Genomic DNA, 40,956 nt, shown 5'->3' with positions numbered 1-40,956 from the left:
GTGTGCTCACCGGCCCCGCCCCTCCCGATCCGCGCGCCCGGCGCTACGCGCTGAGCGGGAACTCCTCGCCCAGCGCCCGGAACACCGCGGTGTTCAGCGCGAACGCCCGCCTGCACTCGTCGACGATCCGCTGCTTCTCCAGGTCGTCCACCTCCACCGCGTCCAGCAGCTCGCGGTAGTCCCGCTTGAAGGAGGCGGGATTCGATATGCCCTCGAAGACGTAGAACCGCACCCCGTCGCCCTTGCGCGCAAAGCCCCAGGTCCGCTCCGCCCGGTCGCGGATGATCTGGCCGCCGGAGAGGTCGCCGAGGTAGCGGGTGTAGTGGTGGGCGACATAGCCGGCCGGCCAGTCGCGGGCGCACTCGGCGACCCGCCCGGCGTACGCGGCCGTCGCGGGCAGCGGCTCCAGCCCCTCGCGCCAGCCGGCCCCGCGCAGGTGGGCCAGGTCCCGCTCCAGCTCGGCGGTGCGCATCAGCTCGGGGCGGATGAAGGGGCCGGCGACCGGGTCGTCCGCCAGCTCCCGCGCCCCCTCCTCCAGCGCCCGGTACACGAACCACAGCTGCTCGGTGTAGCGGGTGTACGCGTCCATTCCGAGCCGTCCGCCCAGCAGGTCGCCCATGAAGGCCGAGGACTCCGCCTCGGTGTGCTGCTGGTGCGACGCGGTGCGGATGAGCGTCGAGAAGGGAGTGGCGGCGGTTGCGTCCAAGGCGGGCCTCCGGGCGGCGGGGACGGTACGTCCTGGGGAAGTACGTCCGGTGGAATTCGGACAGAGCGCCAGCTCCCGCCCATCGCGGCGGAAGCTGTCGACTACCCCCGATCCTGCTACTTAGGCTTACCTAAGTCAACAGCTTGCCGACGGGCTGTCGGTAAAATTACCGACAGTCCGTCGGCAAGAACGCGCCGCACACACGCGAAAGCGGCCGCCCTCGGGGCGGCCGCTTCGGTGGGGGAATCCGGTTACGGGAGCGTCAGGATCTCGGCGCCCGTCTCCGTCACCACCAGGGTGTGCTCGAACTGCGCGGTGCGCCGGCGGTCCTTCGTCACCACCGTCCAGCCGTCGTCCCACATGTCGTAGTCGTGGCTGCCCAGCGTGAGCATCGGCTCGATGGTGAACGTCATCCCGGGCTTCATCACGGTGGTCGCCTGCGGGCTGTCGTAGTGCGGGACGATCAGGCCGGAGTGGAACGAGGAATTGATCCCGTGCCCGGTGAAGTCCCGCACCACCCCGTAGCCGAAGCGCTTGGCGTACGACTCGATGACCCGCCCGATGACGTTGATCTGGCGGCCCGGCCGGACCGCCTTGATCGCCCGGTTCAGCGACTCCCGGGTGCGCTCCACGAGCAGCCGGGACTCCTCGTCCACCTCGCCGCAGAGATACGTGGCGTTGTTGTCGCCGTGCACACCGTGGATGTACGCCGTCACGTCGAGGTTCACGATGTCGCCGTCGCGCAGCACCGTGGAGTCCGGGATGCCGTGGCAGATCACCTCGTTGAGCGAGGTGCACAGCGACTTGGGGAAGCCGCGGTAGCCGAGTGTCGAGGGGTATGCGCCGTGGTCGCACATGAACTCATGGGCGACCCGGTCGAGTTCGTCCGTGGTGACGCCCGGGACGATGTGTTTCGCGGCCTCCGCCATCGCCTGCGCGGCGATCCGTCCGGCGATCCGCATGCGCTCGACGGTGTCGGCGTCCTGGACCTCCGGGCCGGTGTACGGGGTGGGGGCCGGCTTGCCCACGTATTCGGGGCGCCGGATCTTTCCGGGCACGGTGCGGATGGGAGAGATCTCCCCGGGTGCGAGCAGCGACTGGCCAGACATGTCGGCGAGTCTATCCAGCCCGCTTGGGGCAGCATGGCCCCGAGGGAAGGAGCCGCTGATGGCCCTGTTCAAGAAGCGCACGGTGGGCAAACCGGGCGAGTGGTACTACTGCCTGGAGCACCACAAGGTCGAGGAGGGCCCCGAGTGCCCGGCCAAGGACCGGTTCGGACCGTACACCTCCCGCGAGGAGGCCCAGCACGCCATGGACACCGCCCGGGAACGCAACCTGGAGTGGGAGAACGACCCCAAGTGGCACGACCGGGACGCGGACACCCCGCCCGACCGGGAGGGGTGAGCGGCGGGGCCTCACGCCCCGGGGCGGGGCCTCACGCCTCGGAGAGACCGGCCTCCGGGGCCGGGACCGCCGCTTCCGGCGTGCCGGTCCCGGCCTCCTTGGCCCGCCGCCCGCGCAGCGCGTCCTCGTCCGTCGCGGAGTCGTAGGTGAGCAGCTTGGGGAGCACGGCGGCGAGCAGCGCGACGGAGGCCACACAGGCCGCGCCGCCGCTCCAGACCGCCGCCCTGGTCCCCGTCCAGCCCGCCATCGCACCGGCCCGCACCTGGCCCAGCTGCGGGCCGACGCTGTACGAGAGCACCTCGATGCCCGCCAGCCGCCCCCGCAGCTCCTCCGGGATGGTCTGGTTCCAGATCGTGGAGCGGCCCAGGCCGCTGAGCATGTCGCCCGCGCCCGCCACCGCCAGGCAGACCAGAACCAGCCACACGTTGCCGAACCACCCGGCCCCGGCGATCGCCAGCCCCCAGACGGCGGCCCCGAACACCACGAACAGCCCGTGCCGCCGCACCCGCGAGGTCCAGCCGCTGGTCAGGCCCAGCACCAGCGACCCGATCGAGCCCGCGGCGTACATCAGGCCCAGCGACCAGTCGGCGTCCAGCTCGTCCGCCAGGAACGGGAAGATCGCGTTGGGGAAGGCGAAGAACATCGCCGCCATGTCGACCGCGTACGTCCCCAGCAGCACCGGCCTGCTGCAGGCGTACCGGGCGCCCTCCACGATGCCGCGCAGCGACGGCTTCGTGTTCTCCCGGACGGGCGGCGCGGGCGTCAGGCGCAGGCACAGCAGGACGGAGGCGGCGAAGGTGGCCACCGTGACCGTGTACGCGGTGGCGTGACCGGCGTAGGAGACCACCACCCCCGCCACCGCCGGGCCGGTGATCGCGCCGAACTGCCAGCGCAGCGAGTTCAGCGCGGCGGCCGCGGTCTGCTGCTCGTGCGGCACGATCCGGGCCATCAGGGAGTCCAGCGCGGGCCGCTGGAGCCCGGAGAGCGCGGAGACCCCGGCCGCGACCACGTACAGCGGCCAGAGCATCGGGTCCGGCAGCGCCGCGTTGACCAGGAGGACCAGGGCGAGCACCCCCAGCCCCGCCTCGGTGGCCAGGATCACCTTGCGGCGGTCCACCGCGTCGGCGAGCGCCCCGCCGTACAGGCCGAAGACCACCAGTGGCACCAGCTCGACCGCGCCCATCGCCCCGACGGCCAGCGGTGAACCCGTCAGCTCCTTGATCTGGAGCGGCAGCGCGATCAACGCCATGAAGCTGCCGAAGTACGTCACCAGGCCCTGTACCCACAGCAGCCGGAAGTCGGCGGAGGAACGCAGGGGCGAGAGGTCGGGCAGCAGCGCGGCCAGCCGGGCGGCCGGGGAGGGAGCGGAAGTCACGGAGGGCCATGTTCCGAGCCCGTCGGTGCCGTCGCAACGGGTTTTTCCGCGACGGCCCCCGCCCTCACCAGCGGGCGGGCGGGGGTGCCGTCAGCTGGTCGGCGAGCCGGGACAGCCGGTCCCGCAGGCCGCCGCGACGGCCGCGCGGCGCGGGGGCGCTGTTCTCCCCGGCCGCCGCGCTCACCAGATGCTGCACGGTGTCCAGGTCGACGTCGTCGGCGTCGGTCACCGTCAGCGTCTCGTGGGCGAGCCCGAGCACCTCCGGGTCGCCGTCGTTCAGCGAGAGCACCGTGGCCCCGGCACGCCGCGCGTCGTGCACCCGCTCCAGCAGCCCGGCCCCGGGCCGCTCGGGGGCCACCAGCAGCAGTGTCTCGCCCCGTCCGGCCGTCTCGATCCGGCCCAGGCCGACGGCCAGATGCGCGGGGCCGCCCGGCTTCACCCGGTGGCGCACCAGGACGGGGGCCAGCTCCGGCAGCCCGGACCAGGTGGACTCGTCGGCCAGATGGGCCGCCAGGTGCCACGGCTCGTACGCCGCCGTCCCCACCAGCAGCAGACCGCCGCCGTGCGGGACGACCGAGGACCGCAGGGCCCCGGCGAACCGGCGGGTCGCGGTCGGCCACTCGGTCCCGGCGAGCACTTCACGGAGCAGGGCGACGCGTACGGCATCCATGGCCCGGCATCATGCCCCAGCACCCCCGCCCGGCACCGGCGAACGGCCTCGCGCACAGCCGAACGGGGGACAAGGGGTGACAGCGGGTCCGCTCAAGTGGCGGGCAGTAGTGTCGGAGCCATGACTACGAAGAGCAATGACCAGGCGGCCAAGCCGCCCGCCAAAGACCCCTGGGACCTCCCCGACGTCTCCGGGCTGACCGTCGGGGTGCTCGGCGGCACCGGCCCCCAGGGCAGCGGCCTCGCCTACCGGCTCGCCCGGGCCGGGCAGCGGGTGATCATCGGCTCCCGGGCCGCCGACCGCGCGCGGACCGCAGCCGAGGAGATCGGCCACGGCGTCGAGGGCGCGGACAACGCGGAGTGCGCCCGCCGCAGCGACATCGTGATCGTCGCCGTGCCGTGGGACGGCCACGCGAAGACGCTGGAGTCGCTGCGCGAGGAGCTCGAGGGCAAGCTCGTCGTCGACTGCGTCAACCCGCTCGGTTTCGACAAGAAGGGCGCCTACGCGCTGAAGCCCGAGGAGGGCAGCGCCGCCGAGCAGGCCGCCGCCCTGCTGCCGGGGTCCCGGGTCACCGCCGCCTTCCACCACCTGTCCGCGGTGCTGCTCCAGGACTGGTCGGTCGAGGAGATCGACACCGACGTGATGGTCCTGGGCGAGGCCCGCGCCGACACCGACACCGTCCAGGCGCTGGCCGGCCGGATCCCCGGCATGCGGGGCGTCTTCGCCGGGCGGCTGCGCAACGCGCACCAGGTCGAGTCGCTGGTCGCCAACCTGATCTCGGTCAACCGCCGCTACAAGGCGCACGCCGGACTGCGCACCACCGACGTCTGAGCCGGTCCCGCCGCGTCGGACCCCACCCTCCGGTGAGCGGAAAGGGGCATGGGGGACACTGGACGGGACCGAGCACCACCCCCGACAGGAGCCTTTCCCATGCCCCGACTCGCTCTCTACGCCATCGCCGTCTGCGTCCTGGCGGTCGTCGCGGCCGTGATCTCGTTCGTCCAGGGCAGCATGCTCGGAATCGTCTGGGTGCTGCTGGCCGGACTCTCGTCCAACATGGCGTGGTTCTACCTGCGCAGGGGGCGCGCGCGTACCTCCGGGTGAGACGCCCGTGCGGCGCTGGTCAGCGGCCGGCCAGGCAGGCCGGGTACTCCGCGTTCCAGTGCTCCCAGAAGCGGTAGGCGGCCCGGCCGCACTCCGTGTCCAGGCCGTGCACGCCGAGCGATTCCAGCAGACCCCGGACGGCGTCGAAGAACGCCTGGTTGATCCCCGGGATCCACAGCACGCCGAACACCACGAGCAGCCCGTACAGCGCGTACGGCGCCACCGCGCGCCGCACCCCGTACGGCAGCCAGGGCTCGATCACCCCGTAGCCGTCCAGGCCGGGCACCGGCAGCAGGTTCAGGATCGCCGCGGTGACCTGGAGCAGGGCCAGGAAGGCCAGCGCGTACCGGAACTCCCCGGGCACACCGCTCAGCGCGTCCAGCCAGAACGGCGCCGTGCACACCAGCGCGAACAGCACGTTGGTCAGCGGCCCCGCCACGGAGACCAGGCTGTGCTTCCACCGCCCGTGGATACGGCCCCGCTCGATGAAGACGGCCCCGCCGGGCAGCCCGATACCCCCCATGATCACGAACAGCACCGGCAGCACGATGCTGAGCAGGGCGTGCGTGTAGGCGAGCGGATTGAGGCTGAGGTAGCCCTTGGCGGCCACCGAGACGTCCCCGCTGTGCAGCGCGGTCCGGGCGTGCGCGTACTCGTGCAGACAGAGCGAGACGATCCACGCGCCCGTGACGAAGACGAAGACCGCGAGCCCGTACGGATACCCGGCACCGGCCCACACCGCCCAGCCGGCCACCGCCGTCACGGCGGCGATCCCGAGGAAGACCGGGCTGATCCGCCGGTCGCTGCGGGCTGCTGCGGTGGGCATCGGCGACTCCTGGGGGAGGGGCGGACCGGCGGGCCGGGGCGGGGACCGGACGGCGACCGTACCGCCGACACGCCATAAACGTCTCGCGGCCGGGCGGCACTTCCGGAAAAGGTGGGGGTATGACGAACACACAGGACGGGTGTACGGCGAACACACCGGGCGTGCCGAGCCCGCCCGGCCCGTCCCGCGTGCCACGTACGGGGGATCCCTCGGCCGGGTGTGCCCGTCCCGCTTCCGGTCACGGAGAATAGGCCGGTGCGCTATTGCATTCTCGGAACGACCCGGGCACTCCACGACGACGGCACGCCCGTCACCCTCGGCGGAGCCAGGCTGCGTGCCCTGCTCACGGTCCTCGCGCTGCGCCCCGGCCGCACCGTCCCCGCCGCCGTCCTCGTCGACGAGGTGTGGGACGGCGAGCCGCCCGCCGACGCGGTGGGGGCGCTCCAGGCGCTCGTCGGCCGGCTCCGGCGAGCCGTCGGCCATGACGCGGTCGCCTCCGTGAACAGCGGCTACCGGCTGGCCGCCGAGCCGGACGCGGTCGACCTGCACCGCTTCGAGCGGCTCGCCGGGGAGGGCGTCCGGGCCCTGGAGCGGGGCGACGCGGCGGGCGCCCGGGCCCTGCTCGACCAGGCCCTCGCCCTGTGGACCGGCCCAGCCCTCGCCGATCTGCCCGACCGCGCCGGCGCCGCCGCCCGCTGGGAGGCCCGCCGTCTGGACGCCCGCCGCGCCCGGCTGCGCGCCCTCCTCGCGCTCGGCCGCGCCGACGACGCCCTGCCCGAGCTGGCCGCCCTGTGCGCCGAGCACCCGATCGACGAACCCCTCCAGGCGCTGCGGCTGCGGGCCCTGCGCGACGCGGGCCGCACCGCCCAGGCCCTGGCCGCCTACGAGGACGTACGCACCGGGCTCGCCGACCGCCTCGGCACCGACCCCGGCCCCGAACTGCGCGCCCTGCACACCGAACTGCTCCGCCAGGACCCCGCGCCGCCGGCCGCGCCACCCGCCCCCGCGCCTGTTCCCGCCCTCGCTCCCGTCGTGCCGCAGGGCAATCTCCGGGCCCGGCTCACCAGCTTCGTCGGACGGCAGGAGGAGATCGAGGCGCTGCACGAGGACCTGGCGCACGCCCGGCTCGTCACCCTCCTGGGCCCCGGCGGCGCGGGCAAGACCCGGCTCTCCCAGGAGGCCGCCGAATCCGTCGCGTCCGCCTGGCCCGACGGTGTCTGGCTGGCCGAACTCGCCCCCGTCGACGACCCCGAGGCCGTCCCGGAGGCGGTACTGACCGCGCTCGGCGCCCGCGAGACCGTGCTGCGCGGTGCCGGTGCCGGGGAGTTCAGGGCCGCCGAGGGCAACGCGGGCGACGCGCTGGCCCGGCTCACCGAGCACTGCTCCCGGCGCCGCATGCTGCTGCTCCTGGACAACTGCGAGCACCTGATCGCGGCCGCCGCCGACCTCGCCGACCACCTCCTCGCCCGCTGCCCGCACCTCACCGTGCTCGCGACCAGCCGCGAACCGCTCGGCGTGCCCGGCGAGTTCGTCCGCCCCGTCGAATCGCTGCCCGACCCGATGGCGCTCCGCCTGTTCGCCGAACGCGGCGCCGCCGCCCGCCCCGGCTTCCGCACCGACGCCGACGCGGAGACCGCGGCCGCCGCGACGGAGATCTGCCGCCGCCTCGACGGCATGCCGCTCGCCATCGAACTCGCCGCCGCCCGCCTGCGGATGCTCACCCCGCGCCAGATCGCCGACCGGCTCGACGACCGCTTCCGCCTCCTCACCAGCGGGGCCCGTACCGTGCTGCCCCGCCAGCAGACCCTGCGCGCCGTCGTCGACTGGTCCTGGGACCTCCTCGACGGGCCCGAACGCGCCGTGCTGCGCCGCCTCTCCGTCTTCGCGGGCGGCTGCACCCTGACCGCCGCCGAGGCGGTCTGCGCGGACGGCCCGGCCCAGGAACCGGAGATCGCCGCGCTGCTCGGCTCGCTCGTCGACAAATCACTGGTCGTCGCCGCCCCCGCGGAGGACGGCGAGATGCGCTACCGGCTGCTGGAGACCGTCGGCGAGTACGCCGCCGAACGCCTCGACGAAGCCGCCGAGCGGACCCCCGTGGTCCGGCGCCACCAGGTGTTCTACCGTGAGCTGGCCCGTACCACCGACCCCGCGCTGCGCGGCCCCGGCCAGCGGGAGGCGATCGCGCTCCTCCAGCGCGAGTACGAGAACATCCGCACCGCGCTGCGCCACGCCGTCGCCGCCGGCGACGAGCAGGAGGCGCTCAGCATGGTGCTCTCGCTCTGCTGGTACTGGCAGATGCGCGACCTGCGGACCGAGGCCCTCCAGTGGACCGACGCGGTCGCCGCGCTGGGCCCCGACCCCTTCGCCGGACCCGCCGAACCCGCCCCCTCCCTCACCGAACGCTGCATCGACGCCCCGCCGCCGATGCGGCCCGAACTGCTCCAGGAGGCCCGGCGCCAGAACGCCATGCTCCGGCTGGTCAGCATGGAGCACGCCATGGAGCGGTGGACCGACGAGAAGGGCATGGCCCGGCTGCGGGTCATCGCGGACACCTACCGCCCCGGCCAGCCGCAGACCTGCCGCGGCCCGGCCTCGCTCTGGTTCTTCGCGGTGATGCTCGTCGGCGAGACCGGCAAGCTGCGCGAACTGCTGGACGCCTGGGTCGACGCCTGCCGGGCGTACGGCTACGAGTGGGAGCTCGCCGCGGCCCTCCAGATGCGGGCCAACGTCCTGGCCAACCGGCCCGAGTGGTCCGGCGAGGCCCGGGGCGACGCCGACGAGAGCCTGGAGCTCTTCAGCCGCATCGGCGACGGCTGGGGCGCGGCCGAGGCGCTCTCGGCGCGCGGCGAGGCCAACGAACGGCACGGGGAGTACGCCCGCGCCGCCGAGGACTACGCGGCCGCCATCGACTACGCCCAGCGGCTGGGCGCCCAGACCCAGGTGGCCGTCCTGCGCACCCGCTACGCCGCCGTGGTCACCGAGATGGGGCGCGGTGCCGAGGGCGAGGCGATCCTGCGCGAGGTGCTCGAGGAGGGCCACGAGGCGATGTCCTTCGCCCGGCTCCACCTGGCCATGTGGCTGGGCCGCAGCGGGCGCACCGACGGGGCGCGCGAGCAACTGGCCGAGCTGAGCCGGGAGTTCCACACCGAGACCATGGCCATCTTCGAGGGCGTCGTGATAGGGGTCGGGGCCTGGCTGGACAACCAGGACGGGCAGTACGCCCGCGCACTGCCCCGCGCCCTGGTCGCACTGGACCGCTCGGGCGACCAGCTGTCGCAGCTGATGGCTCCCCAGATGACCGTCATCCACCTGGTGACCCTCGCCCGCTCGCTGGCGGGTCTCGGCGGCGAGGCCCGGGCGGCGACGGCGGCCCGGCTGCTGGGCGCCGGCCAGGAGCTGCTGCCCCGGGGCCACGTGCCGACCTCGATGGAGCGGCAGGACCGGGAGCGGGCGGAGGCGCTGGCCCGCGCCGTACTCGGCCCGGACGCCTACGAGCGCGCATACGCCGAGGGCGGCAGCCTCTCCCTGGAGGAGGCCACCGCCCTGGTGGAGCCGTACCGCGACTGAACCGTGGCCGGTCCGGTCCCGCGCCCGGCGCTTCCCGCGCCCGGCATGTCCCGCGCCGGTGCTTCCCGCGTCAGGACCTCTCGCGTCAGGACTTCTTGCGGAACTTGGAGACCGCCAGCGGCGCGATCACCGCGGTGAGCACCACGGTCCAGCCGAGCGTCACCAGGACCGAGTGGGCGACCGGGCCGCCCATCATCAGCCCGCGCGCCGCGTCGGCCAGGTTGGACAGCGGGTTGTACTCGGTGAACGACCGCAGCCAGCCCGGCATCGTCTGCGTCGGGGCGAAGATCGAGGAACCGAACTGGAGCGGCATCAGCACCAGCATCCCCATGCCCTGGACGGCCTGGGACGTCTTCATGGTCAGCCCGAGCAGGATGAAGATCCACATGATGGCGGCACCGAAGGCGGCCGACAGCGCGATCGCCCCGATCAGCCCGAGCACCGACTGCTGCAGCTCCATGCCGAGGGCGAAGCCCATGGCCAGCAGGATGAGCGTGGCGACCATCATCCGGCCCAGCTCGACCACGATCTTCGCGATGAGCACCGAGGAACGGGCTATCGGCATCGTCCGGAACCGGTCCATGACCCCCTTGCGGAAGTCGTCGTTCACCCCGGTGCCGACCGCCATGGCGATGTTCATGCCCATCATCGCCATCAGACCGGGGATCAGGTAGTTCAGGTACTCCTGCCGTCCGCCGCCCATGCTGCTGCCCACCGAGCCGCCGAAGACGTACACGAACAGCAGCGTGAAGATGACCGGCATCAGGAGCGCGTCGAACATCGACTCCGGATCCTTCTTGATCTGGAGCAGATTGCGCCGCACCAGCGCCCCGATGTGGCGCAGATTGCTCCGCAGCCCGATCCGGCCCTCGTCACGGACCTCCCTGGGCCGGGCGGAACCGGTGGACGCGGGCGTGGGGGTCAGAGTCGCCGTGCTCATGCCGCGACCTCCTCGGGGATCGTGTCGGCGGCGGAAGAGGACTTCTCGCCGGTGATGGCCAGGAACACCTCGTCCAGGCTGGGCAGCGCGGTGGCGACGTGCGCCAGCTGGAAGCCCCGGGTGCCGAGCAGCCCGATGACGGCGGTCAGCTGCTCGTCGCTGAGGATCGGTACGTACAGCAGCCCCTCGTCCGGGACGGCCTGCGCGCCCGCGACCCCGTCGAGCGAGGCCCCCCGGATCGCCTGCGCCATCGCGGGCAGCTGCGCCGGGTCCGAGGGACGGATCTGGAGGGTGCGGCCGCCGACCTTCGCCTTCAGCTCGTCGACCCCGCCACGGGCGATGATCTTTCCCTTGTCGATGACCGTCAGCTCGTTGGCGAGCTGCTCGGCCTCCTCCATGTACTGCGTGGTCAGCAGCACGGTCGCGCCTTCCGCGACCATCCGCTGCACCTCGTCCCAGACCTCGTTGCGGGTCCGCGGGTCCAGGCCGGTCGTCGGCTCGTCCAGGTAGAGGACGGCCGGGTTGCCGATCATCGAGGCGGCCAGGTCGAGCCGCCGCCGCATGCCGCCCGAGTAGTCCATGGCGGCCTTCCTGGCCGCGTCGGTGAGCGAGAAGCGCTCCAGCAGCTCGTCGGCGCGGGCCCGCGCGTCCTTGCGGGACAGATCGAGCAGCCGCCCGATCATGTAGAGGTTCTCCCAGCCGGAGAGCTTCTCGTCGACCGAGGCGTACTGCCCGGTCAGGCCGATGGTCCGGCGCAGCTGCCGGGGCTGCTTCACCACGTCGTAGCCCGCCACGACGGCGTGCCCGGCGTCGGGGACGATCAGCGTGGACAGGCAGCGTACGAGGGTGGTCTTGCCCGCTCCGTTGGGGCCGAGGACACCGAGCACGGTGCCTTCGCGGACATCGAGGTCCACACCGTCCAGAGCCTTGGTCGAGCCGTAGTGCTTGACCAGACCCCGGACCTCCACGGCGTTCGTGCCGCTCTTGGGGTTCTTGTCGATTCGCGTCATGCCGACCATGGGACCAGCCGCCACCGACAGCTCACCGACAGCGGGCCGACAGCCCGCCGATGGGGGATGTCGGCGGGCTGTCGGTGGTGCGGGCAGTGGTTCTCGTGGCCCCCTGACGGGGCCCGGGCCGGGGCCCTAGTGGAAGGTGTGCTCCGCGGCCGGGAACGCGCCGCCCACGACCTCCTCGGCGAACTCCTTCGCCGCGTCGCCCAGCACCTTGCGCAGGTTCGCGTACTGCTTGGTGAAGCGCGGCACCTTGCCGCCGGTCAGCCCGACCATGTCGGTGTAGACCAGCACCTGCGCGTCCGTGTCCGGACCCGCGCCGATGCCCACGGTCGGGATGTGCAGGGTGCGGGTGACCTCGGCGGCCAGCTCGGCCGGTACGAGCTCCAGCACGACGGCGAACGCCCCCGCGTCCTGCACCGCCTTCGCGTCCCGCAGCATCTGCTGGGCGGCCTCCTCGCCGCGGCCCTGCACCCGGTAGCCCATCGCGTTGACGGACTGCGGGGTCAGGCCGATGTGGGCCATCACCGGGATGCCCGCCTCGACCAGCAGCCGGATCTGCTCGTGGCTCCGTTCGCCGCCCTCCAGCTTGACCGCGCCGACCCCGGACTCCTTGACCAGCCGGGTGGCGTTGCGCAGGGCCTGGACGGGGCCCTCCTGGTACGCCCCGAAGGGCAGGTCCGCGACGATCAGGGCACGCCGGGTACCCCGGACGACGGCGGCCGAGAGGATCGCGATCTCGTCCATCGTGACCGGCACGGTGGTCTCGTAACCGAGATGGCAGTTGCCCATGGAGTCGCCGACGAGCATGACCGGGATACCGGCCTCGTCGAAGACGGACGCGGTCATCGCGTCGTAGGCGGTGAGCATCGGCCACTTCTCGCCGCGCCCGGTGGCGGCGGCGATGTCGTGGACGGAGATACGGCGGGTGCTCTTGCCTCCGTACAGCGCCTTGCTGCTGTCGGCGGGGGCTCCCGCGGGAGAGGGTACGGACTGATTCTGCGCAGCCTGAAGCGACATGGCCAACGGCTCCTTCGTCATCTCGAGGCGCCCTGACGGCGTCCCCGGATCGCCTCCATGGTGGCATCCCGTGCCGCTCCGCGGGAAGTGGGTCCGCACGGACCGGTCCCCGGGGCACGGGGGCGGGAATTCCGCCGCCTTTCCAATACGAGACGGTCTCGTATCGAAATCGGCTAGGCTCCTGTCATGTCGATACCGCCAGGTGCCCGCGCCGCCGCCGCGCCCCGCATCCCGGAGGCGGTCCACCGCCGCCGCTGGGCGATCCTCGTCGTCCTGATGTTCAGCCTGCTCATCGTCGTCCTGGACAACTCGATCCTGAACGTCGCGGTCAAGACCATCGCGAGCCCCGCGCCCACGGGCCTCGGCGCCACCCAGAGCCAGCTGGAGTGGGCGATCAACGCCTACACGCTGGTCTTCGCCGGTCTCCTGTTCACCGCGGGCCTGCTCGGCGACCGCATCGGCCGCAAGAAGGTGCTGCTCTTCGGCATCCTGCTGTTCGGCACCGGCTCCGCGCTGGCCGCCATGTCCGGCTCGCCCGCGCAGCTGATCACCTGGCGCGCCGTGATGGGGTTCGGCGCCGCGTTCGTGATGCCCGCCACCCTCGCCGTCCTGATGAACGTCTTCGAGCGCGAGGAACAGCCCCGGGCCATCGGGATATGGGCGGGCAGCGTCGGTGTGGCCATCGCGGTCGGCCCCATCACCGGCGGGCTGCTGCTCGAACACTTCTGGTGGGGCTCGATCTTCCTGGTCAACGTACCCGTGGTGATCGTGGCGCTGATCGCGATGATGCTGCTGGTGCCGGACTCCAGGGACCCGAACCCGGGCCGGACCGACCCGCTCGGCGTACTGCTCTCCATCCTGGGCCTGGTGCTGCTGGTGTACGGCATCATCCGCGGCGGCCAGCTCGCCGACTTCACCGACCCGGTGGTGCTGGCGTCGAGCATCGGCGGCCTCGCCGTGCTCGCCGGGTTCGTCTGGCACGAGAAGCGCAGCAGCCACCCCGCCATCGACATCGGGTACTTCCGGGAGCCGTCGTTCGCCGCGGCCGTCGCCGCCATAGCGCTGGTGTTCTTCGCGCTGTTGGGCGTGACCTTCTTCTCCGCCTTCTACATGCAGAGCGTCCGTGGCTGGAGCGCGCTCCAGTCCGGGCTGATGCTGCTGCCGCTGGCCGCCTCCCAGATGATCTTCGCCCCCCGGGCCAGGCTGTTCGTCGACCGCTTCGGCGTCCGCGCCACCTGCACCGCGGGCATGCTGCTGGTCGCGGTGGGGCTGTCGTCGTTCATGCTGTTCGACGCCACCACACCGGTCTGGGTGCTGTGCCTGCTCTTCTTCGTCCAGGGCACGGGCATGGCCCATGTGATGACCCCGGTCACCGTCGCGGTGATGCAGTCGCTGCCCCGGGAGAAGGCCGGTTCAGGCTCGGCCGTGAACAACACCTTCCGGCAGGTCGGCGGGGCGCTCGGGGTCGCCGTGCTCGGCTCGGTGCTCTCCACCGTCTACCGGCGCGGCATCGAGGGGCACCTCGGGGCGGTCCCGGCCGGTACGCGGCAGGCGGCGGGGGAGTCGATCGAGGCGACCCTCGGCATCGCGGACCGGATGGGCCCGGCGGGTGCGCCGCTGATCGCCTCGGCCAACGACGCTTTCCTGAAGGCCATGCACGTCACCGCCGCCGGATCGGCCGCCGTGGCCCTGCTGGGCGCCCTGGTGGTTGCCCTCTTCCTGCCCGGCAGGCCGGCCGCGGCACCCGGACCGGAGGCGGCCGACGGCACCGCCGCCACCGTCGGCGACAATCGGCCCGGCGGCCGGACGGTGCAGTGAAAGGCGGAACGACGTGCGCGTACGGGCAGAGAAGCAGGACCGGGACCGGGCCGCGGCGGCGGAGGCGGGGCCGGAACCGCGGCGCGGCCGCCCCCGCAGCGCGGCCGCCGAGCGGGCCATCCTGGACGCCGTCGCCGGGCTGCTGGAGGCGGGCGAGCCGCTGGGCACCCTGTCCATCGAGCGGATAGCCCGCACCGCCGGGGTCGGCAAGGCGACGATCTACCGGCGGTGGAGCGGCAAGGAGGAACTCTTCGTCGACGTCCTGCGCGACATCGAGCCACCGGAACCCGTCGTCTCCGGCACCGAGGGCCTCGCCGACCTGCGCCTGCTGCTCGAATCGATCCGCAGGCGCGGCCAGGCCGAGCGCTCCTCGGCCCTGCTGCACAACGTCTTCGCGCAGATGAAGAGCCACCCCAGGCTGTGGGACGAGTACCACCGCAATGTCATCGGCCCCCGCCGCGCCGCCATGCTGGCCGCCGTCCGGCGCGCGGTCGACGCGGGCGAACTCCGCGCGGACCTGGACGTCGAGCTGATGGACGACCTGTTCCTCGGGCCCATGCTCGTACGCACCGTCCACCGCCCCGACGCGCCGCTGCCGGAGGACCTCGCCGACCGCATCGTCCGGACCCTGGTGGAAGGGCTCGCACCCCGCGCCGGCCACCGCTGACGCGCCCGAACCGGAAGCTAAATGGCCTGATTGTGCGGGTTCTGTCACAAGCCCCGCCGGACCCGGCCCCGCCGGAACCCGCCGGACCCCGCCGTTCGTCCTGGTGGCAGTACAGCCGTCGCCGACGGCGGGAAACACGCCGCTCATCGCCTAGGGTCGAAGCTGCGGCGACATGCACGGCAGAGCAGCAGTGAGGACAGCGATGGTGCAGGCGTACGGAGCGGACACCGGGAACGACCGCACGGAACCGGAACCCGCCGGGCCCGGCTCCCGCCTCCGGGACCTGCGCGGAAGACTGGGCCGCGACCCCGGCATCTGGCGGCGCGGCATCGTCCTCGCCTGCTGCTCGGTCCTCCTCACCTTCGTGCTGGCCTTCCACGCCAGAATCCCCAACGCCATCGGCAACCTGGGCAGCCTCTCCGAGACCTTCCTGCCGTGGTTCGGGCTCTTCGTCCCGCTGCTGCTGATCCTGGCCCTGGTACGCCGCTCGGCGACCGCCCTGGTCGCCCTGCTGCTGCCGGCCGTCGTCTGGTTCAACGCCTTCGGCGGACTGCTCACCGACAAATCCGGCAGCGGTGGCGACCTCACCGTCGCCACCCACAACGTCAACGCCGACAACGCCGACCCCGCGGGCACCGCCCGCAAGGTCGCCGCCTCCGGCGCCGACGTCATCGCCCTGGAGGAACTGCCCACCGGCAAGGTCGCCACGTACGAGGCGGCCCTCGCCGACCGCTACCCGCACCACTCGGTCCAGGGCACCGTCGGCCTCTGGAGCAAGTACCCGCTGCGCGCCACCCGGCCGGTCGACATCAAGATGGGCTGGACCCGGGCGATGCGCTCCACGGTGGCCACCCCGAAGGGCGAGATCGCCGTCTACGTGGCCCACCTGCCGTCGGTGCGCGTCAAGCTGCACGCCGGGTTCACCGCCAACCAGCGCGACGACAGCGCCGACGCCCTCGGCGAGGCCATCGCCGACGAACGCCTCGACCGGGTGATCGTCCTCGGCGACCTCAACGGCACGATGAACGACCGCGCGCTCAACGCGGTCACCTCCCAGCTGCGCTCCACCCAGGGTGCCGCGGGCGACGGCTTCGGCTTCAGCTGGCCGGCCTCGTTCCCGATGGCCCGGATCGACCAGATCCTGGTGCGGGACATCGAACCGATGTCGTCCTGGACGCTGGAGCGGACCGAAAGCGACCACCTGCCGATCGCGGCACGGGTGAAACTCTGACACGGGACGTGAGATGAAGCTGGTCGTGCAGGAGTTCCTGACGCTCGACGGTGTCTCCCAGGGGCCCGGCTCCCCGGACGAGGACACCAGCGACGGCTTCACCCGGGGCGGCTGGTTCGTCCCGCATCTGGACGAGGAGTTCGAGCGGCTGGCCGGCACCTGGCTCGGCGAGGCGGACGCACTGCTCCTCGGCCGCCGTACGTACGAGAACTTCGCACGGGACTGGCCGAGGATGCCCGAGCACCCCTTCGCCGCCCTCATGAACGGCCTGCCGAAGTACGTGGCCTCCCACAGCCCGACCGGGGCCGCGTGGAATCCGGTCACCGTCCTGTCCGGGGACGTCCCCGCCCGGGTCGCCGAGGTGAAGCGGCTGCCCGGCCGGGAACTGCAGATCCACGGCAGTGCCCGGCTGGCCCAGTCCCTGCTGGCCGCCGGGCTGGTCGACACCCTGCGCCTGGTGATCGCCCCGGTCGTGGTGGGCCGGGGCCGCCGCCTGTTCCCGGACGGCGGTGCCCCGGCCGGGCTGCGGCTCGTCGGCCACCGGACGACCCCGGGCGGTCTGTCGGTGCACACCTACGCCTCGGCCGGGCGCCCGGAGTACGGAACCTACGGGGCGGACTCGTAGATCCCGTGCTCCGTTCCGCGTCCGCTCAGGCCGACTCGCGCCAGCGGTTGGTGATCGGGAGGCGGCGGTCCTTGCCGAAGCCCTTGGGGGAGATCTTCGTGCCCGGCGGGTACTGGCGGCGCTTGTACTCCGCGGTGTCCACCATCCGCAGCGTCCTCGCCACCAGCACCGGATCGAAGCCGGCCGCGACGATCTCGGCCAGCCCCTGGTCCCGGTCGACGTACAGCTCCAGGATGCGGTCCAGTACGTCGTAGTCGGGCAGCGAGTCCGTGTCGACCTGGCCGGGGCGCAGCTCGGCGCTGGGCGGCTTGGTGATGGACGCCTCCGGGATCGGCGGCGTCTGCCCGCGCTCCTCGGCGGCCCGGTTGCGCCACTTCGCGAGGCGGAAGACCGACGTCTTGTAGACGTCCTTGATCGGGCCGTACGCCCCGACCGCGTCGCCGTACAGGGTGGAGTAGCCGACCGCCAGCTCGGACTTGTTGCCCGGGGCGAGGACGATCTGGCCCTCCTGGTTGGAGACGGCCATCAGCGTCGTGCCGCGCAGCCGGGCCTGGAGGTTCTCCTCGGCGAGGCCGGTGAGCCCCAGGCCGTCCATGTACGCGTCGAACATCGGCTCGATCGACACGGTGCGGAAGTTCAGCCCGGTGCGGCGGGCCAGCTCGGCCGCGTCGCCCCTGGAGTGGTCCGAGGAGTACTTCGACGGCATCGAGATGCCGTACACGTTCTGCGCGCCCAGCGCGTCGCAGGCGATCGCCGCGACCAGCGCCGAGTCGATCCCGCCGGAGAGCCCGACCAGCACACTGCGGAAGCCGTTCTTGGCGGCGTACGCCCGCAGGCCCACGACCAGCGCCGAGTACAGCTCCTCGTCGTCGTCCAGCCGCTCGGCGTAGCCGCCGGTCAGCTCCGCCGGGTAGGCCGGTAGCGGCTCCTCGGAGAGCACCACGTGGTCGATCCGCAGGCCGTCGTTGACGACCCCGGACGGGGCCTGGGCGGCGGCCGCCGGAAGCTCCAGGTCGAGCACGACGCTGCCCTCGGCGAACTGCGGGGCGCGGGCGATCACCTCGCCGTCCCGGTCGACCACGATCGAGTCGCCGTCGAAGACCAGCTCGTCCTGGCCGCCGATCATCGCCAGGTACGCGGTGGTGCAGCCGGCCTCCTGGGCCCGCTTGCGGACCAGCTCCAGCCGGGTGTCGTCCTTGTCCCGCTCGTACGGCGAGGCGTTGATCGACAGCAGCAGCCCGGCACCGGCGGCCCGGGCGGCGGGCACCCGGCCGCCGTCCTGCCAGAGGTCCTCGCAGATCGCGAGCGCCACATCGACGCCGTGCACCCGCACCACCGGCATCGAGTCGCCCGGCACGAAGTACCGGAACTCGTCGAAGACGCCGTAATTGGGCAGGTGGTGCTTGGCGTACTTCAGCGCGACCTGCCCGCGGTGCAGCACCGCGGCGGCGTTCTGCGGGGCCCCGGCGGGCTGCCCGTAGCGGGGCTGGGCCGTCTCGGAGCGGTCGAGGTAGCCGACCACCACCGGCAGCTCCCCGAAGCCCTCCGCGTCGAGCCGGGCGGCGAGCGCGTGCAGCGCCTGCCGGGAGGCCTCGACGAAGGACGGGCGCAGGGCCAGGTCCTCGACGGGGTAGCCGGTCAGCACCATCTCCGGGAACGCCACCAGGTGGGCGCCCTGTTCGGCGGAGTGCCGGGTCCAGTGGACGATCGCCTCGGTGTTTCCGGCGAGATCGCCGACGGTCGAGTCGATCTGATTCAGTGCGAGACGTAGTTGAGGCACGCGGACCAGTGTAATCGTCTGACTGACGCAATGTCCTCGCGGGACGCGGAACCCGCTCCGCGGCCCGCGAGAACCGCGCCCCGGGGGCGGATCAGGTGCGGTAGCCGAGGACCGTCATCATGCCCATGTCCGAGTGGTAGATGTTGTGGCAGTGCAGCATCCACAGCCCCGGGTTGTTCGCGTCGAACTCGACGGCAAGGGAGCTGTTCGGCCGGACGATCGTGGTGTCCTTGCGCGCCCAGTGGGACCGGCCCCGCTGGGTGGCCTCGTGGCGCCGCCCGGCCGGGCCGACCACGCCGAAGGAGTGCCCGTGCAGATGGATCGGGTGCCACATCTCCGTGGCGTTGTAGAACTCCAGCCGGACCCGCTCGCCGGCCCGCACCGGATGGCGCTGGTGCGGGTTGTACGGAGTGTGGTCGAAGGCCCAGTTGTACGCCCGCATGTTGCCGGTCAGCTTGAACCGGTGGAGCCGGTCGGGCGCGCGCCGGGGCAGCTCCATGGACGGGTCCGGCATCAGCTCGAACGCCTCGACCAGCCGTCCGTCCAGTTCCTTGGGGCGCACGTTCGCGGCGGGCGCGGTGCCCTTGCCGGTGCGGAGCAGGGCCAGCGCCGTGGCGTTCTTGCCCTCCGCGAGCGCGGTCAGCGGGAAGACCCCGTCCCCCGCGGTGACCACCACGTCGTACCGCTCGCCCATGCCCAGCAGCAGGGCGTCGGTCGTGGTGTGCCGGACCGGGTAGCCGTCGGTGTGGGTGATCGTCATCCGGTGGCCGCCGAGCGCCACCCGGAAGGCGGTGTCGCCGCCCGCGTTGATGATGCGGATCCGGATGCGCTCGCCGGGCTTGGCGCCGAAGGTGGTGGGGGCCTTCGGGACGCGGCCGTTGATCAGGTAGTACGGGTAGGCGACATCGCCGCCGTGGCTGTCGAGCAGCCTGCTGTACGAGTCCTTCTCCAGCCGCGAGGGCCCGCTGAGCGGCTTCCCGCCGTTGGACCTGGCGGGCTTCCCCGGCGCGCCGTGCCCGCCCGCGCCGTGGCTCATGCCGTGGCCCATGCCGCCCCGGCCGTGGCTCAGCTCGTTCAGCACCGAGTCGGGCGTCGAGCCGTCCACCCCGTCGACCCAGTCGTCCAGGACGACGACCCACTCCTTGTCGTACTTGAGGGGCTCCTTCGGGTCGTCCACGATCAGCGGCGCGTACAGCCCCCGGTCCTGCTGGACGCCCGTGTGCGGGTGGAACCAGAACGACCCGGCGTGCGGCACGGTGAACCGGTAGGAGTACTCGGTCCTGGGCCCGATGGGCGCCTGGGTCACCTCGGGCACGCCGTCCATGTTGTTGCGCACGTTGAGGCCGTGCCAGTGCAGTGACGTTTCCGCGGGGAGGTTGTTGGCCAGGTTGAGCGCCAGGGTGTCGCCGACGGTGACCCGCAGCTCCTTGCCGGGCAGCCGGCCGTCGTACGCCCAGGAGTCGACGGTGATCCCGGCGCCCAGTTCGAGCCGGGCCGGGGCGGCGACGAGATTCACCTTCCGCAGCGGGCCGGTGCCCCGCCCGGCCTCGGCCGTGGAGACCTCCGGCCCGTCCGGGGAGACGTACTCGCCCTTGGACCGCCCGCGGGGGGCGCCCCCGCGGTTCGCGCCGCCGTGGCTCGTACCGCCGGCGCTCGGGCCGTCGGTCGTCCGGCCGTCGCGGCCCGTACCGGATTCGTCGGAGCACCCGGCCAGTACCGCCGAACCGGCGGTGGCGACAGCGGCGCCGAGCACGGCGCGTCGGGTGGGTGGAGTACGCATGACGGAGTGCACCTCGAAATGTGTTCGGCGGGTCGGTCTGCTGGGGGAGGGGGAGGCGCGCCCCTCCTATATCAGCGGCGCGGACAGCGACGACTGTCCGTATGTCATGCGTCCACTCAGGGTCATGTCGAGCACACTACCCCCGCCGGGTATCACCCGCGCGCCGGAGCAGTCGCGCGTCCTGCGGCCGTGTCCTCACGGCGGTGAAGACGGGTCCCGCGGCGGGGATCGGGACGGGGACGGGGCCGGGCGGCGACGGGGATGCGGGACGGCCCGGCACCCCTCGGGCAGGAGGGGGCCGGGCCGGGGTGGCGGACCGGGGCAGCGGGGCCGTACGACGGCGGAATCAGCCGTGCGCGTAGACCTTCGCCGCCCAGCCGGCGATCTGCTCGTCGCTGAGGTGCTGCGCCAGATCGGCCTCGCTGATCATGCCGATCAGCTTCTTGTTCTCGACCACCGGAAGCCGGCGGATACGGTGCGTCTGCATCTCGTCCAGCACCATGTCCACCTCCGCCTCCGCGTCGATCCAGCGCGGCGTGCCGTGGGCGAGGTCGCCCGCGGTCATCTTCGACGGGTCGTGGCCCATGGCCACGCAGCCGATCACGATGTCGCGGTCCGTGAGGATGCCGATCATCCGGTCCTGCTCGCCGTTGGCCGAGATGGGCAGCGCACCGACCTTGTGGTCACGCATCAGCTGCGCGGCCCGGTCGAGCGTCTCGTGCGCGGGGATCCAGGTGGCCCCGGTGTGCATGATGTCCTTGGCGGTGGTCATGAGGAATTCCTCCTGCGTGCCGATGGGCATGCTGTGCGCCCCCGAACGGACCCATCGTCATGGGTCCGTTCGGGGGACGCGACCGCTGTCACCCGTTCGGGTGCATCTGCGGCCGGAGGGAACTTTTCAGGGGCGGGGTGTCGCCCCGCGGGCCGCCAGCATGCCGGCCATCGCGTCCAGCTCCGACTGCTGCGCCTCGACCATCCCCCGGGCCAGCCGCCGCTCCGCCGGCACCACGCACAGCCGCGCGCAGCCGCGGGCCATGTCGATGCCGCCCCTGTGGTGGTCGGTCATCAGCTGGAGGTAGAGCACCTCGGCCGCCCTGCCGCTCGCGCCGCGGAGCCGCGCCAGCTCCGTCCGGGTGGCCATGCCGGGCATCAGGGAGCCGTCGTGCGGCCGGTAGCCGTCGCCCGTCCCGGCCGCCCCGCTCATCTGCGCCATGTCCGCCATGTCCGCCGGGCCGGCCGTGGAGTGCCCCTCGTGCCCGGCCGCCATCCAGCCCATCGGCTCCTGCCCGGCGGCCGTCTTCGGCAGTTCCCACAGATCCAGCCAGCCGAGCAGCATGCCGCGCTGGTTGGCCTGGGTGTTGGCGATGTCGTACGCGAGACGGCGCACCTCCTCGTCGTGCGTACGGTCGCGTACGACGAAGGACATCTCCACCGCCTGCTGATGGTGGACGGCCATGTCGCGGGCGAAACCGGCGTCCGCCGAGTCCGTCGCGGGCGTGCGCTGCGCGGTGGCGTGGTGGTCCGCCCCGCTCCCGCCCCCGTGCGCGGAGGCGACCGTCGCCGCCCCCGCGCACAGCAGCGCGAGCGCCGCGACGGAGCCCGCCGCCCACCGGCCGCGCCGGACGCGTACCGCCGGGGTCACGGCGCCTCCAGCCCGCCCGAGCACGTGGCACCGGGCTCGGGGGTCTGCGGGCCCTGCACGAACTGCGAGAAGAACTGCCCGACCCTGGGGTCGTCGGCGCTGTTCACGGTCAGCTGCTTGCCCCAGGCGGTCAGCATGATCGCCCCGGACTGGTCCGGGTACGGGCTCATCAGCGAGTAGGGCGTCCTGGACACCTGTTCGGCGAGCTTGTCGACATCGGCGCGCGGTGCCTTGCCGGTGTAGGTCACCCACACCGATCCGTGCTCCAGCGAATGCACGGCGTTCACATCGGGGAGGGCCTTGGTGTAGACCACGCCGTCGCAGTTCATCCAAACGGGGTTGTGGTCACCGCCGACCGGAGGCTTCATCGGGTACGTGACGGGCCCGTTGACGTGATTGCGGGTCAGCTTCGCCGCGTCCCAGGTCCGCAGCCCCTCGATCTTCCCGTCGGCGGGCCGCTCCCGGCCGGGCGAGGGCGCCTTGCCGTCGCCCGTCGTGCCGCCTCCGTCCGTCGGGGCGGACCGCTTCTGGTCGGCCGCCTCGGACGTGGCCGTCAGCACCAGGTACGAGCCGAAGCCGACCATGCCCACGACGACGAGCACGCTCAGGCCTATGGCCAGGGCGCGGTCGCGGCGCCCTCCCGGGCGGTGGGCGTCGTGCGTCTGGTCCACGGGGTTCTGCGGGGCGAAGCTCATGGCGTCAGGTCCTTCTGCGAAGGGGCGGTCACGGGCAGGGACACGGGCGCGTGCGGGGCCGTCGCGGAGCCGCTCCGCCCCCGGCGCGCCGTGGGCGCCGATCGTAGTGGGTGGCCGAGTGCTCCATCTCACTGTGTGTGCGTAATCTGGGTGAAATCCCGGGTCGTGACACTGGAGCTCCTCCCCTGTCCCGGGCGGTGGTGCACGGACCGTCTGAACTGCAAGGATGTGGCTATGGACAAGCAGCAGGAATTCGTCCTCAGAACGCTCGAGGAGCGCGACATCCGCTTCGTACGGCTGTGGTTCACCGATGTCCTCGGCTACCTCAAGTCCGTCGCCGTGGCCCCCGCCGAGCTGGAACAGGCGTTTGACGAAGGCATCGGCTTCGACGGCTCCGCCATCGAGGGCTTCGCCCGGGTGTACGAGTCCGACATGATCGCCAAGCCGGACCCGGGCACCTTCCAGATCCTGCCGTGGCGGGCCGAGGCCCCGGGCACCGCCCGGATGTTCTGCGACATCCTGATGCCGGACGGCTCGCCGTCCTTCGCCGACCCGCGCTACGTCCTCAAGCGCATCCTCGCCAAGACCTCCGACCTGGGCTTCACCTTCTACACCCACCCGGAGATCGAGTTCTTCCTGCTGAAGGACAAGCCGGTCGACGGCAGCCGTCCGACCCCCGCCGACAGCTCCGGCTATTTCGACCACACCCCGCAGAACGTCGGCATGGACTTCCGCCGCCAGGCGATCACCATGCTCGAATCCATGGGCATCTCGGTCGAGTTCAGCCACCACGAGGGCGCCCCCGGCCAGCAGGAGATCGACCTGCGGTACGCGGACGCGCTCTCCACCGCCGACAACGTCATGACCTTCCGGCTGGTGATGAAGCAGGTCGCGCTGGAGCAGGGCGTGCAGGCGACCTTCATGCCGAAGCCGTTCTCCGAGTACCCCGGCTCGGGCATGCACACCCACCTCTCGCTCTTCGAGGGCGACCGCAACGCCTTCTACGAGTCCGGCGCCGAGTACCAGCTCTCCAAGGTCGGCCGCTCCTTCATCGCCGGTCTGCTCACCCACGCGGCGGAGATCTCCGCCGTCACCAACCAGTGGGTCAACTCCTACAAGCGGATCTGGGGCGGCTCCTCCCGCGCCGCGGGCGCCGGGGGCGAGGCCCCCTCGTACATCTGCTGGGGCCACAACAACCGCTCCGCGCTCATCCGCGTCCCGATGTACAAGCCGGGCAAGACCGGCTCCGCCCGGGTGGAGGTCCGCTCCATCGACTCCGGCGCCAACCCGTACCTGACGTACGCGGTGCTGCTCGCCGCGGGCCTCAAGGGCATCGAGGAGGGCTACGAGCTCCCGCCCGGCGCCGACGACGACGTCTGGGCGCTCTCCGACGCGGAGCGCCGCGCGATGGGCATCGAGCCGCTGCCGCAGAACCTGGGCGAGGCGATCGCCCTGATGGAGAAGAGCGAACTGGTCGCCGAGACCCTCGGCGAGCACGTCTTCGACTTCTTCCTGCGCAACAAGAAGCAGGAGTGGGAGGAGTACCGCAGCGAGGTCACCGCCTTCGAGCTGAAGAACCTGCTGCCGGTGCTGTAGGCCGGCACCGGGACCGCTGAGCCCGCGCGCCGAGGTGCCGGGTGTCCGGCGGACGGGGCCGGGGCGATCACCCCGGTGGTTCCGGCGTCCGCCGGTCGGCGCGGTGCGGCGGGTGCGGGTGCGGGTGCGGGAACGGGGGGCGGCCGCCGTACCCGCGACGGTCGGCGCCGTCGTGCGAGGACGTCCATGCGGAAAGGGGCCCGGAGCCGTGGCCCCGGGCCCCTCCTGCCGGCCCCTCCTGCCGGCACCCCCCGTCGGAAGAGCCCGCGCCAGGCCGATGAGCCGGGTGCGCGGACGGGGCCGTCACCGGAGTGACGGCAGACCCCCGTGCCGCCCGCGCAGGCGCCCGTCCCGTGCCGGAGGCGGGGGCCGCGGGTCACATCAGGCCTTGACGGGCCCTCCCGTGCCCGCGACGCGCCGCCAGTCGCTCCCGAAGGACGTGCAGTAGGCGTACGACCAGCGGTTGTCGTTCGTCTGGACACCCCTCGCGATCTTCGTGGTGCTGCCGTTCGTGCAGGTGACCTTCGCGTAGTAGGCGAAGGTCACGTCGCAACGGACGCCGTACGTCCGCCCGTCCGTGTCCCACGGCGCACCGTTGGTGCACCACGAGGGAAGGGCCAGCGCGCCCTGTGGAGCGGCCGCGACCGCCTGTGCGGGAACGGCTACGGTACCGAGAGCGAGGACGGCTCCTCCGAGTCCGATGGCAAGCGTGGAACGAATACCCATGAAGTGCTCCTTGTTCTCAGTCGCTCGGCGAGTCGGCCGGGAGATCCCGGCCGACGACCTGTCCAGATTGCTGCGCAGCCCGAACGTTCGCCTTGTACAAAGGCGCACCCCTCTCACCAGACTTGACCGACGCGCGCCGGAGCGGGGCGCGGACGGAGGTGGAAGCGGGCATGGGGTCGGGAAGCGGGGGCGAGTACGTGGAGCGTCGCCCCTCCGGGCGATTACAGGCTCAGGTCGTGATGTACCGGGGCCACCGCACCGTGGGGCCGGGACCGGTCAGGCTCACTCTTCCCTCGGCAACGGTGACGTTGATCCTGGGATGGGGAGATCCCCTGAGCCTGTTCCACGGCGCTCGGAGCGCTCCGGCGGGGCGGACGACATGGCATGCGCTGGTCGCCGGTCTGCGGACGTCGTCGATACGAGGAGGTTTCGAGGGCGTCGCGGAGGCGGTCGAGGTGGAATTCACCCCGCTCGGCGCGTACAGGTGCCTGGGGCTGCCGCTGTACCACCTGGCCAACGGCCACGTGCACCCGGACGAGGTGCTGGGCACCGTCTGGTCGGCCAGGCTCACCGAGCAGCTCCTCGCGGAGCCGGACTGGGAAAGGCGCTGGACGATCATCGACAGCGCTCTGGCCCGGCGGATGGCGGACGCTCCCGCGCCTTCGCCGGTCGTCGCCGAGGCGTGGAGCCGGCTGCGTGCCTGCCACGGGCAGATATCCGCCAAAGAACTGGCCGCCGCCACGGGGCGCGGCAGCCGGCGGCTGCAGGCGCTCTTCCGTGAGCAGATCGGACTGCCGCCGCAGTCCGTCAGCAAGGTCCTGCGGTTTCAGCGGGCGCTCACCCTGCCGCCCGGCGCCTGCCGGTCGCTGGCCGACCGGGCGGCCATGTGCGGTTACTACGACCAGGCGCACATGAGCCGTGACTTCCGTGGCCTCGCCGGGCTCACCCCCGCACAGCTGTGCGCTCTCGCCGACCGCGCCGGCTCCACGGTCGAGGAGCCGGCCGCCGGACGACTGGGAGACGTTTTCGATCAATGACGCGGCCGCATGCCGGACGGTGCGCATCCGCACCGCGAACCCCGGCCGGTGAGCCTCCTTCCGCCGCAACGAGATCGGCTCCCGATCCACGTTGTCCGGGAATCCGGGAAGAAGAACCGCCACGGCTCCGGACGTGTCGGCTCCCCGGCGGACCTCCCGTACGTCCCGGCCTGCTCGTCGGTCAGGAAATCCTCCGGCCGGCAGTGCTTTGCGTACTCCTGATCCAGCCCCGCCGCCGCCTCGAACGACAGGCCGAAGGGCCCCAACGAGCCCTGGGAGCAAGCCTGTTGGGGGACTGGTAGGAAAGTTTCCTGTTCGCTAGCATTCCCGGCGGTGGCTCGGCGCGGTGCCCGCCGTTCCACGCACCCCGGGGCATGACGTGCTCAGTGAGAGCTCTGGCCCGGCCACCACGACCCCGTCCCCGCCCGCCCGCGCGCGGGCCGGGTGCGGGGCCACCCGTACAGCTGCCCAGCTCTCGCCAACCCCCACAGAGGCCAGGAGTCCAGGGATGCATCCGAACGGTTCAGCTTTGCTCCGCCCGCCCGGGCGGCACCGCACGGTGGGCGTGGTCGTCGCCGCCGTGCTCGTCCTCCTCGGCGGGCTGCTGCTCGCCTACCCCGACCGGGCCGGCGCCGCCGCCGACCCCCTCATCTCCCGTGGCCGCACCGCCACCTCGTCCTCCGACGAGACCTCCGATCTCGGACCGCAGAACGCCTTCGACGGCGACCCGGCCACCCGCTGGGCGAGCGCCGAGGGCAAGGACCCGCAGTGGATCGCCGTCGACCTCGGCGACGGGGCCCAGGTCAGCCGCGTGAAGCTCGGCTGGGAGGACGCGTACGCCAAGGCGTACCGGATCGAGATCTCCGCCGACGGCTCCACCTGGACCAAGCTCGCCGAGGAGAGCGCCGGCGACGGCGGCACCGACGACTGGACCGCGCTCAGCGGCAAGGGCCGCTACCTGCGCGTGTACGGCACCGCCCGCGGCACCTCCTACGGCTACTCGCTCTACGAGGCCGAGGTCTACGGCACCCTCGGCAGCGAGCCCCCGCAGACCGGCGGCTTCACCGTCGTCGCCGCCGGGGACATCGCCGCCCAGTGCACCGCCTCCGACAGCGGCTGCGCCCACCCCAAGACCGCCGCGCTCGCCCAGCGGATGAACCCGAAGTTCTATCTCACGATGGGCGACAGCCAGTACGACGACGCCCGGATCTCCGACTTCCGCGCCTACTACGACAAGACCTGGGGCGCCTTCAAGGCCAGGACCCACCCGGTGCCCGGCAACCACGAGACCTACGACCCGGCCGGATCGCTCGCCGGGTACAAGGCCTACTTCGGGGACATCGCCTACCCCCAGGGCAAGACGTACTACAGCTTCGACGAGGGCAACTGGCACTTCATCGCCCTCGACTCCAACTCCTTCGACAAGACCGCCCAGATCGACTGGCTCAAGGCCGACCTCGCCAAGAACAGCAAGGCCTGCATCGCCGCCTACTGGCACCACCCGCTGTACTCCTCCGGCGGACACGGCAACGACCCCGTCAGCCGCCCGGTCTGGAAACTCCTCTACGGCGCCAAGGCCGACCTGGTGCTCAACGGCCACGACCACCACTACGAGCGGTTCGCCCCGCAGAACCCCGACGGCAAGGCGGTCGCCGACGGCATCACCGAGATCGTCGGCGGAATGGGCGGCGCCGAGCCGTACCCCATCGAGGAGGTCCAGCCCAACAGTCAGAAGCGGATCAGTGGTGAGTACGGCGTCCTCAAGCTGAACCTCACCGACAACGGCTACAGCTGGACCTACGTCGGCACCGACGACAAGACCAAGGACACCAGCCCGAACTACACCTGCCACTGATGATGTATCTGGCGACCACAGGCCGCCGGGACACGCCGGCCCCGCCCCGCGGCAGCGGAGCGGGCCGGCACGTCCCCGGCACCGTCCTCGCACTCGGCACGGTCAGCCTCGTCACCGACATCTCCTCCGAGATGGTCACCGCGGTGCTGCCGCTCTACCTGGTCCTCGGACTCGGTCTCTCACCCCTCCAATTCGGCTTCCTGGACGGCCTGTTCAACGGCGCCGCCGCCCTCGTACGCCTCCTCGGCGGGTACGCCGCCGACCACGGCCGCGGACACAAACGGGTCGCCGGGCTCGGCTACGCCCTGTCCGCGCTCTCCCGGATCGGCCTGCTCCTCGCGGGCGGAGCCACCGCGGGGATCGCCGCCGCCCTCGCCACCGACCGGGTCGGCAAGGGCATCCGCACCGCCCCCCGGGACGCCCTGATCACCCTGAGCGGCCCGCCGGAGACCCTCGGCCGTTCCTTCGGCGTGCACCGCGCCATGGACACCACCGGTGCCCTGCTCGGCCCGCTCGCCGCCTTCGCCCTGCTCTGGGCGACCGCCGACGCCTACGACGCGGTGTTCGTCGTCAGCTTCTGCGTCGGCCTGCTCGGCGTGCTGCTCCTGGTCCTCTACGTCCCCGCCGACCGCCCCGCGCCGCGCCCCGTCACCCGCGCACCGCGCCGGCGCAAGGTGTTCGAGGCACTCCGCGACCCCGCATTCCGGCGCATCCTCGCGGCGGCCGCCCTGCTCGGCGCCGCCACCGTGGGCGACTCCTTCGTCTACCTCCTGCTCCAGCAGCGGCTCGCCCTCCCGGTCGGCTGGTTCCCGCTGCTGCCGCTCGGCGCCGCCGCCTGCTACCTGCTGCTGGCCGTACCGGCCGGACGGGTCGCCGACCGGGTCGGCCGACGCCTGCCGTTCCTCTGCGGACACCTCGCCCTGCTCGGCGTGTACGCCGCGCTCCTCGCCCCGGCCGGCGGCCCGGGGACACTGCTCCTGGTGCCCGTGCTCGCCCTGCTCGGCGTCTTCTACGCCACCACCGACGGGGTCCTGATGGCCCTGGCCGGTCCCGTACTGCCTGCCGACGGCCGGGCGGGCGGCCTCGCCGTGCTCCAGACCGGCCAGGCACTGGCCCGGATGCTCGCCGCCGCGGGCTTCGGCGCGGCCTGGACCCTGTGGGGGCCGGACACCGCGCTGTGGGCCGCCCTGTCGGCACTGCTCCTCGCCCTCGCGGGCGGCTGGGCGCTGCTGCCGCGCACCCCCTCCAGCACCCCCGACGCGCCGGAAGCCACCATCCCCGAAGGGCGGACCGCATGAGTGCCAGGTTCCCGACCACCGCGACCCCGCTGGGGCCCCGCGCCCGGATCACCGTCGTGGTGGCCGCCGTGCTGCTCCTCGCGGGCGGTTCCCTCGGCTACGTACTCCACGCCCAGCAGCGGACCCGGGGCGAACGGGACGGGGCCGACGCCTCGTTCGCCCTCACCGGGCCCGCCCTGTACTTCCGGGACGCCGACGGCGGACGCGTCGCCCGCCGGCCCCTCACCGGGGCGCGCACCGCCGGTTCACGTACCACCGGCGGCCCCGCCTGCGACCGCTTCTACGCCTCCGGCGACGGGGCGCTCTGCCTGCGCGCCAAGTCCGGGGTGCTGCCGAGGACGCAGGCCGTCGTCCTCGACCGGCAACTGCGCGAGAAACGCCGGATCACCGTGCCCGGAGTACCCACCCGGGCCCGGGTCTCCGCCTCCGGACGGATGCTGTCCTGGACGGTGTTCGCCACCGGCGACTCGTACGCCACCACCGCCTTCTCCACCCGCACCGCCATCCTCGACCTGCGCACCGGCTACCTCATCAAGTCCATCGAGAACATCCAGCTCACCATCGACGGCGCCCGCTACCACGCCCCCGACGTCAACTACTGGGGCGTCACCTTCGCCCGCGACGACAACCGCTTCTACGCCACCGTCTCCACCAAGGGCCGTACCTACCTGGTCGAGGGGAACATGCGGGACTGGACGGCGAAGGCGCTGCGGCAGAACGTCGAATGCCCCTCCCTGTCGCCCGACAACACCCGGCTCGCCTTCAAGAAGAAGGTCTCCGGCGACGCCGCCGCGCCCTGGCGGCTGTACGTCCTCGACCTGCGCACCCTGCGCGAGACCCCGCTCGCCGAACAGCGCGGCGTCGACGACCAGGCGGCCTGGCTCGACGACCGCACCCTCGCCTACGCCCTGCCCGGCGCCGACGGCCGCAGGAGCGACGTGTGGACCGTCCCCGCCGACGGCACGGGCACACCCCGGCTGGCCGTGGAAGGAGGCTCCTCCCCGGTGGCGGTGGCCGGTTGAGCGACGGCGGAAGAAGGGGGCGCGCGGACCGGCGCGCGGTGTAAGGTGACGCGTCCCCACCCGGGGCCGGACCAAGGAGGTGAGACCCATTACCGCTGTACCAGGCTGGGTGCTCGCCGTCCGCGACCACGCGACCGACCCGACGTAGGTCGTCCGGCGGAGCGCCCATCGGCTTCCCGAAAGGCTCCGCACATGTCGCTTTCCCCTGCTCCGTCCACCCTCTTTGCCGTGGTCACCGCCCTGCGCTCGGCCGGCTGCGTATTCGCCGAGGACGAGGCGGAACTGATCGTCGCCGCCGCCGCCGACCCCGCCGCCCTCGCGGCCATGGTCGAGCGGCGGGCCGCCGGCCACCCCCTGGAACACGTCCTCGGCTGGGCCGGGTTCGACGGTCTGCGGATCGTCGTCGGCCCCGGCGTCTTCGTACCCCGCCGCCGCACCGAGTTCCTGCTCCACCAGGCCGCCGCCCTGGCCCGGCCCGGGGCGGTCGTCGTCGACCTGTGCTGCGGCTCCGGCGCCCTGGGCGCGGCGCTCGCCGCCCGGCTCGGCCCGCTCGAACTGCACGCCGCCGACGTCGAACCCGCCGCCGTGCGCTACGCCCGCCGCAACCTCGGCGGCGCGGGCGAGGTCCATCGGGGCGACCTCTTCGAACCGCTCCCCGGCACACTGCGCGGCCGGGTGGAGATCCTGCTGGCCAACGTGCCGTACGTGCCCACCGGCGACGTCGGACTCCTCCCCCCGGAGGCCCGCATCCACGAACCCCGGGTGGCACTCGACGGGGGCCCGGACGGCCTCGACGTCCTGCGCCGGGTCGCCGCCGAGGCCCCGCACTGGCTGGCACCGGGCGGGCACCTGCTCATCGAGACGAGCGAACGGCAGGCCACCCGCGCCGAGGAGACCCTCGCCCGCCACGGCCTGGCCACCCGGGTGGTCGTCTCCGACGAGCTGTACGCCACGGTCGTCGTCGCGACCCGCCCCGGGGGCCTCGGCTAGGCTCGGGACGGCTGGACGGTGTGTGGACGGCGAGCGGGAGAGCACGTAATGACGACAGCGCCGGGGCGCAGGAGCAGCACGTTCACCCGACTGCTGCGGCACGGGTTCACCGACCCCTCCGCCGCCGAGCGCCTCCTCGACCTGCCCGAGCTGGCTCCGGTCCGCGCCGATCCGGTGCTGCTCGAAGCGCTCGGCGCCACCGCCGACCCCGATCTGGCCCTGCGCGGCCTGGTCCGGCTGGTGGAGGCCGAGACGCCGGACGAACGGCAGATGCTGCTCGACACCCTGATCACCGCCAAGCCGTTGCGCGACCGGCTGCTCGGGGTGCTCGGGGCGTCCGAGGCGCTCGGTGACCACCTCGCCCGCCACCCCCGCGACTGGCAGGCCCTGGCCACGTACGAGGCCGCCGACCTGCACCCCGGCGTGGCCGAGTTCGAACAGGGCCTCGCCGGGGCCGACGACCCCGACGCGCTGCGCGTCGCCTACCGCCGCTGCCTGCTGGCCATAGCCGCCCGGGACGTGTGCGGCACCACGGACGTCGCCGAGGCCGCCGCCGAGCTGGCCGACCTGGCGACCGCGACGCTGCGGGCCGCGCTGGCCATCGCCCGTACGGCCGCGCCCGGGGACGCGGCCCGGTGCAGGCTCGCCGTCATCGCGATGGGCAAGTGCGGCGGCCACGAGCTGAACTACGTCTCCGACGTCGACGTCATCTTCGTCGCGGAACCGGCCGACGGCTTCGAGGAGGGCGAGGCCGTGCAGGCCGCCACCCGGCTGGCCGCGCACATGATGCGGATCTGCTCCGACACCACCGTCGAGGGCACCATCTGGCCGGTCGACGCCAACCTCCGCCCCGAGGGCCGCAACGGCCCCCTGGTGCGGACGCTCTCCTCGCACCTCGCGTACTACCAGCGCTGGGCCAAGACCTGGGAGTTCCAGGCGCTGCTGAAGGCCCGCCCGGTGGCCGGCGACCCGGAGCTCGGCGCGGAGTACGTCGAGGCCGTGTCGCCGCTGGTCTGGCAGGCCGCGGACCGGGAGAACTTCGTCCCCGACGTCCAGCGGATGCGCCGCCGGGTCGTCGACAACATCCCCGCCGACCGGGTCGACCGGGAGATCAAGCTCGGCCCCGGCGGGCTGCGGGACGTCGAGTTCGCCGTACAGCTCCTCCAGCTGGTGCACGGCCGCAGCGACACCACCCTGCGCAGCGGCACCACCCTGGAGGCCCTGGGCGCACTCGCCGCGGGCGGCTACGTGGGCCGGGTGGACGCCGCCCAGCTCGACGACGCCTACCGCTTCCTGCGCGCCATGGAGCACCGCATCCAGCTCCACCGGCTGCGCCGCACCCACCTCGTTCCGGAGGACGCCCCCGACCTGCGGCGGATCGGCCGCTCCCTCGGGATGCGCACCGACCCGATCACCGAGCTCAACCAGGCCTGGAAGCGGCACGCCTCCGTGGTGCGGCGGCTGCACGAGAAGCTCTTCTACCGGCCGCTGCTCGACGCCGTCGCCCAGCTCGCCCCCGGCGAGACCCGGCTCAGCGCGAAGGCCGCCGGGCACCGCCTCGAAGCCCTCGGCTACGCGGACCCGGCCGCCGCGCTGCGCCACCTGGAGGCCCTGTCGTCCGGGGTGTCCCGCAAGGCCGCCATCCAGCGCACCCTGCTGCCGGTGCTGCTGGGCTGGTTCGCGGACTCCGCGGACCCGGACGCCGGGCTGCTCGGCTTCCGCAAGGTGTCCGACGCCCTGGGCAAGACCCCCTGGTACCTGCGGCTGCTGCGGGACGAGGGCGCGGCGGCGGAGAACCTGGCGCGGGTGCTGTCGGCCGGGCGGCTCGCCCCCGACCTGCTGCTGCGGGCCCCGGAGGCGGTGGCGATCCTCGGCGACCCGCAGGGGCTGCGGCCGCGCACCCGGGAGCACCTGGAGCAGGAGGTGCTGGCCGCGGTGGGGCGCGCGGACGGGGCCGAGACGGCCGTGGCGGTGGTGCGCGGGGTGCGGCGGCGCGAGCTGTTCCGGACCACGGCCGCCGACCTCATCGGTTCGTACGGCACGGAGGAGAACCCGGCCGAGGAGGACCCCGGGACGCTGGCCGACCGGGTCGGCAACGCGGTCACCGATCTGACCGCCGTCACCATCGCGGGCGCCCTGCGCGCCGCCGTGCGCGAGCAGTGGGGGGACACCCTGCCCACCCGGTTCGCGGTCATCGGCATGGGCCGCTTCGGCGGGCACGAACTCGGCTACGGCTCCGACGCCGACGTGCTGTTCGTCCACGCCCCGCGCGAGGGCGTCGACGAGCAGGAGGCGGGCCGGGCCGCGAACGCGGTGGTCTCCGAGATGCGCCGCCTGCTGCAACTGCCCACCGCCGACCCGCCGTTGATCATCGACGCGGACCTCCGCCCGGAGGGCAAGAACGGCCCGATGGTCCGTACGCTGCGGTCGTACGACGCGTACTACCGGCGCTGGTCGCTGGTCTGGGAGAGCCAGGCGCTGCTGCGCGCCGAACCGGTGGCGGGCGATGCCGAGCTGGGGCGCGCGTTCATCGATCTGATCGACCCGCTGCGGTACCCGATGGAGGGCCTGGGGGAGGACGCGGTCCGTGAGATCCGCCGGCTGAAGGCCCGGATGGAGTCCGAGCGGATGCCGCGCGGCGCGGACCCCACGCTCCACACCAAGCTGGGCCGCGGCGGGCTGAGCGACGTCGAGTGGACGGTGCAGCTGATGCAGATGCAGCACGGCTGGCGGCTGCCCGGACTGCGCACGACCCGCACCCGCGAGGCCCTGGCGGCGGCCTGCGCGGCCGGTCTGATCCCGGGGGAGGAGGCCGCGACCCTGGACGAGGCGTGGGTGCTGGCCACCCGGGTGCGCAACGCGGTGATGCTGGTGCGCGGCCGGCCTGGAGACACCTTCCCGTCCGGCCCGCGCGAACTGACCGCGGTCGGGCGGTACCTGGGCTACGAGCCGGGGCACGTCGGGGACATGCTGGACGACTACCGGCGGATCACCCGGCGGGCCCGCGCGGTGGTGGAGGAGCGCTTCTACGGGGCGTGACGCCCCGCGGCCAGGCCGACCGCCCGGACCCGCCCGGTCGGCGCCGGTACCCGCTTCGCGAGATGGTGCGGCAGCGATCCGTACCAGGCGTACGACACCGCGTAACCGAAGGCCAGGCAGGCCATGCCGCCCAGCGCGTCCAGCCAGAAGTGGTTGGCGGTCGCCACGATGACGGCCAGGGTGAGGGCCGGGTACAGCAGCGCGAGGATCCGCGCCCAGGGCGCGGAGACCAGTGCGAAGACCGTGAGTCCGCACCAGAGCGACCAGCCGATGTGCATCGAGGGCATGGCCGCGTACTGGTTCGACATGTTCTTGAAGTTGCCCGAGGCCATCGAACCCCAGGTGTGGTGGACCAGCACCGTGTCGACGAAGTGGCCGCCGTTCATCAGCCGGGGCGGCGCGAGCGGATACAGGTAGTAGCCGAGCAGGGCCGCCCCCGTCGTCGCGAACAGGGTCAGCCGGGCCGCCGCGTAACGGCCGGGGTGACGGTGGAACAGCCACATCAGCACGCAGACCGTGACGACGAAGTGCAGCGTCGCGTAGTAGTAGTTCATCGAGACGATCAGCCATGTCACGGAGTTCACCGCGTGGTTGACCGTCTGTTCGACGGCGATGCCCAGATACCGCTCGGCCGACCAGATCAGGTCGGCGTTGCGCAGAGCCTGCGCCCGCTGTTCCGGGACGGCGTTGCGCACCAGCGAGTACACCCAGTAACTGGCCGCGACGAGCAGGATTTCGAACCACACGCGCGGTCGGCGGGGAGCACGGAGATGGCGGGGGTGGCGGAAGGGGCGGAGGGGGCGCGGGGAACGCCGCTCCGACCGGTCTTCCTGTGGCATCACGCTCAATTCACCCATAGGCATAGAGTCTGCCAGAAAACACCCTCCCGCCCGTTGATCCTCCGGCCGGGTCAGGGATGCGCGGAGGAAGCCGGGGCGCACGGCGGAAGGCCCCCGTCGCCGGACTGCGGGACGGGGGCCTGCGTGGGATGCTGGTTCAGGCGACGGTGGCCGGGGCGGGGCCGGGCCCCGCGGCCGTGGAGCCGCGGACGACCAGTTCCGGCATGAAGACGAACTCGCTGTGCGGGGCGGGGGTGCCGCCCACCTCTTCCAGCAGCGTGCGCACGGCGGCCTGGCCCATCGCCGTGACCGGCTGACGGATCGTGGTCAGCGGCGGATCGGTGAACGCTATGAGCGGCGAGTCGTCGTAACCGACCACCGACAGATCGCGCGGCACCTCCAGCCCCGTCCGGCGGGCCGCCCGGATCGCGCCGAGCGCCATCATGTCGCTCGCGCACACCACCGCCGTGCAGCCCCGCTCGATCAGTGCCGCGGCCGCCGCCTGGCCACCCTCCAGGGTGAACAGCGAATGCTGGATCAGCTCCTCCACCGCGTCCGGCGCGAGACCCAACTGCTCCCGCATGGTGGTGTGGAAGCCCTCGATCTTGCGCAGCACGGGGACGAACCGCTTCGGGCCGACCGCCAGCCCGATCCGCTGATGCCCCAGCGAGACCAGGTGCGTCACCGCGAGCCGCATCGCCGCCCGGTCGTCCGGCGAGATGAACGGCGCCCGGACCTGCGGGGCGAAGCCGTTGACCAGGACGAACGGGACACCCTTGGCACGCAGTTGTTCGTAGCGCCGCATGTCCGCCGAGGTGTCGGCGTGCAGCCCGGAGACGAAGATGATGCCCGCCACGCCGCGGTCGACCAGCATCTCGGTCAGCTCGTCCTCGGTGGAGCCGCCGGGGGTCTGGGTCGCCAGCACCGGGGTGTAGCCCTGCCGCGTCAGCGCCTGGCCGATGACCTGGGCCAGGGCGGGGAAGATGGGGTTCTCCAGCTCGGGCGTGATCAGGCCGACCAGTCCGGCGCTGCGCCTGCGCAGCCGCACGGGCCGTTCGTAGCCGAGCACGTCGAGGGCGGCGAGAACGGATTCGCGGGTGGCCGCTGCAACACCGGGCTTGCCGTTCAGTACACGGCTGACCGTCGCTTCGCTGACCCCCGCCTGAGTTGCGATATCGGCAAGCCGTGCGGTCATGGAAGTGGACTGTACCGGGCGCCTGTCGGATTGCCCACCAGGGGCCGGAGCGGGGTGGGCGGCCGGGTTCGTACGACCGTGCGGGGGAGCGCGTCGGCAACGTCTTGCAAGGTCTTGCGGGGCGATTCCGTGATCGTCGGTCCGATGGTCGTACTGCTCGCATCCGGGGCATGGCCCCGTGCTGCCAGGGTGTGACTGTCTTCGTCAAGAGTCTTGACGGCAACCGTGAGGACACGCGAATGTAACGATCGTCGGAGCTTGCAGAAATCTTCCGCAAACTCTTTCGGCGTTCTTTCATCCTTGTTACGTTCTCGTCGACCCGGCGCCGCGACGGAGCGGTTCGGCAGTTGAAGGAGTTCAGATGCGACGTGGCATAACGGCCACCGCCCTGGTCGCGGCCCTGGCGCTCGCGGCGACCGCTTGCGGCAGCGACGACGAGGGGAGCACGGGCAACAACGGCTCGGGCGAACTCTCCGGCACCGTGACGTGGTGGGACACCTCCACCGCGGGCAGCGAGGACAAGGTCTTCAAGAAGATCGCCGAGGACTTCACCAAGCAGCACCCGAAGGTCAAGATCAAGTACGTCAACGTTCCCTTCGGCGACGCCCAGAACAAGTTCAAGAACGCCGCCCAGTCCGGCTCCGACGCCCCCGACGTCATCCGCTCCGAGGTTGCCTGGACCCCCGAGTTCGCCGACCTCGGCTACCTGGCCCCGCTCGACGGCACGGCCGCGCTGAAGAACCCGGACGACTTCCTGAAGCAGGCCGCCGCGTCCACCAAGTACAACGACAAGACGTACGCGGTGCCGCAGGTCATCGACTCCATGGGCATCTTCTACAACAAGAAGATCTTCAAGGATGCCGGTGTCGAGGTCCCCAAGAGCATCGACGAGCTCAAGACCGTCTCGAAGAAGATCAAGGACAAGACCGGCAAGACCGGGATGTACCTGCGCGGCGACGACGCGTACTGGTTCCTCTCCTTCCTCTACGGGGAGGGCGGTGACATGGTCGAGGCCGGGAACAAGACCGTCACCATCGACAACCCCGCCGGCGTCAAGGCGATGAAGGTCGTCAAGGACCTCGTCGACTCGGGTGCCGCCCAGACCGATGCCACGGACGGCTGGGAGAACATGCAGGCGTCCTTCAAGGACGGCAAGGTCGCGATGATCATCAACGGCCCGTGGGCCGTCGCCGACACGTACACCGGCAAGGAGTTCAAGGACAAGGCCAACCTGGGCGTCGCCCCGGTCCCGGCCGGCTCCGCCGGTCAGGGCGCCCCGCAGGGCGGCCACAACCTGGCCGTCTACGCCGGTTCCAAGAACCTGGACGCCTCCTACGCCTTCGTCGACTACATGACCTCCGCGGACACCCAGGCCAAGGTCACCAAGGAGCTGAGCCTCCTGCCGACCCGCACCTCCGCGTACGCCAAGGAGGACGTCGTCGACAACGAGATCGTCGGCTTCTTCAAGCCCGTCGTCGAGACCGCCGTCGAGCGCCCCTGGATCCCGGAGACCGGCAGCCTCTTCGCCCCGCTGGTCACCGAGTACACCAAGGCCCTGACCGGCCAGGTCACGCCGGAGAAGGCCGTCAAGACCACCGGCGACTCCTACCGCAAGCTCCTCAAGGGCTGGAAGTAACAGGAAGGCAGGCCGGCTGATGGCAGTCCACACCGGCCAGTCGGTGGCGAAGGCCGCGGGTGACGACGTCGCCCGCGGCCGGAGCCGCGGCACTGGCAACCCCCCACCGCCGGGCAGGATCCGACGGGCTTTGTCGACCCACTGGTACGCCTGGACCATGGTCGCCCCGGTCGTCGTCGTGATCGGCGTGATCATCGGCTATCCGCTGGTCCGCGGCATCTACCTGTCGATGACCGACGCCAACGAGCGCAACGTCGCCCGGTCCATCGGTGTCAACCACATGCCCGCCACGTACAAGTTCGTGGGCCTGGACAACTACACCGAAGCGCTCACCGGCGACCAGTTCCTCGGCACGCTCGGCTGGACCCTGGTGTGGACGGTCTCCTGCGTGGCCATCACCTTCGCGCTCGGGATGGCCCTCGCCAACATCCTCAACCGGCGCATCGCCGGCCGGTCCGTCTACCGGATGGCGCTCATCCTGCCCTGGGCCATCCCCGGTTTCGTCTCCGTCTTCGCCTGGCGCTTCCTCTACAACGAGAAGCGCGGGCTGCTCAACGAGATCCTCACCGGCGCCGGGATCGACGGCATCCCCTGGCTGAACGACCCCACCTGGGCGAAGTTCTCGGTCATCGCCGTCAACGTCTGGCTCGGCGTGCCGTTCATGATGGTCGCCCTGCTCGGCGGGCTCCAGTCGATCCCCACCGAGCACTACGAGGCCGCCGAGATGGACGGCGCCACCGCCTGGCAGCGGTTCCGCCACATCACCCTGCCGGGGCTGCGGCCGGTCTCCACCACGGTGATCCTGCTCTCCACCATCTGGACCTTCAACATGTTCCCGGTCATCTTCCTGCTGACCCGCGGCGGACCCGGCGAGGCCACCCAGATCCTGGTCACCCAGGCGTACAAGTTCTCCTTCGAGATCAGCCCGCGCGACTTCGCGCAGTCCTCCACCTGGGGCGTCCTGATCCTCGTACTCCTGCTGATCTTCGCCGCTGTCTACCGGCGGGTCCTGCGCACCCAGGGAGACGACTGGTGACCACCGCCCCCGCACCCGCCCCCGCGCGCAAGGCCAGGCTGCGCGGCGAGCGTTCCCCGCTCGCTTCCGCCGGACTGCACCTCACGCTCGTCGTCGCGTCCGTGATAGCCGTCTTCCCCGTGCTGTGGATTCTGCTCACCTCGCTGAAGCCCGCCGCGTACGCCACCACCACGGACTTCTTCAAAGAGACCACGTTCGAGAACTACACGAACCTGATCCAGAACACGAAGTTCCTCACCTGGTTCGGCAACTCCCTGCTCATCGCGGGACTCACCACGCTGCTCGGCGTCATCGTCTCCGCCTCCACCGGCTACGCCGTCAGCCGCTTCCGGTTCCCCGGCAAGCGCGGGCTGATGTGGACGCTGCTGGTCACCCAGATGTTCCCGGTCGCCGTCCTCATCGTGCCGATCTACAACATCATGTCGAGCATGGGGCTGCTCAACCAGCCCGCCGGCCTCGTCATCACCTACCTCACCATCTCGGTGCCGTTCTGCGCCTGGATGATGAAGGGCTTCTTCGACACCATCCCGCGCGAGATCGACGAGTCGGGCCAGGTCGACGGCCTCACCCCGTTCGGCACCTTCTGGCGGCTGATCCTGCCGCTCGCCAAGCCCGGACTCGCCGTCACCGCGTTCTACTCCTTCATCACCGCGTGGGGCGAGGTCGCGTACGCCTCCGCGTTCATGGTCGGCGAGGACAACCTCACCCTCGCGGGCGGACTCCAGCTCTTCGTCAACCAGTACGGAGCCCAGTGGGGGCCGATGACCGCGGCGTCCGTGCTGATCGCGATACCCGCGGCCCTGGTCTTCCTCTTCGCCCAGCGCCACCTGGTCACCGGCATGTCCGCCGGAGCCGTCAAGGGCTGATCCGGGCCGGGATCCCTCGCACGACCCGCACGCACCAAGTCACGGCGGCCGCCGGTGTCCGACCCCGGCCCCGGCGCCGCCACCCACCCCGACACCTCAGGGACGACATGACCCAGCACCTCGCTGCCCCCGTCAACAGCACGTCCGGCGCCGCTCCGGCCCACCAGACCGGCTGGTGGCAGGACGCGGTGATCTACCAGGTCTATCCAAGGAGCTTCGCCGACGGCAACGGCGACGGCATGGGCGACCTCGCCGGCGTCCGCGGCAGACTCCCGTACCTCAAGGAACTCGGTGTGGACGCGGTCTGGCTCAGCCCGTTCTACGCCTCCCCGCAGGCCGACGCGGGCTACGACGTGGCCGACTACCGGGCCATCGACCCCATGTTCGGCACCCTGCCGGACGCCGACGCGCTGATCCGGGACGCCCACGGCCTGGGCCTGAGGATCATCGTGGACCTGGTGCCCAACCACTCCTCGGACCGGCACGACTGGTTCCGGCGCGCCCTGGCCGAGGGTCCCGGCTCCGCCCTGCGCGACCGCTACCACTTCCGCCCCGGCAAGGGCGGGAACGGCGAACTCCCGCCCAACGACTGGGAGTCCATCTTCGGCGGCCCCGCCTGGACCCGGACCACCGACCCGGACGGCACCCCCGGCGACTGGTACCTCCACCTCTTCGCCCCCGAGCAGCCCGACCTCAACTGGGAACACCCGGCCGTCGCCGACGAGTTCCGCTCCATCCTGCGCTTCTGGCTCGACATGGGCGTCGACGGCTTCCGGGTCGATGTCGCCCACGGCCTGGTCAAGGCCGCCGGACTGCCCGACCTCGGCAGCCACGACCAGCTCAAGCTGCTCGGCAACGACGTCATGCCGTTCTTCGACCAGGACGGGGTGCACGCGATCTACCGCTCCTGGCGCACCATCCTCGACGAGTACCCCGGCGACAGGATCCTCGTCGCCGA

35 protein-coding genes (1 of these 35 running past the window's edge) are annotated in these 40,956 nt (G+C 72.1%); 19 read left to right on the top strand and 16 right to left on the bottom strand.

Features of this window, described 5'->3' with window-relative positions; genetic code table 11:
* Positions 1–43 precede the first annotated feature (43 nt).
* Positions 44–706, bottom strand: a complete 663-nt coding sequence (locus ACFCV8_RS02800; RefSeq protein WP_376683440.1) for a heme oxygenase (biliverdin-producing) — start codon at positions 704–706, stop codon at positions 44–46.
* Positions 707–957: 251 nt separating this feature from the next.
* The gene (gene map, locus ACFCV8_RS02795; RefSeq protein WP_376683439.1) at positions 958–1,815 is read right to left on the bottom strand and encodes a type I methionyl aminopeptidase; all 858 of its coding nucleotides are present in this window, start codon (positions 1,813–1,815) and stop codon (positions 958–960) included.
* Positions 1,816–1,873: 58 nt separating this feature from the next.
* Between map and ACFCV8_RS02790 the strand changes: the two genes are divergently transcribed.
* Positions 1,874–2,110 (top strand): hypothetical protein, encoded by a 237-nt coding sequence (locus tag ACFCV8_RS02790; RefSeq protein ID WP_376683438.1) that lies wholly within the window; start codon positions 1,874–1,876, stop codon positions 2,108–2,110.
* Between the two features lie 31 nt (positions 2,111–2,141).
* Here the strand turns inward: ACFCV8_RS02790 and ACFCV8_RS02785 are convergent, their stop codons facing one another.
* Both ACFCV8_RS02785 and ACFCV8_RS02780 read right to left on the bottom strand, forming a co-directional pair.
* Positions 2,142–3,485: an MFS transporter gene (locus ACFCV8_RS02785; protein WP_376683437.1), complete on the bottom strand. Its 1,344-nt coding sequence runs from the start codon at positions 3,483–3,485 to the stop codon at positions 2,142–2,144.
* Between the two features lie 64 nt (positions 3,486–3,549).
* The gene (locus ACFCV8_RS02780; protein WP_376683436.1) at positions 3,550–4,155 is read right to left on the bottom strand and encodes a hypothetical protein; all 606 of its coding nucleotides are present in this window, start codon (positions 4,153–4,155) and stop codon (positions 3,550–3,552) included.
* A gap of 120 nt (positions 4,156–4,275) precedes the next feature.
* On the opposite strand from ACFCV8_RS02780, the gene npdG reads away from it, so the two are divergent.
* Both npdG and ACFCV8_RS02770 read left to right on the top strand, forming a co-directional pair.
* On the top strand, positions 4,276–4,986 hold the full coding sequence (gene npdG / locus ACFCV8_RS02775; RefSeq protein WP_376683435.1) for an NADPH-dependent F420 reductase: 711 nt from the start codon (positions 4,276–4,278) through the stop codon (positions 4,984–4,986).
* A gap of 99 nt (positions 4,987–5,085) precedes the next feature.
* Positions 5,086–5,259, top strand: a complete 174-nt coding sequence (locus ACFCV8_RS02770) for a hypothetical protein (RefSeq protein WP_376683434.1) — start codon at positions 5,086–5,088, stop codon at positions 5,257–5,259.
* Positions 5,260–5,278: 19 nt separating this feature from the next.
* Here the strand turns inward: ACFCV8_RS02770 and ACFCV8_RS02765 are convergent, their stop codons facing one another.
* Entirely contained in the window at positions 5,279–6,085 is an 807-nt protein-coding gene (locus ACFCV8_RS02765; protein WP_376683433.1) for a site-2 protease family protein, read from the bottom strand.
* Positions 6,086–6,340: 255 nt separating this feature from the next.
* Here ACFCV8_RS02765 and ACFCV8_RS02760 point away from each other — a divergent pair, with 255 nt between their 5' ends.
* Positions 6,341–9,652 carry a BTAD domain-containing putative transcriptional regulator gene (locus tag ACFCV8_RS02760; RefSeq protein ID WP_376683432.1) on the top strand — a complete coding sequence of 1,104 codons (3,312 nt, stop codon included), beginning with the start codon at positions 6,341–6,343 and terminating at the stop codon, positions 9,650–9,652.
* 85 nt (positions 9,653–9,737) lie between these two features.
* Here ACFCV8_RS02760 and ACFCV8_RS02755 read toward each other — a convergent pair whose 3' ends face one another.
* The 3 genes from ACFCV8_RS02755 to panB form a co-directional block, all read right to left on the bottom strand.
* Entirely contained in the window at positions 9,738–10,592 is an 855-nt protein-coding gene (locus ACFCV8_RS02755) for an ABC transporter permease (RefSeq protein WP_376683431.1), read from the bottom strand.
* A complete protein-coding gene (locus ACFCV8_RS02750; protein ID WP_376683446.1) occupies positions 10,589–11,611 on the bottom strand; it encodes an ATP-binding cassette domain-containing protein in 1,023 nt (340 codons plus the stop codon). The genes ACFCV8_RS02755 and ACFCV8_RS02750 overlap by 4 nt, the downstream gene beginning before the upstream one ends.
* 126 nt (positions 11,612–11,737) lie before the next feature.
* Positions 11,738–12,625, bottom strand: a complete 888-nt coding sequence (panB, locus tag ACFCV8_RS02745; RefSeq protein WP_376683430.1) for a 3-methyl-2-oxobutanoate hydroxymethyltransferase — start codon at positions 12,623–12,625, stop codon at positions 11,738–11,740.
* A gap of 186 nt (positions 12,626–12,811) precedes the next feature.
* On the opposite strand from panB, the gene ACFCV8_RS02740 reads away from it, so the two are divergent.
* The 4 genes from ACFCV8_RS02740 (at position 12,812) to ACFCV8_RS02725 (ending at position 16,966) form a co-directional block, all read left to right on the top strand.
* On the top strand, positions 12,812–14,443 hold the full coding sequence (locus ACFCV8_RS02740; RefSeq protein WP_376683429.1) for an MFS transporter: 1,632 nt from the start codon (positions 12,812–12,814) through the stop codon (positions 14,441–14,443).
* 13 nt (positions 14,444–14,456) lie between these two features.
* On the top strand, positions 14,457–15,110 hold the full coding sequence (locus tag ACFCV8_RS02735; RefSeq protein ID WP_376683428.1) for a TetR/AcrR family transcriptional regulator: 654 nt from the start codon (positions 14,457–14,459) through the stop codon (positions 15,108–15,110).
* A gap of 202 nt (positions 15,111–15,312) precedes the next feature.
* Positions 15,313–16,341, top strand: a complete 1,029-nt coding sequence (locus tag ACFCV8_RS02730) for an endonuclease/exonuclease/phosphatase family protein (protein WP_376683427.1) — start codon at positions 15,313–15,315, stop codon at positions 16,339–16,341.
* A 13-nt stretch (positions 16,342–16,354) separates the two neighbouring features.
* Positions 16,355–16,966, top strand: a complete 612-nt coding sequence (locus tag ACFCV8_RS02725; protein ID WP_376683426.1) for a dihydrofolate reductase family protein — start codon at positions 16,355–16,357, stop codon at positions 16,964–16,966.
* Between the two features lie 25 nt (positions 16,967–16,991).
* Here ACFCV8_RS02725 and ACFCV8_RS02720 read toward each other — a convergent pair whose 3' ends face one another.
* From ACFCV8_RS02720 to ACFCV8_RS02700, 5 genes are all read right to left on the bottom strand, one after another.
* On the bottom strand, positions 16,992–18,746 hold the full coding sequence (locus ACFCV8_RS02720) for an NAD+ synthase (RefSeq protein ID WP_376683425.1): 1,755 nt from the start codon (positions 18,744–18,746) through the stop codon (positions 16,992–16,994).
* 91 nt (positions 18,747–18,837) lie between these two features.
* Positions 18,838–20,526, bottom strand: coding sequence for a multicopper oxidase family protein (locus tag ACFCV8_RS02715; protein WP_376683424.1), 1,689 nt, complete (start codon positions 20,524–20,526; stop codon positions 18,838–18,840).
* Positions 20,527–20,872: 346 nt separating this feature from the next.
* Positions 20,873–21,298, bottom strand: a complete 426-nt coding sequence (locus tag ACFCV8_RS02710; protein ID WP_376683423.1) for a CBS domain-containing protein — start codon at positions 21,296–21,298, stop codon at positions 20,873–20,875.
* A 126-nt stretch (positions 21,299–21,424) separates the two neighbouring features.
* Positions 21,425–22,168: a DUF305 domain-containing protein gene (locus ACFCV8_RS02705; RefSeq protein WP_376683422.1), complete on the bottom strand. Its 744-nt coding sequence runs from the start codon at positions 22,166–22,168 to the stop codon at positions 21,425–21,427.
* Positions 22,165–22,863, bottom strand: coding sequence for a DUF3105 domain-containing protein (locus tag ACFCV8_RS02700; RefSeq protein WP_376683421.1), 699 nt, complete (start codon positions 22,861–22,863; stop codon positions 22,165–22,167). The genes ACFCV8_RS02705 and ACFCV8_RS02700 overlap by 4 nt, the downstream gene beginning before the upstream one ends.
* A gap of 234 nt (positions 22,864–23,097) precedes the next feature.
* Here ACFCV8_RS02700 and glnA point away from each other — a divergent pair, with 234 nt between their 5' ends.
* Positions 23,098–24,459 (top strand): type I glutamate--ammonia ligase, encoded by a 1,362-nt coding sequence (glnA, locus tag ACFCV8_RS02695; protein WP_352277664.1) that lies wholly within the window; start codon positions 23,098–23,100, stop codon positions 24,457–24,459.
* Between the two features lie 381 nt (positions 24,460–24,840).
* On the opposite strand, the gene ACFCV8_RS02690 is transcribed toward glnA, so the two are convergent.
* Complete coding sequence (locus tag ACFCV8_RS02690; protein WP_376683420.1) at positions 24,841–25,185, bottom strand: hypothetical protein; 345 nt, start codon at positions 25,183–25,185, stop codon at positions 24,841–24,843.
* Positions 25,186–25,487: 302 nt separating this feature from the next.
* Between ACFCV8_RS02690 and ACFCV8_RS02685 the strand changes: the two genes are divergently transcribed.
* The 6 genes from ACFCV8_RS02685 to ACFCV8_RS02660 all read left to right on the top strand — a co-directional run bounded on the left by ACFCV8_RS02685 (position 25,488) and on the right by ACFCV8_RS02660 (position 34,426).
* A complete protein-coding gene (locus ACFCV8_RS02685; protein WP_376683419.1) occupies positions 25,488–26,222 on the top strand; it encodes a helix-turn-helix domain-containing protein in 735 nt (244 codons plus the stop codon).
* A gap of 529 nt (positions 26,223–26,751) precedes the next feature.
* On the top strand, positions 26,752–28,077 hold the full coding sequence (locus ACFCV8_RS02680) for a discoidin domain-containing protein (RefSeq protein ID WP_376683418.1): 1,326 nt from the start codon (positions 26,752–26,754) through the stop codon (positions 28,075–28,077).
* 2 nt (positions 28,078–28,079) lie between these two features.
* Entirely contained in the window at positions 28,080–29,375 is a 1,296-nt protein-coding gene (locus ACFCV8_RS02675; protein ID WP_376683445.1) for an MFS transporter, read from the top strand.
* Positions 29,372–30,397, top strand: a complete 1,026-nt coding sequence (locus ACFCV8_RS02670; RefSeq protein WP_376683417.1) for a TolB family protein — start codon at positions 29,372–29,374, stop codon at positions 30,395–30,397. The genes ACFCV8_RS02675 and ACFCV8_RS02670 overlap by 4 nt, the downstream gene beginning before the upstream one ends.
* A gap of 192 nt (positions 30,398–30,589) precedes the next feature.
* Positions 30,590–31,387, top strand: a complete 798-nt coding sequence (locus ACFCV8_RS02665) for a putative protein N(5)-glutamine methyltransferase (protein WP_376683416.1) — start codon at positions 30,590–30,592, stop codon at positions 31,385–31,387.
* Between the two features lie 48 nt (positions 31,388–31,435).
* Positions 31,436–34,426 carry a bifunctional [glutamine synthetase] adenylyltransferase/[glutamine synthetase]-adenylyl-L-tyrosine phosphorylase gene (locus tag ACFCV8_RS02660; RefSeq protein ID WP_376683415.1) on the top strand — a complete coding sequence of 997 codons (2,991 nt, stop codon included), beginning with the start codon at positions 31,436–31,438 and terminating at the stop codon, positions 34,424–34,426.
* Here ACFCV8_RS02660 and ACFCV8_RS02655 read toward each other — a convergent pair.
* A complete protein-coding gene (locus tag ACFCV8_RS02655) occupies positions 34,414–35,283 on the bottom strand; it encodes a phosphatase PAP2 family protein (protein ID WP_376683414.1) in 870 nt (289 codons plus the stop codon). The two genes, ACFCV8_RS02660 and ACFCV8_RS02655, sit on opposite strands and share 13 nt — an antisense overlap.
* A gap of 139 nt (positions 35,284–35,422) precedes the next feature.
* Positions 35,423–36,460: a LacI family DNA-binding transcriptional regulator gene (locus ACFCV8_RS02650; protein ID WP_376683413.1), complete on the bottom strand. Its 1,038-nt coding sequence runs from the start codon at positions 36,458–36,460 to the stop codon at positions 35,423–35,425.
* Positions 36,461–36,821: 361 nt separating this feature from the next.
* Between ACFCV8_RS02650 and ACFCV8_RS02645 the strand changes: the two genes are divergently transcribed.
* From ACFCV8_RS02645 to ACFCV8_RS02630, 4 genes are all read left to right on the top strand, one after another.
* Positions 36,822–38,096 (top strand): extracellular solute-binding protein, encoded by a 1,275-nt coding sequence (locus ACFCV8_RS02645; protein WP_376683412.1) that lies wholly within the window; start codon positions 36,822–36,824, stop codon positions 38,094–38,096.
* 19 nt (positions 38,097–38,115) lie between these two features.
* Entirely contained in the window at positions 38,116–39,132 is a 1,017-nt protein-coding gene (locus ACFCV8_RS02640) for a carbohydrate ABC transporter permease (protein ID WP_376683411.1), read from the top strand.
* Entirely contained in the window at positions 39,126–39,998 is an 873-nt protein-coding gene (locus ACFCV8_RS02635) for a sugar ABC transporter permease (protein WP_376683444.1), read from the top strand. Before ACFCV8_RS02640 ends, ACFCV8_RS02635 begins: the two co-directional genes overlap by 7 nt.
* Positions 39,999–40,105: 107 nt before the next feature.
* Positions 40,106–40,956, top strand: partial view of an alpha-amylase family glycosyl hydrolase gene (locus ACFCV8_RS02630; RefSeq protein WP_376683410.1) — the 5' portion only. It continues 826 nt past the right edge of the window; the window shows 851 of its 1,677 coding nt (coding positions 1–851); the start codon lies at positions 40,106–40,108; its stop codon lies off the right edge, out of view.

The organism is Streptomyces sp. NPDC056347 (genome assembly GCF_042262625.1).
GTDB lineage: Bacteria > Actinomycetota > Actinomycetes > Streptomycetales > Streptomycetaceae > Streptomyces.
Note: the sequence above shows the minus strand (reverse complement) of the source record. Positions and strands in the feature narration are given on the sequence as shown.

Coding starts and splice junctions, on each gene's coding strand:
- map (WP_376683439.1), bottom strand. CDS start 1,815: ATGTCTGGCCAGTCGCTGCTCGCACCCGGGGAGATCTCTCCCATCCGC.
- ACFCV8_RS02790 (WP_376683438.1), top strand. CDS start 1,874: ATGGCCCTGTTCAAGAAGCGCACGGTGGGCAAACCGGGCGAGTGGTAC.
- ACFCV8_RS02780 (WP_376683436.1), bottom strand. CDS start 4,155: ATGGATGCCGTACGCGTCGCCCTGCTCCGTGAAGTGCTCGCCGGGACC.
- npdG (WP_376683435.1), top strand. CDS start 4,276: ATGACTACGAAGAGCAATGACCAGGCGGCCAAGCCGCCCGCCAAAGAC.
- ACFCV8_RS02770 (WP_376683434.1), top strand. CDS start 5,086: ATGCCCCGACTCGCTCTCTACGCCATCGCCGTCTGCGTCCTGGCGGTC.
- ACFCV8_RS02765 (WP_376683433.1), bottom strand. CDS start 6,085: ATGCCCACCGCAGCAGCCCGCAGCGACCGGCGGATCAGCCCGGTCTTC.
- ACFCV8_RS02755 (WP_376683431.1), bottom strand. CDS start 10,592: ATGAGCACGGCGACTCTGACCCCCACGCCCGCGTCCACCGGTTCCGCC.
- ACFCV8_RS02750 (WP_376683446.1), bottom strand. CDS start 11,611: ATGGTCGGCATGACGCGAATCGACAAGAACCCCAAGAGCGGCACGAAC.
- panB (WP_376683430.1), bottom strand. CDS start 12,625: ATGTCGCTTCAGGCTGCGCAGAATCAGTCCGTACCCTCTCCCGCGGGA.
- ACFCV8_RS02740 (WP_376683429.1), top strand. CDS start 12,812: ATGTCGATACCGCCAGGTGCCCGCGCCGCCGCCGCGCCCCGCATCCCG.
- ACFCV8_RS02730 (WP_376683427.1), top strand. CDS start 15,313: ATGGTGCAGGCGTACGGAGCGGACACCGGGAACGACCGCACGGAACCG.
- ACFCV8_RS02725 (WP_376683426.1), top strand. CDS start 16,355: ATGAAGCTGGTCGTGCAGGAGTTCCTGACGCTCGACGGTGTCTCCCAG.
- ACFCV8_RS02715 (WP_376683424.1), bottom strand. CDS start 20,526: ATGCGTACTCCACCCACCCGACGCGCCGTGCTCGGCGCCGCTGTCGCC.
- ACFCV8_RS02710 (WP_376683423.1), bottom strand. CDS start 21,298: ATGACCACCGCCAAGGACATCATGCACACCGGGGCCACCTGGATCCCC.
- ACFCV8_RS02700 (WP_376683421.1), bottom strand. CDS start 22,863: ATGAGCTTCGCCCCGCAGAACCCCGTGGACCAGACGCACGACGCCCAC.
- glnA (WP_352277664.1), top strand. CDS start 23,098: ATGGACAAGCAGCAGGAATTCGTCCTCAGAACGCTCGAGGAGCGCGAC.
- ACFCV8_RS02690 (WP_376683420.1), bottom strand. CDS start 25,185: ATGGGTATTCGTTCCACGCTTGCCATCGGACTCGGAGGAGCCGTCCTC.
- ACFCV8_RS02675 (WP_376683445.1), top strand. CDS start 28,080: ATGTATCTGGCGACCACAGGCCGCCGGGACACGCCGGCCCCGCCCCGC.
- ACFCV8_RS02670 (WP_376683417.1), top strand. CDS start 29,372: ATGAGTGCCAGGTTCCCGACCACCGCGACCCCGCTGGGGCCCCGCGCC.
- ACFCV8_RS02665 (WP_376683416.1), top strand. CDS start 30,590: ATGTCGCTTTCCCCTGCTCCGTCCACCCTCTTTGCCGTGGTCACCGCC.
- ACFCV8_RS02660 (WP_376683415.1), top strand. CDS start 31,436: ATGACGACAGCGCCGGGGCGCAGGAGCAGCACGTTCACCCGACTGCTG.
- ACFCV8_RS02655 (WP_376683414.1), bottom strand. CDS start 35,283: ATGGGTGAATTGAGCGTGATGCCACAGGAAGACCGGTCGGAGCGGCGT.
- ACFCV8_RS02650 (WP_376683413.1), bottom strand. CDS start 36,460: ATGACCGCACGGCTTGCCGATATCGCAACTCAGGCGGGGGTCAGCGAA.
- ACFCV8_RS02645 (WP_376683412.1), top strand. CDS start 36,822: ATGCGACGTGGCATAACGGCCACCGCCCTGGTCGCGGCCCTGGCGCTC.
- ACFCV8_RS02640 (WP_376683411.1), top strand. CDS start 38,116: ATGGCAGTCCACACCGGCCAGTCGGTGGCGAAGGCCGCGGGTGACGAC.